The sequence below is a fragment of the Rhizorhabdus histidinilytica genome (genome assembly GCF_900167915.1).
Classification (GTDB): domain Bacteria; phylum Pseudomonadota; class Alphaproteobacteria; order Sphingomonadales; family Sphingomonadaceae; genus Rhizorhabdus; species Rhizorhabdus histidinilytica.
On record NZ_FUYM01000001.1, the window covers coordinates 167,803 to 224,894 of the forward strand.

Sequence of the window (57,092 nt, forward strand, 5' to 3'; positions counted from 1 at the left end):
GTGCGGATCGTCCCGGCGATGCGAAGCGCGGCCCCCTCGGCAAGCGGGATGTTGAAGGCGCCCTTGACGTCGAGCAGCCTCAGATTGCCGACCGTTGTTTCGAAATTGCCTTCCATCGCGTCGCTGGGCTGGACGGTCGTCACCAGCACCGCACCACCTGTGGTATTCCGCCCGAACAGCGTTCCCTGCGGCCCGCGCAGCACCTGCACCGACTGGATGTCGAAAAGCGCCGCGTTCAGGCCCTGGGGCCGCATGAAGGGAACTTCGTTGAAATAATTGACGACCACCGGATCCAGCACCAGCGAGGTGTCGATCACGCGTTGACCGCGCATGGTGAAGCTGGGTGTATTGGACCCGCGCGGCGACTGGGAGACCGTAAGCGACGGAGCGACACGCCCAAGATCCAGCAGCGTCTGCACCCCCTCGGCACGCAGCGCTTCGCCGCTTTTGGCGGTCACCGCCACCGGGACATCGATCAGCCTCTCCTCCTTGCGGCGGGCCGTCACCACGATATCTTCCGAATCGCCGAGCACCTGCCCGGCCGAAGCGGGCTGATTTTGCGCCCAGGCAGGCATGGCGGTGGATAGGGCAATCCCGCTCGCAGCCTGCAGCAGTATAGATGCGGAGATCTTCATCATCTTCCTCCCCTTTTTAGATGTTCAGGCTATATTTCAGCGAGTGCCGCCCTCGGCCGCCACCAACCCGGCGCTGCGAAAGTCAAGGCGAAGGACAGGGCCAGCAGCGCGGCGAACACCGCCCAGACCAGCGTGTAGTCACCCGTCGAATCGGAGATCAGTCCGGCGATGACCGGGCAGACCATGCTGATGGGGGCCATCGCCGCGCGGGTCCATCCCAGCGCGCGTCCATAGCTGCCGAGGCCGAAGATCTTCGCGACGATCCCGCCCCAGACCGGCAGCATCGCGCCAAGCCCGAAGCCGAACAGCATCGCGCCCGCGAACAGCATCGGGTAGAGCAAGTCGGCTGTAAGGACGAGCAGTCCGGACGCCATGAGCACGAGGCCGATGCGCAGGGCGATGACGGGCGACAACCTGTCGGCGGCAATGCCGAAGGCCAGCTTTCCTATCACCGACGTAGCGCCGATCGCGGACAGCAGGGCGGAACCCTCCAGGCTGCTGAAGCCACGTGATACGGCGAAGGCGACGATCGAAACCATCGTCCCGGTATTGGCCCCGATCATGGCCCCGATCGTCAAGGTGACGATCCAGAAAGCGGGCGAACGGAACAGTTCATTCAAGCTGATGGGCGGGCCGTCGGGCCGGCGAAGGGCGACGGGAAGCCGCTCATGTTCCGCTATGCTCCCGGGCAGTCGCGCCAGAAACCAGATCGGCGGTACCAGCACCAGCATCAGGACGGCGTAGATCAGGAAGGTCGCGCGCCATCCGACACGCGAAAACAGGATGTCCGTCAGCGGGGGGAAGATCACGGCGGCAACGGCAGTCCCGATCACCGAAAGGCCGATCGCAAACGCGCGACGTCTTTCGAACCAGTGCGACACCAGGATGTTCGTGACCACGGTGCCGATGCAGATATCCGCAAGGGCGATAAGAGTGCTGAACACGAGCAGGACCTGCAGGATCGAGGACGCGGTCGACACGAGTGCGAAGCCGGTGGCGGTGCCCAGCACGCCGAGAAGCGCGACGCCCCTGATCGGCCAACGTTCGGCCATCATCCCTACGGGGGCCGAGCCCAGATTGCCCAGCAGCAGCACCATCGTATAGCCGATGTTGATGGTTGCCCGGTCCGCATTGAAGCTTTGGGCGAAAGCCAGGGCGTAATTGCCATAGGCGTAATAGACGGGCCCGGCGCTCAGCATCAGCATGACGAAGCAAAGCGCGACCACGGCCCAGCCGCGATATATGCCGGCCGGCTGCGCAGCGCTGTGGACGGTCATCCCATATGCGGTTGGGCGTCTTGCCACGATCACTATCTTCCCCACGCAGGCTTTTGGTTTTATGGCCCTGGGTTGTGGGACGAGATTCCATACAAGTTGTATGGTGATCAATGGCGAGCTTGTCAGTCGCGGCGGCTTACGGCCATAAGCGCCAAAACATCACATGGGCGTAGGATGACTTTCGTGGCAGAAGCGACTTGCGGCGCGCGGGTTGTCGGCTCGGCGGCGCAGCGTCGGCGGGGAAGTGGACCGCGCGGACAATCACGAGGGGATGTGCGGACCCGCCTGGTCCTGGCGGCGGCGCGCCTGTTTGTCGAGCGTGGCTTCCTCCAGACAAGCGTCGAGGATCTGCTGGGAGCCGCACGGATCAGCCGCGCCAGCTTCTATACCTATTTCGAAAACAAGATCGCGCTGCTTGCCGCGCTGGTCGATGAACATATCGAGCGCAGGACGCGCCACTTCCATGATCTGGCGCAACTCGGCCGACCCGACGTGGAGCAAGTTGCCTCATGGTTCAAAAAGGTCGGCGAAACGAGTCGAGAACAAGCCGGTATCGTCCGGCTCATGCGGCTGGCTGTCGCACTGGACCCCGGCCTAATGCAACGCTTCGTCCGCGCGCGCGACAAATATGCGGAGATTTTGGGTGAGAATTTCCCTCGGCTGGATCTTTCAATCGGCGACGATGATGAACGGGAAGCACGTCGTGCGACGGCCCATCTGCTGATCATTCAAGTAGAACAGTTCGCCTCCAGCTCGGCCGACGGAAGCTGGTATCTGGATGTAGACATCACCTCGCGAACCTTTGCGCGACTATTAATGCGGTATGCCTGAAGATGTCACGACGGAGAGAGGAACAAGGCCTGCTCCCCATTCCATTTGTTTTCCGAAGTTGTCGGCGGATCGATGACCATTCTCATTCAAGAGCGCCCCGCTCCGTCCATGCCGCAATCTCGCCGTCGGCAATGGTGAGTGTTACGCGCCAGCGATCGGTGCGGCGCAAGATGTAGATGTGGTCCCACTCGGCGATGGTCTCGCCGCTGGCGCCCAGCATGCGATAGGGCCATGCGCGCCTCCGCGACATTGGGGTAGAGCAGGATGGTGGAGAGAAGTTCCCCCGAAGCGATATGTGCGGGATTTTGCAGCGTTACCTTAGCTTATGCTTAGGCAGCATCCCTTGTTGTTGAAGGCTCTGTCGCAACCTCTCAGTCCCGCTTCTTGTCGAGCGACGATGTTATGAAGTCACCGATATTCTGATAGGATCGCTCAAGAAGGTCCCTGAAGGTCGCCTTTTCGATTTCGGAGAAATCCTTTACGACGACCGCCTGAAACTGATCGCGCATCCCGGCCACCGCCTCGCTGATCGTCTTGCCTTCCTTCGTCAGGCAGACGAGGGCTTTGCGCCGGTCGGTGGCGTCCTTCTTGCGCACGACCAGTCCAGCGCGTTCGAGCGCGTCGATGGCCTTGCCGATCGCGGCATCCTTGAGATTGAGGCGGCTTCCGAGCTCACGCTGGGACATTCCGTCCTCGACACGCAGAACGGCCAGCGGATACCAGGCGCTCAGCGTCAGACCCACAGGCTCGAGGAGCAGTTCGATCGCATAAATTTCACGCATGCGGATCATGCGGATGAGATAATCTATCTCACCGGAAAACAGACTATCAAGTAAGGGCCTGTCCGATTTGTAATCATGTGGTTCGCGAAAGGATGCGTTCTTGTTATTTTTCTTACGAGTATCCATGCCCATCGCGCTTTCATCAGGCCAATCGAAATATTTCAAGTGCAGGTGGCACTTTAATCTAAATTGTTTCATCGCCACAGGCGGCAAGCCTGATGCGGGTCTATCAGTTTAGGGCAGGCGAGCAAAGCCGTATGTCGCCGCAGCCCCCTTGGCGAAACAGCCTATCCGGCGTCCGCCTCCATCGGATAATCGGCGGCATTGCGGACCCAGCGTGGCTTTGCGGAAAAATCGTGGCGCGGTGGCGCGAAGATGTCGACGAGCCGCGCACCCATGCTGGACCAACTGGTCGTGTGGATCATCTGCGGCGGGATCACGATCAGCGAGCAGCCCGAGCAGTCGATATGCTCGTCGGCGCGCCACAGCGATCGATCCCGGCCCCAGGGCGTGCGGAGATAATGGGAAAAATCCCCCTTGATCGTTAGGGATCCCTGCTCGAAATCCTGGTGGGCATGCGGGCTCAGCAACGCCGTATCGCGCGGCCCCTGCGACGGTTCGAAGATGTTGACCATCAGGTTGGTGGATCGGAAAATCCGGCCGAAGCCCACATCCTCGCTATGATCGCGCAGCCTGTACAGGCGCAGCCGGAAGCCGCCCGTCGGCCCTGGCCAATAGGCGAGGGGCGCGGTGTCCTGCACAGTCTCGGCATAGGCGCCCGCATTCGCGGCCAAGCCAGCCATGTCGCGCGCGGCGCTTGAAAAAATCCGAATGACGATGCCCGATCCCTGCAGCGTCACGCGTGCTGCACCGGGCGGAAGAATGGCCAGGGTCTCCTCGGTGACGGTCTCCCCGGCTGCGCCCGCCGCGATGGTGGCGGACATGGAGGATGGAACCAACAGCATCGATTCATCGGGGATATCGTGCTGGTCGAGGATGGCCTGCCGATCGACGAAGCTTGCCGCCACCACGAAATTGGCGCCTCGCGCAATCCAGGTCGGTGTCCCGTCAGCTTCCCGCTTCCGCGGCGTCCCCACACCAAATTGGACGAAGCTTGCCGGACGGCAGGACGCAGCGGGGGTGATGGTCTCGCGGCCATCGCGAAAGCCGCCGGACGAAAGGGTCATGCCGATGGTCCTTGTCTTGCCTGATGTGCCCGAAAATCCCGCAGTTGTCGCGCCGCCGCGGCCCGCAGCAGCCCTTGATCGGAGCTTACCGCCAGCGCACCGACGCCGAGGTCGAGCAGCCACTCTGCCGCCTCGATCGTGCCGGCCGTCGCCAACAGCGCCTTGCCATGACGGCCGGCGGCTTCGGCCACTGCCAGGGCTGCGGGTCGCAGTTCGGATGGCGACGCATCCGGCCGACCCGAGGCGACCGCGAGATCGCCCAGGCCGAGGAAAAGCGCATCGACTCCTTCGACCGCTGCGATCTCCTCCGCGTTGCGGACCGCATCGGGATGCTCGATCATGACCGAGACCGCGACGCCCGCGTCGGCGCGGGCGACATGCTCGGCCAGGCCGAGCCCGCCATAGCGGCCCGCGCGCGGGGAGGGGGAGCAGCCGCGCTTGCCCCCGGCATAACGAGCGGCGGCAACCGCCGTCTCGGCCGCGCCGGCCGAATGGACGTGCGGCACCAGGATGCCGGCCGCGCCCATATCGAGAGCCGGCAGAATCGAGGTGAGGCCGGCGACGCGGACGACGCCGGCGATCCCCAGGGCGCCGGCCGCCATCAGCAGCAGGTCGAGCGCGCCGCGATCGAAGGGGCCGTGCTCTTCGTCGATGATGACGAAATCGAAGCCAAGTTCCGCGAGAATCTCGGTGGCATGGACGTTCGGCGTCTTGATGAAGCTGCCAAGCAGCGGTCGGGCGCCGCGCAGCGCACGCCGGAAGCCGCCGAACTCGTCCTGTCTCATGGAAATCTCCGGCTCATCTCCGGGCACGCCGATCGGTCGACGGCCGGGCTCAGAAGAAGGTGGTCAGATTCTTGAACAGCATCTTGCTCTGATCGAGGAAGATCGACCGCTTGCGGAGCAGGAAGCCGTCGCCGTGCACGCGAAGGACGTCGGCGCGCTTGCCGATGAACAGCCGCACTTCATCCTCCCGGCGGTTCACATAGAGGAGGAAGCGACACTTCACCGCGATCTCGTCCTCGGTCGCGGAGACGATCCGGACGTTGCTCGTCATATGCGTCGTGCGTGACAGCGGTTCCTCCGCCCAATGATCGCCGCCCTGGATCTGCTTGATGCGCTGGGTCAGCGTCGGCTTGCCCTCGTCGAACCAGGCGGCGTCGCGATCTTGCCGACTATATTCGTCCTGCGGCCGGCTATGCTCGAAATTGCGGACGAGCGGCATCCAGTAGTGGATGTCGTCGTCGAGCAGGTCCAGCCAACGGTCGAACTGTCGTTCGTCGAGCAGTTCCGCCTCATAGGAGAGGAAGTCCTCGACCCGCTCCTTCAGCGTCGAGGCGATGGCGGTCGGTGTGGTGACAGTCGGGGCGCCCTGCGCGGTCATTCCGCGGCCTCCCTGCGGAAGGCCTGAGGCTGGCCGGTCATCATCTCGGTCCATCGATCGTAGAATATCCGCTGGGCATGTTCGGACACGCCCTCGTCGACCAGCGCCCCCGCGCCGATCCAGGGTTCGGGCCAGGCCCATTGCGCATGGCCGCCCAGGCGAAGCTGGTAATTCATCGGCAGGCGCCGGGCGAGGTGGCTCTCGGCACCGATCTGCGCCGACCCCCAATTCTCGAAATCGTCCTGCTCGACCATGCCGGCCGGACCAGTGTAGCGCAGCAGATAGTGGCGCATGACGTCCTTGACGACCTGGGGGGCGTTCTTGGGCACGAAGATCCATTTCCATATCTCGGTGCGGCCAGGCGCTCGTGGGACATAGGAGGTCACCGAGGTCCGGTTGGCGGCATTGTAGATGAAGTTGGGGAAGACCACGCCGCCGCGATTCAGCAGCCGTTCCCTTTCGCCGATGCGCTTCTGGCGCGCGAAATGGGCATCGCGGAAATAGGCGTCCACCTCCGGATTGGCACCCCATTGCGATTGATAGTCCCGGCCGGCAACGTCGTAGAGATTGCCGCGCACGGCGTGTCCGCCCGCCGGGAAGGTGATGTTCAGCATCCGGAACTTAGCCTTGTCGGCGTCCCAGGTGTGGCGGGTCCGCAGGCCGGTGAGGGCCAGGCCGACCCGCTGCACCGACTTGTGGCTCACGTCGTGATAGAGGTCTCCGGCGGCATTTTCGGCGCCGAACTTCCAATTGCTGGGAATCTCGTTCTTGAGGATGCCGTCGATGACCTCGAGACCGTCATCCTCGCCGTCGGGCCCCATCATGAACTCGCGCAGCCACCACGCCATGTCGCCGAGGAAATCCTCGAACGACGGGGCCGCTTCGTCGAAGGTCGCCCAGATCGATCCGTAATAGCGGGCGACACGCGCCTTGATCATTCCCCATTTCGAGCGGTCGAGCTTGCCGCCATAGCCTTCGGAATTCAGCGGAACGCCGGAAAGCTCGCCCGTGTTGGAGAAGGTCCAGCCATGATAGGGGCAGGTGAAGCGCTTCGCATTGCCTTTGTCATACCGGCACACCGGCATTCCGCGATGGGTGCAGATGTTGAGCAGCACGCTGACGTCCCCGCCGGCGTCGCGCGTCACAACGACCGGTTCGCGTCCCGCTTGCGAGAGGAAATAGTCGCCGTTGTTCGGGATCTGGCTCTCATGCCCGACGAACAGCCATGACTTGCCGAACACCAGGTCCATCTCCCGATCGAAGATGGCCTGATCGGAAAAGATCGTCCGATCGATCATGCCGGTGCGGGTGTCGATCAGACCCCCTCCCGCGGAATCATACCCCATCATGCATCCTTTCTGCGGCACCGGATCGCGACAGCGTCCATAGCCATATTGCACTTATCAAATAAGTTATGCTAGCAAAGTATTATCTGTCAAGCAGGGACGGTCGTGGGACGCCTGCGTTGCTCGATCAGATAGGGCGCCGCCCAGGAGCGAGGTTCGCGGCCGAGCAGCGTCAAATGCAGAGGAGAAGAGATGCCGATCGTCATGGGCGCCGCGGTGAGCCATTCGCCGCTTCTGTACAGGGAGCGGAGCGCATGGAATGCGGTCTCCGCCATCCTGCGGAAGGACGCCATCCAGCCGAAGAGCGCTGCGGCCGAAGGGGCGGACATGCTGGACGGCTATGCGGACCGCGTGACACGTGGCCTGTCGGCGATCCAACAGGCGATCGCGCGGGCCGATCTGGATGCGATCATCCTTCTCAGCGCCGATCGCGGTACCCAGTTCGACAGTTCGCATGTCCCCCAGATCCATCTCCAGGTCGGGGGAGAATTATGGGGTGATCCCGCCATCGCCGAACTCGGCGAGCCGAGCCGCCGATTGAGTTTTTCGGGAGAAAGCGAGGCGGCCTCGATGATCATCGAGGAACTGGTGCGGGACGGCTTCGACATTGCCGAGGCCAGGGATCAGTTCGATCCGGTTGGCGATCCGGCGCGAGGACTGACGCCCGCCGCGGTCGAGGCCGTCGACCGGCTGGCCGATGGGCTGCCGATCATCGCGATCAGCATCAACTGTCATGTCGCTCCGGTCATCGGTGGCGGGCGGGTCCATTGCTTTGGGCTGGCGCTTGAACGTGCCGCGCGGCTGACTGGAAAAAGGTTGGGCCTGCTGGTGGCCGGCGGCCTGTCGGGCGATCCGGAAGGGCGCATGGGCGGATGGATCGATGACGTCTTCGACAAATGGGTGCTTACGCGCCTGGAGCGGGGGCGTTCGATCGATCTGGCGCGGGTATGGGACGCCCGCTCGCGCACCCTGCTGGGTAGCACAGCCGAGGTTCGGCTGTGGGCGGCGGCTGGTGCTGCCCTCGAACAGGCCGGCTGCCGCGCCACCGTCCATGATTATCTCGCGATCCACGCCGCTGCGGCCGGCATCGCTTTCACGACCTGGGAGAACTGATCGTGCCGATCGTTGCCGCAATGGCGTCGTCCCATTCGCCGATCCTGTTCCAGGACACCTATCGCGGCTGGATGCGCTGGTTCGAACTGATCAGCTCCGGAATCCCGCAGCCGGAAGATGTGCTGCTTCAGGACGAGGCGTGCGTCACCGACTGGATCCGGCGCCGCCAACAGGCGTTCGGCCGCTTCGAGGCGGCGCTGGAGAAGCACAGGCCCGAAGCTCTGATCGTCGTGGGCGGCGACCAGTTCGAATGGTTCTCAGCCGCGAACAATCCCAATATCATGGTTCATGCCGGGCAAGAGGATATCCTCGGCTTCCACAATTATCGCGATTTCGATACCGAGCCTCTGGCCAAGTTCTGGGAGGACTTCGACCGCTTCGGCGTCCGGCTGAAGGTCCATGCCGAGTTCGCCGAGTATCTGCTGGGCGGACTGGTGGCCCGCGACTTCGACGTTTCGATCAGTCGCAGCCAGAATCCGCGCGGGCGGCCGCAGTTCAAGGCACCGCACGCGTTGACCCGGACCATGCCGCTTCTGATGCCCAGGCTCGACATCCCCGTCATCCCGGTCATCATCAAGACGACCGAGCGGACGTCGGCTGCCCTGTCCGGCGAGCGGTGCATCGCGCTGGGCCAGGAGATCGGACGGATTTGCGCCGAAATCGATGCGCCGATCGCGATCTACGGCAGCGGCGGCATGTCGCATGATCCCGAAGGGCCGCTGTCGGGCTGGGTCGACCAGACCCTCGACACATGGGTGCTCGATTGCCTCGATCGTGCCGATTTCGATCAGCTTGGCGGACTGTTCTCTTTCCGGTCGGCCGCCACCGATTCGGGAACGGGCGAGTTGCGCACCTGGCTGGTCGCCGCGGCCGCGATGCACGCGGCGCAGCCCGCCGCACCCTGCCAGCTGATCGATTATTTTCCGGCGCATATCGCCACCGTCGGTGCCGGCTGGGTGCTGTGGGAGGCCGAGCCGCGAAGCTCCGCCGATAAATTATGATTGCATATATTATTATAGCATAATAAATAGGCCTCGGCCATCGAGCGTGCCGCCACAGCATGCCGATAAGCCCTGGGGGAGGGGACAAGACATGATGCGGAACAGATTGCTTTTGAGCAGCGCCATCGCGATCGGCGTGCCTTACGGTGCCGGCTTGCTCGCGCCGGAAATTGGAATGGCACAGGCGTCGCAGGAGGCTCCCGCCACGGTCGATGCCGTCGAGGAGATCGTCGTCACTGCCCAGAAACGCGAACAGAGCGTGCAGGATGTTCCGATCTCGATCGCGGTCACGACCGGCGCGACGATGCGGCAGGCGCAGATCACCAATCTCAACGACCTGGGCAATCGGATCAGCGGCGTGAAGGTCAACAAGGCCGGCGCGTCGGACTCGCTGAACATCCGCGGCATCGGCTCGGGCTTCAACATGGGCTTCGAGCAGTCGGTCGCGACGTTCATTGACGGTGTCTATCTCAGCCGGTCGCAGGCGACGCGGGTCGGCTTTCTCGACCTCGAGCGGATAGAGGTCCTCAAGGGACCCCAGTCGACCTATTTCGGCAGCAACGCGATCGCCGGCGCGCTGAGCGCGGTGACGCGCAAGCCAAGCCAGACCTTCGAAGGCTATGCGTCGGCGCTCTATGCGCCGTCGGACGGAGAATATGACCTGCAGTTGGCGGTCGGTGGTCCGCTCGGTGAGAAGCTTTCGGGACGTGCCGCGATCCGTTTCTCCGGGATGGACGGATATATCCGCAACGTCCGGATCAACGCGGACGGACCGGATAACCGGGACGTGCAGGGGCGGCTTGCGCTGCGCTACGAGACGCCGGGCGCGCTCGATGTCAACTGGCGGGTCGACTATGCCCATTTCGACGATAAGCATGCCGAGTTCCAGGAGATACTGAACTGTCCGCCCGCACCCGGTTACGGCGCGCCAGGCGCGGGCTGCCTGTCGGTGATCGCGGCCGGCAATGCCGACAACAAGCTCGACTATCGCACCAGCACGGGCGATTCCTTCTTCAGGCTGGAATCGGTCAGCAGCGCGCTCAACATCGCTTGGACGGCGGGCAGTCACACGCTGACATCGACCACGGGCTTCTATTGGCACGACATCACCCGCTTCACCGACAGCCCGCTGCTGGCCATCGCCGGGCTGACGGGGATCGGCAAGTCGAGCGGCCTGCCCATCTACCAGCGGGAGAAATTCCGCTCGATCAGCCAGGAAGTGCGCCTGGAATCCGAGAAGGGCGGGTTCCTGGAATATGTGCTCGGCCTTTATTACGATGATTCCAATCTGAAGGGCGGCCTGTCCTTCGGCTTCTACTTCGCGCCTTTCTTCGCCCGGCTTCCCGGCCTGGTCGCGCCGTTCACGCCGATCGCCCAGCAGGTGCTGGGCGATCAAGACCAGTCCAACCGTTCGGCCTTCGCCGCGGCGACGCTCAATCTGTCGCCGGAGCTCCGGCTCAACCTTGGTGCGCGCTACTCCTCGATCCGCAAGGAAAACCATCGCACGACCATCGTCGGCTTCGGCGACGACCTCGGGCGGGTGAAGGCCGATATGCTGTTGTCGCCCGCGGCGACCGCAGCCTGGACCGGCACCGTCGGATTTCCGTCAGGCGACTATCCGGTGACGCATCGAACAGACGACAAGTTCATGCCGTCGATCAACGTGCAATATGACCTCACGTCGGATGCGATGGTCTTCGCGTCCTACACGACCGGCTTCAAGGCCGGAGGCTGGGCGATCGGCAACACGCGCGACTTCTTCGGGCCGGAAACCGTCAAATCCTTCGAAGGGGGTATCAAGGCGTCCTGGTTCGGGCGGAAGCTGACCACCAACATCTCGCTGTTCAACAGTCGCTACAACGGCCTGCAGGAATCGACGACGCTGATCAACGCGGCCGGCCTGCCGGTACCAGCGATCGCGAATGTCGGCCAGGCGAGGGTGCGGGGCGTCGATCTGGAAGTTGGCATCCGTCCCTTCGCCGGTGCCAGTATCAACGCCAATATCGGCTATCTCGATGCCAAATATCTGGAATATCCGAACGCGCCCTGCACCCAGCTGCAGCTTCTCGCCCGGCCGACCGGCTGCACGCAAAACCTGGCTGGCAAGCGCAAGGCGTTCGCGCCCGAATGGAGCGGCAGCGTCAACGCCAACTATGCCTTCGAGCTGACGGACGATCTGAAGGCCAAGCTGGGTGCCTGGGTCTATTTCACCTCGGGCTACTATCAGCAGGCGAGCATCGATCCGCTCTTCTACCAGCCGCATTACGCCAAGCTCGATCTCCGCGCCGCTATCGCCGGTTCGGAAGACCGGTGGGAGGCCGCGGTGATCGCCAAGAACGTGACCGACAAGGTGACCTCATCCTACCGTTCGGTGATGACGGCTTCCAACGCCGTCACCGCCATTTCCGACAGGTCGCGTTCGATCGCGATCCAGTTATCGACCAAGTTTTGACCGTGACGCCCCGGTGCCCGGGCCATGTCCGGATGCGGGGCGTCGAAGGCAGTGAAGGAACGACGTCCCATGTCGATATCGAGTGAAGGTGGCGCAGCTCTCCCCGCCGTCGATTTCGCGCGCACCGTGCGTGAAGGTCCGTTCGGGCGCAGGCAGGGCATCATCATCTTCATGCTGGGCCTGCTGGTCCTGCTCGACGGCATGGACACGCAGATGCTGGGCGTGATCGCGCATGACATCACGCGCGACCTGGGCCTGCCGATATCGAGCTTCGGTGTCGTCTTCGCATCGGGGCTGGCGGGCGCGATCATCGGGGCGATGGTGATGAGCCTGATGGGTGACCGATGGCTCGGTCGCAAGACGATCACCATCCTCTCGATGGCGCTCGCCAGCCTGTCGACGATCGTCACGCCGCTGGCGACCAATCTGAACGAGCTCCTGCTGATACGCATCATCGCGGGGATCGGCCTCGGCGCGGCGATGCCGGGGGTCTTCTCCCTGTTGATGGAATTCTCGCCGACGCGCTACACGCGGCCCATCACTTCCTGTCTCGTCGCCTTCATGCCGCTCGGCTCGTTCCTCGGCGGCATGATCGGCCAGGCGGTGGTCCCCGATTTCGGATGGCGGATGCTGCTCTATGTCGGCGGCGGCCTGACCCTGGCGGTGACGCTGGTCGCGATGGTGTTGCTGCCGGAGTCGGTCTATTTCCTGCTGAACATCAAGAAGGACACCGCCCGCGCATTGTCCGTCGCGCGACGCTTCCTTCCGCATATGGCGATCGGCTCGCTCGTGCCCGATGAGCGCCACGTCGCCGCCCGGCAGAACCAGCCGGTCGCCAAGCTGTTCGCCGGCGGCTTCTGGAAGTTCACCCTGCTGATCTGGCTGGCCTATATCCTCAACCAGGGTATCGTCTATTTCGTGCTGAGCTGGACTCCGGCCCTGCTCGAATCCTCGGGTGCGGCGCAGAGCTCTGGGATGCATGCGGCCTCCATGTTCGGACTGGGCGGGGCGCTCGGCACGGCGCTGCAGGGGTGGATGGCCGCGAGGTTCAACATCTACCGGCTGATGTTCATCGAGATGGCCGTCTATGTGATCGGCATCCTCATCCTGCCGTCGATCCTGGCGGACGAACTGTTCGCGCCGGTGGCGGTGTTCTTCATCTCGGCAGGCATCTGCGCCTATCATGCCGGCTTCATCATCATCCTGTCGGAAACCTATCCCGACGACTTCCGCACGACGGGCTTCGGCTGGGCGCTGGGTATAGGTCGGTTCGGGGCGACGCTGGCACCTGTCCTCGCGGGGACGATGGTCGGGCTGGGCTGGGGGGCGCAGCACATCTTCTCCGCCGCCGCCATCCCGGGTGTCGCGAGCGCGCTGACCCTGTTCGGTATCGCGATCCTGCTGGGCGCGAAGGGCCGACGGACGCGGACGGCCGCCGCGGTCATGCCCGCGGGCGATCCGCTGACCTCGACGCGCTGAGGCCGGGCGACATGGAAGCGCCGGTCGTCAGCACCGTTCATGGTCGGGTGCGCGGCTTGTCCGTGTCGGCGGACATCTGGGGGTATCATGGCATCCCTTATGCGGCGCCACCGGTGGGACCGCTGCGCTGGAGGCCGCCTCAGCCCGCCGCCGGCTGGACCGGCATCCGCGAGGGGGTGGCCTTCGGACCGGACCCGATCCAGCCGCCGGGGGCACGCACGTCGCGAGCGCCGGGCATGGCGGAGGATTGCCTCTATCTCAATGTCTGGGCGCCCAAGGAACATCGTGCAGGCGGCTGGCCCGTCCTGATCTGGTCGTGCGGCGGCGCCTTCACGACGGGGGGAGGGGCTTTCGCCGAGGAAGATCCGGCGCGGCTGGCGGCGAAGGGGGCGGTGGTCGTCTCGTTCAACGTCCGCCTCAACATCTTCGGTTTCCTGGCGCACCCCGCGCTGAGCGCGGAATCGCCGCAGGGCTCATCCGGCAATTACGGCCTGATGGACCAGGCAGCGGCCTTCCGCTGGATCCGCGAGAATATCGAAGCCTTCAATGGCGACAGCCGCCGGATGACCTTCTTCGGAGAATCGGCCGGGGCGACCATGGCGCTGCTGCTGCTGGCGTCTCCGCTCTTCGAGCGTCCCTATGATCGCGCGATCTTCCAGTCCCCGGGATCATTCGGCGATCTGCTGCCGCTGGCGGCGGCGGAGGAGCATGGCGCGGCACTTGGCGGCTCGGTGGAGGAGATGCGGGCTATCCCGGCCGACGAACTGCTCGACAGGCTGAAACGCCTGCCCGCCGTGCGGCCCAGCCTGTGGCTTGCGCGGCCGATCCGCCCGATCGCGGACGGCTGGCTGATCCGTTCGACGATGCCTTTCACCGAGGACTTCGATGCCGTGCCGGCCATCATCGGCGTCAACGAGGATGAGGGGGCCTTCTTCGGGCCGCGCATGGGCGTTCGAACCCTCGACGACTACCGCGCGTTCGTTTCGGGGATTTTCGGCGAGAACAGCGAGGAGGCCCTGGCATATTATCCCGCGACCGATGAGGGGCAGGTCGGGGCGATGTTCGCTGCCGTCTATGGCGACCGCGGCTTTCTCTATCCGATCGATCGGCTCGCCCGGGCTTTCGTCCGGCAAGGCGCCGACGTCCATCGCTATGTCTATGCCTATCGCCACGGCGAGACGCGGCGGCCGCCGACCCATTCCGACGAGATCGGGGTGCTGATGGACAGGCTGCCCCATGTCCGGCCGCAGGACGCCGACATGGCGGATATCCTGGCACGCAGCTGGATCGCCTTTGCCGAGACGGGCGATCCGAACTGCCACGGCCTGCCCGATTGGCCGCGCTATGATCCGGCGACCGATCGCTATCTGAGGCTGGATGTGCCGCCGTCCGTGGGTGCCGGCTGGCGTGCGGACGCGATCGATTTCGTCGCCCGCAAGAGCGTCGATCGATCGGTTTCGGGGAGATAGGCCTTGGCGATATCCAGACGAGAGCTGATGGTGGCCGGAGGTGGATTGACGGCGGCGGCGCTCTGTGGAGCCGGCGCGCAGGCGGGGCGGCGGGATCCGGTGGAAGCGCTTCGCGCGCGGTTGCGGGGCAGGCTGCTCGTGCCGGCCGATGCCGGCTATGCTGCAGCTCGTCGGGGTGAGGGGACGACGCCGGTGGGAGATCGCTCCCCGATGCTGATCGTCCAGCCAGAAGGGCCCGACGACGTTGCCCGCACGCTTGATTTCGTGCGTACGCAGGGCGTCGACGTCGCGGTCCGCTGCGGCGGGCATGACCTGCTCGGCGTCTCGACACCGGCTCGGGGCGTGCTGATCGATCTGTCGCGGATGAACGACGTTGTTCTCGACCCTGTCGCCGGCGTCGCGCGGGTCGGCGGCGGTGCACGGGCGGGGGCGCTGACCGCGGCGGGGGCGCCGCACGGCCTTGCGCCTGCGCTGGGGATGAATCCCAATGTCGGGGTGGGTGGCCTGACGCTTGGCGGAGGCATGGGATGGCTCGCCGGCACCCATGGCGCGACCGTCGACAATCTGCTGGCGGTCGATGTCGTCACCGCGGACGGACGGTCGCTCAAGGCCAGCGCCGACGAGAACGAGGACCTGTTCTGGGCGCTGCGCGGCGGCGGCGGCAATTTCGGCGTGGCCACCGCCTTCACCTATCGCATGCGCCCGGTTCCGCAGGTCCTGGCCGGCGACATCGGCTACAGGACAGATCCGGCCCGGTTTCTCCGCTTCCTGCGGGACTTCCTTGCAACCAGTCCCGATGAACTCGAATTGGGCGTGTTGTTCTCGCTGGGGAGCAATCCCTTCGCGATCACAAGGCTGTGCTGGTCGGGAGACGCGGCGGCGGGAGCGGCGGCGCTACGACCGTTGCGGACGTTCGCCTCGCCAATGCTCGATACCGTCAGGCCGCAGAGCTATGCCGGCTTTGCCAACGGCGCGGCGCATTTCGACAATATGTTCCTGCGCGGCGGCGAGTTCGCCGGACTGGGCGACGAGGTGATCGATGCCCTTGCGGCGATCATCGAGCGGGGTGGGCCGAAGGACTGTCTGGTCGGCGTCCTGCACTATATGCACGGGGCGCTGTGCCGGGTGCCGGCGGATGCTACGCCCTTCATCCGCACGCCGGGTCACATCCTCTACAACATCGTCGCTCCCTGGCAGGGGGCCGGACTGCAACGGGACAGGATGGACTGGGCGCTCGCAGCCTCGGAGGCGCTCCGGGGCGTCAACAGCAAGGGCATCTACATCAATTATCTGAGCTATGAGGGCGAAGCCCATGTGCGGGACAGTTTCGGTCCGCATCATGCCCGGCTTCGGGCGATCAAGCGCCGATATGATCCCGAAAATCTCTTTCACCATAACCGCAACATCCGGGCCTGACCGCGCGCGTCGGTGGCGGGCGAAGGCCCGCGACGAAAACTGGTGCTCGCTGTGCGCCCCCGACGGGAGAATATCATGGAGGCCGATGCAATCGAGGCGCCGACGGTGACGAATGGACCGGCGGCCACGCACTTCATCGACGGCGAATGGAGATCGTCCCGCTCGGGCGCGAGCTTCGCCAGCCTGGACCCTGCGAGCGGGACGGCGATCGGCGATGTCGGCGCCGGGGATGCGCACGATGTCGATGCGGCTGTTCGCGCCGCGCGGGCCGCGTTCGACGAGCGGCGCTGGCTCGCGATGCCGGCGCCGCAGCGGGCGAGGATCATGTTCGCGATCGCCGACGGCATCGAAGCGGCCCTAGACCAGCTGGCCGTCAACGAGGTGCGCGAAAACGGCATGCCGCTCCGTCTGGCCCGCGCCACGATCAGCAACGGTGCCCAGGCCTTTCGCTATTTCGGCGGCTGGATCGGCAAGATCCACGGCCAGACCGGCGAGATGGCGGCCGGCGACGCATTCCACGCTTACACGCTGAAGGAACCGATGGGCGTCGCCGCGCTGATCGTGCCCTGGAACGGGCCTTTCATGATGGCCTGCCACAAGGTCGCACCCGCGCTCGCCGCCGGATGCACGGTGGTACTCAAGCCCGCCGAGGACACGTCGCTGAACACACTTCATCTGGCCCGCATCGCAACCGAGGCGGGGGTGCCGGCCGGGGTGCTGAACCTCGTTACCGGCCTGGGCTCGGTGGCAGGAGCGGCGCTGGTCGAGCATCCCGACGTCGACAAGGTCAGCTTCACGGGCTCGACGCCCGTCGGCCGCCAGATCGTGCAGGCCTCGGCCGGCAACTTCAAAAGGCTCTCGCTGGAACTGGGCGGCAAGTCGCCGGTCATCGTGCTCGACGATGCCGATCTCGACATGGCGGTGCCGGCGATCGTGGCGGGGATCATGACCAATTCCGGCCAGGCCTGCGTTGCCGGATCGCGGCTTTATGCGCAGCGGGGCATTTACGACAGGCTTATCCAGGCGGTGTCCGATGCCGCATCGAGGATGGTGGTCGGCAACGGTCTCGACGAGGCCACGCAGATGGGGCCCGTGATCTCGCAGAAGCAGCTCGATCGGGTCCTGTCCTATATCGATACCGGCGTGGCGGAGGGGGCGGAACTGGCCACCGGCGGCAAACGGTGCGGCGATACCGGTTTCTTCGTCGAGCCCACCATCCTGTCGCGGGCCCCGGCCGATGCGCGGGTCGTGCGCGAGGAGATTTTCGGGCCGGTGCTGTCGGCGATGCCGTTCGACGATCTCGACTGGGCGATCCGCCAGGCGAACGACACGCGCTATGGCCTGGCTGGCGCGGTCTACACGACATCGCTCGACAAGGCGCACCGGGTCGCGCGGTCGGTGCGCGCGGGCAATGTCTGGATCAACTGCCACAGCGTTCAGGATTTCTGGCTGCCGTTCGGAGGATATAAGGAGTCCGGCTGGGGCCGCGAGCGCGGTGCGCAGGGGCTGGATGCCTTCATGGAAACCAAGTCGGTCGTCGCACGGCTATACTGAGCGACCCGCGGCTCCCGGCCATCGGGATAGGCCGACGGCCCATCCCATGCGCCCCGTCAGCTCCGCAGGAAGGCGGTGCCCCAGCTGTTGAGCGTGCGTTCCTCATGTATCCACAGCTTGGTCTCGCGCGGACCTTTGACCAGCTCGAGCTCGGTCGAGAATTCGATCCAGTTGCCGTCCGGATCGTTGACGAAGAAGAACAGGTTGTTGCCCGGTCCATGTCGTCCGGGGCCCCAGCGCAGGGTGATGCGTCGATCGGCGAAGCGGTCCGCCCAGTCGCGGATCGCTGTCCAGTCCGCCACGTCGTAGCAGAGGTGGTCGAGCCGTTTCCGGGGTGCCCTGAACACTGCGATGCTGTGATGTTCCGGGCTGCAGCGCAGGAAGGCGGAGGTCAGGTCGTCCGCTTCGTCACTCACATAGTCGGAAGGCGCGAAGCCCAGCACGTCGCAATAGAAGCGGACCATCCGTCCGGCTTCGTCGCTGGCGAAGACGATGTGCTGCAAGCGGGGAAAATCCGGCGCGTCCGTCGCCGGCGCGTCGGCCGCGACGCCGAAGACGAGCCGGTTGCCGTCGGGATCGGCCAGCTCGATCGCCGGGCCCGACAGCAATGTGTCGAAGATATCCCCGACCCCGACCTTTTCGGAAACCAGCCGGCCGCGAAGATCGGCCAGGTGCAGGGGGTCGGGCAGGGCGAAGATGCTATGATCGACGCTGTTCGCGCTTCCCGGCCGGATCGACAGCCTGCGGCCGGCAAGAGAGCCGGTCCAGACGTCACCGTGCCACTCGCCGCGATAGCCCATGGCGTCCATGTAGAAGCCCGCCAGCCGACGTGGGTCCGGCGAGGTCAGCGCGACACCTGCAAGATGGGCGCGCAACCGGGGCGCTCCGCCCTTCGGCAACCGGTCGAGATGTCCCTCCGCTTCGATCATCGTCTTTGTCCGCTCCTCTGGTAGCAGCCCCGCCGGGCAGCTTTTCCGGCTATCGTCGGCCTGCTTGACACAATTAAGCTTTGCTAGCATAAGTTATTATATAAGTGCAATGGCACGTTGTTTCGTTCAAGGAAGTTGAGGGGGCTGATCGTGCGTTACATCTCGTTTTCGATCGAAGGGGCTGCTCGCTGGGGATGGACCGACGGCGATCGGGTCTGGCCGCTCGACCATGTCCATCCATCGCTGAAGGCGGCGATCGAGGCGGGGCCGCTGGGCGGGGTACCCGCTACGGACGGATCGTCCTTCGCGCTCGCGGATGTCGTGTTCCTCCCGGTCCTGCCCGATCCGGGGAAGATCCTCTGCGTCGGGCTGAACTATGAGAACCACCGCCGCGAGACCGGGCGGGCCGAGGTCGCCCATCCGACGATCTTCACGCGCTTCGCGGATTCGCAGACCGGTCATGGCGCGCCGATCCTTCGTCCGAAGGAATCCGAGAAGCTCGATTATGAAGGCGAGCTGGCGATCGTGATCGGCAAGGGGGGACGGCGGATCGCCGAGGCCGACGCTCTGGACCATATCGCCGGCTATAGCTGCTACAATGACGGATCGGTCCGCGACTGGCAGGCGCATACGATTCAGTTTACCCCCGGCAAGAATTTCCCGGAGACGGGCGCTTTCGGCCCCTGGCTGGTGACCCCGGATGCGTTCGGCGTGCCGGGCCCGCAGCGTATCCAGACTCGCCTGAACGGGCAGGTGATGCAGGACGCCGTGCTCGACGACATGATCTTCCCGATCGCGCGGCTGGTGGCCTATTGCTCGACCTTCACGCCATTGGCGCCGGGCGACGTGATCGTCACCGGGACGCCGGGCGGCGTCGGCGCAAAGCGCGATCCACAGGTCTTCATGAAGCCCGGCGACCGGGTCGAGGTGGAGATCGACGGCATCGGAATATTGGAAAACGGGATCGCCCAGGAAAGGCGTGCAGGCTGACGCTGTCCGCGCGGCATCGCGCTCCGGCAGCCGCAGAGCCGCCGCCGGGGCAAGCGGTGCGTGCCCGATGGAGAGAGAAGATGTTCCTCAAGAATTGCTGGTATGTCGCCGCCTGGCCGAACGAGCTGCCGACCGATGGCGTCATCCCGCGTCGTATCCTGGACCGGCCGGTCCTGCTCTATCGCACCGCCGAAGGTGATCCGGCGGCGTTGCTCGATCGCTGCCCGCATCGGCTGGTGCCACTGTCCGCCGGAGTGCGGAAGGGCGATCATATCCGTTGCGGCTACCACGGCATGACCTTTGCGCCGGATGGACGCTGCACGCATATTCCCGGCCAGTCCCAGATACCGTCCAATGCGCATGCGACGGCCTTTCCGGTCGTCGAGCGTCATGGCCTGATCTGGATATGGATGGGCGAGGCGACGGCCGCCGACGCCGATCTGATACCCGAACTGCCCTGGCCGACCCTGCCGAACTGGACGGCGTCGCGCGGCTATACCCACGTGGCGGGCGACTATCGGCTGCTCTCCGACAATCTGCTCGACCTCAGCCATGAGAATTACATCCATCAGGGTACCATCGGCAACGAGGAAGAGGAGAGCATCGCCGACTATCCGGTGCGCGTGACGGTGGAGGGCAAGGTGATCCGCGCGCATCGCGACATGCCCGACATCGCACCGCCACCCTTCTTCCGGGTCCTGACCGGCAGCGACCAGCGCATCGACCGGTGGCAGACTGCGATCTGGACGGCGCCTTCGATCAACATGACCGACGTCGGCGCCCGGCCGCTGGGGCAGGGGGAGGCCGATACGCTGGTCTCCCGCGTCCTGCATCTGCTGACCCCTGAAACGGCGCGATCGACCCACTATTTCTGGGCGCATAATCGCAATTTCCGGCAGGCCGACGAGGAACTGACGCAGGCGATCATCGCCGCCCACCATCGGACCTTCGACGAAGACAAGGACATGGTGGAGTTGCAACAGAAGGAACTCGACGAATCCGGCCTATCGGTCCCCAGTTTCGCGCTTCGGGTCGACGATGCGCCGCTGCGTGCGCGGCGCATGCTGGCGGGACTGATCCGGCAAGAGAACGAAGGCGCATTGAGTACGCTGGTTCGGGGGCAGCGGCTGATCCCGGATCCCGAGGCGTTGACCGCCGTGCCGGCCTGAAACCGCCAGCGGCGCATCATATCGCGCGATTTATGTTTATGTGATAAGTTATGTGATCAAAACATCATGAGAAGGGGAGGTTGTTTTGAACGACAATGTGCATTCTTGCGCGACCGGCGGCCTGTCGTCACGGTCCGGATCGTCGAATGGCGGGCGCCTGGCGTCGGCCTGCGCCCTCATGCTGATCGGCGCGAGCTATCCATCGATGGCAACGGCGCGGGCGAACGACGGCGCGATCGCCGCGGCCTCCGCCGATCAGGCGCCACTGGCCGCCGACGCCACGGGCACCATGGTCGAGGACATCGTCGTGACCGCCACCCGGCGCGCCGTGAACCTGCAGAAGGTTCCGGTAACGATCACGGCGCTGCCCGCCAGCACGCTGAAGTCCTTCAACATCACCGGCGTGCTGCAATTGTCGGACGCGGTGCCTGGGTTGCAGGTCGCGCCCAGTGGCGGCAACAACATCTATCTGCGCGGCGTCGGCACGACCAGCGCCGGCTATAACGAGGCGCAGGTCGCCGTCTATATCGACGGGCTTTATCTGCCCAATCCGGCGATGAGCATCTTCTCGTTCAACAATATCGAGCAGATCGAGGTGCTGAAGGGGCCGCAAGGCACGCTCTACGGACGCAACGCCACTGCTGGCCTGATCGCGGTGCGGACGCGCGATCCGGGCGAGCAGCTCAAGGTCGACGCCTCGCTGGGTTATGACAATTACGATACCCGTACCGAGACTCTCTATGTCTCGGCGCCGATCACGGGCAGCCTGTCAGGCAATGTCGCGGTGTACGACACCAAGCAATATCAGGGCTGGGGCAAGAACGTCTTCACCAGCAATGACATCCAGAAGAACCGGGAGACCGGCGTGCAGGCCAAGCTGCTGTGGGATGCGGGACCCAATACCAGGATCACCACCAACTTCATCTTCGACACCAACAACCGTACCTACGGCTATGGCTATCACATCCTGCCGGGTACGATCGGCGCCGACGGCACGACCTATGTCGGCAGGAACAATGTCGCGTCGCGCATCGATGCCAGCGCTCCGTTCAAGGCCTATATCGGCGCGCTCAAGATCCAGCAGGATCTCGGCTTCGCCACGCTGATGAGCCTGACCGGCTATCAGCACAGCAGCCAGAAGCCGACCAACCCTGCGAACAACGCCATATTGGGACAGCCTTTGCCCGGGCAGGGCTCGACCATCTTCGACTTCGACCAGACCAGCAGGACCTGGAGCCAGGAGCTTCAGCTCACGTCGAAGGCAGGCGCGTCGCGGCTGGAATGGGTCGCTGGCCTCTATTACTATAACGACAAGACCAAGATCGCCGCGGGCTCCTACAACACCTGCGTCGGAAACGCCTGCGCGACGGGTGCGGCACCGAACATCATCACCGGCCGGCCCAAGACCGACTCCTATTCGGGCTATGTCGACGGCACCTATAAGCTGTTCGACGCGACGCGGCTGACCATGGGCCTGCGTTACACCAACGAGACGAAGAGCATCACTGGCGAACAGGTGCCGTTGCCGGGCTTCCCGAACTCGGTCACCACCTTCCCGCCCGGCACGGTACTGTTTCCGGGGCAGCCCTTTCCTGGTTTCCCGAATGGCATCCCGACCAAGCTGAACTTCGAGAAGGTCACCTATCGCGTCGTTCTGGCCCAGGATTTCGGACCGAACGTGCATGGCTATGTATCCAACAATTACGGCTTCAAGTCGGGCGGCTTCAATGCGAATAATTTCAACAATCCGCCGGTGAAGCCGGAACTGCTGAATTCCTATGAGGTCGGGGTGAAGAGCGAGCTGTTCGATCGGCGCGTCCGGTTCAACCTCGCCTATTTCCACTATGACTATAAAGACGTGCAGGTCCGTTCGGCCGCCCCGCCGGCGCCTCCCGGCCGTTCGCTGCTCCAGAATGTCGGCAAGGAACGGATCAAGGGCGTCAATGGTGATTTCTCGATCATCCCGGTCCAGGGCCTGACCATCAACGGCGGGTTCGAGGTGCTCGACGCGAAATATACAAGGAACCCGGGACAGAGCTGCTCTTCACCCGGCCCGAACCAGGTCGTCGGCGGCGTGCTGGTCGGCACGGTGGTGACGGTGCCCTGCGATCTCGCCGGCTTCGACGTGGCCTTTGCCTCACCCTTCTCGGCGACCTTGGGCTTCAGCTACAAGCTGGAAACCGAGATGGGGGTTTTCACGCTCAACGCCAGCGATCGCTACACGAAGCGCTATCCGCTGCTGGCCGACCAGAGCATCTATGCGCCGGGCAGCCACATCGTGAATGCCAGCCTGGCATGGACCGCGCCGGACGGCCGGTTCGACGCCCAGGTCTACGTCCGCAACCTGACGAACAAATATACCTATGTGACCGGCTATGCCACGGCCGCGGGCTTTGCGGTGGTCCCCGGCGCGCCGCGCGTGATCGGCGCCACCGTGGGTTTCCATCTGTAGAGCTCCTCGCCGGCCCCCCGGTTCCGGCTCTAGGGTCGGTCGGGGGCGCCCGCAGGGAGCCGGATGCCGTTACTGGACAGGAATACAAATGCGATGCGCCTGATCTATTCGACCGCTGCCTGCTCGATCAGCCCGCACATCGTGCTCGAGGAGATCGGGCTGCCCTTCGAGACGCAGCGGGTATCGACCAAGGAGGGCGGCACGCGGACGGCGGACTATCTGAGGCTCAATCCGAAAGGCAAGGTCCCCGTGCTGATCCTCGACGATGGCCGGGTGATCACCGAGAATCCGGTGATCCTGCAGTTTCTCGCAAGGGCCCACCCCGATAGCGGATTGCTGCCTGAGCCTCTGTCCGAGGCGTTCGAGGCGCTGCAGGTCTGCGAGTATTTCTGCAATACGGTGCACAGCTTCGGGCTGACCCGTCTCTTCAATCCGCGCGCTTTCTGCGTGCATGAGGAGCATCATGCCGAAATCCGGGCGGAGGGCGCGCATGTCGTCGCCAAGGCGTTCGCGCTGGTCGCCCCTCGTCTCGAAGGTGCGTCCTTTCTGTTCGATCGCTTCTCGATCGCCGACGCGGTCCTGTTCTTCTTCGAATATCATGCCCGCCGGCTACAGCTCGCAATGCCGCCCGCGGTGGATCTGCATCTCGACCGGCTGCTGGAGCGGCCATCGATCCGCGCGGTATTGGCGCGTGAGGGGCTCGCCTAGGCCACCGTTTGTGAGGATGAATCGGATGACGGACGGAAGGCGTCGGATGCGCAACATCGCTCTCGCCGCGTTGATGACGGCGGCGCCGGCAGTATCTCCGGCGCAGGCTCCCTCGGCGATCGAGCCGCTCGTTGCCGGCGCGTTCACTCCCTATGTGTCGGTCAGCCCGGTCGTGCTGTCGGCGCCTGGCCGGGGGCTGGATCTGGAGGTTCGGGTATCCGCTCCGGTGACGGGCCGCCATCTGCCGATCATCATCTTCTCGCACGGCAATGGTTGGTCGCTCGACGGCTATGGTCCGCTCGTCCATTTCTGGGCGAGCCACGGCTTCATCGTCGTCCAGCCGACCCATCTGGATTCGCGGGCGCTGCGCCTCGATCCCGACGATCCGCGCAGGCCGTTGATCTGGCGATATCGGGTCAACGACATGAAGCGCATCCTCGACAATCTCGACAGGCTGGAAGCGTCGGTCCCCGGCCTGAAGGGAAGGGCTGACAGGACGCGTATCGCGGCGGTCGGGCACAGCTATGGCGGGCATACGACAGCCCTGCTGCTGGGCGCCCGCGTCATCGGCCGGGATCGCAGGATCGGTGAGGATTTGTCCGATCCGCGGATCAAGGTCGGCGTGCTCATCACGCCGAGCGGCAAGGGCGGGGGCGATCTCAGTCCGTTCGCCGCAGAACATTATCCCTTCCTGGACGTCAGCTTCGGCGAGATGACCGGCCGCGCCCTGGTCGTCGTGGGCGACAAGGATCAGTCGCGGCTCAGCGTCCGTGGCCCCGACTGGTCCACCGATGCCTATCATCTGAGTCCTGGCGCCGATTGCCTGGCGACCCTGTTCGGGGGAGAGCATCTGCTCGGCGGCATTTCGGGTTTCGAGGTCAAGGAGACGACCGACGAGAATCCGGACAGGGTCGCTGCGGTCCAGCGGATCAGCTGGGCCTATCTTCGTACCGCACTATATCCTGGCGATCCGGCCTGGGCGGCGATGAGTGCGGCCCTGAAGGCCGCGGCGAAACCCCAGGGGCGGATCGATTGCAAATGACCAATTCGGGGGCAGCCAGCACCATGTCGACCATCGCCATCGCACAGGGGACCGTCGTTTCGACCGACGGCACCGTCCTTGCCTACCAGCGGCTCGGCAGCGGAGCGCCGCTGGTCGTGTGTCATGGCTCCTTCTCGGTGGCGGGTGACTGGCGCCGTTTCGGCGAGGCGATGGCCACGAAGCGCACGGTCTATCTCTACGACCGGCGTGGTCGCGGGCTCAGCCAATTGGCGGCATCCGAATTCGCGCTTGATGCCGAAGTGGACGATCTGGCTGCGATCATGGCGCTTGCCGGGCCGGGAGCGGCGCTGCTCGGCCACAGTTTCGGGGGCGGCTGCGCCCTGAGCTTTGCGCAGCGAGAGAGCTTTACCGGCCCGCTGATCCTCTACGAGCCGCGCCATTCCACGCGGGTACCTGTGAGCCGAGGGCATATCCCGGAGCTTCAAAGGCTGATCGATGCCGGCGATCAGGATGCGGCCATGGCGTTCGCGCTGACCCATGTCGTCGGCCTGCCGTCCGAGGCCGTCGCTGGAATGCGCCAGTCTCCGATGTGGAAGGCACTATCGAGGACGATCGGCGCCTTTCCCAAAGAGTTGCGCCTGCTGGACAGCCTTGCATGGCGTCCCGGCGACCTGGATACGATTGCCGGGCCGGTGTCGCTGCTGATCGGCGAACAGAGCCCCGTGCTACCGGATGCCGTATCGCCCGACGTGGCGTTGCAGGAATTGCTGCCTGGCTTGCGCAAGCGGGTCATCCCGGGGGAGGGGCACCTTGCTTATGCATCCTCACCCGCACTGCTTGCCGATATCGTCTGCTGCTGCCTCACGGGGGGAGAAGATTGATGGTGTAGACGGGTGAGCGGAGGTGGCGTCCATTTCCGATGATCCGGCGCGGGCTCTGCCGATAATGATCGGGCCGAACCCCGGTGCCCGCCTCGTCGGGGAGCGTCATCGATCCGAAGTAGGGTGCCCGGCCGCTTGGCTGACCGATCGAATCCCTCCGTCTCCGTGGTCGACGAAACGCTCGGTGTACGGTCAGGGGGGGGGGGGCGGGGCGATCCAGCGGAAGAATTCGACGAAATATCCGCCGGGGTCGCACACGCGGAACTCGGTGGTACGGCCGCGGCAGCCGGGTTGGAAGCCGTCGTCGGGCCCGAGCGAGCCCGCGGCCCTCAGGCGGTCGTGCCATTGTTCGAGTTGATCGGTCTCGATCGACAGCGTCGCCCCCTTGTTGCGGCCGGGCACCGGGCGCTGGCTGCCGCTCACCGCATCGACAAGCCCAAGGCTCTGGCCGGGTGTTATGCGCAGCAGCACCAGCCAGTCCTGGTTGAAATAAGGCTCGAAGCCCAGCACCTCGCGGTACCAGCGCACCGCGGCGTCGAGATCGTCATAATAGAAGAAGGTGATCGTCCCGGCGATGTCGGGCCTGCCCTCCGCCGGCCCCGTCATCGCGATGCAGCCACCGTCATTGGTAGAAATCGATGTTCTGCTCGACCCGGTTGAGCGTGGCGCGCAGCGCGTCGAGCTCCGCGCGCGACAGGCCGGCCAGCGCCTCCTGCTGGTGGCGATAGGCGGTCAGCAGGATCGCTTCGAGCTTCTCGATCCCGGCCTGGGTCAGCGTCACCTCGGTCGCGCGTGAATCCTCCGTCGAGGCCTGGCGGGTCGCCAGGCCGTCGGCTTCGAGTTGCATGATGACGCGGCTGACGGTGGGCTGTTCCATCAGCGCCTGTTCGGCGATCTTGCCGATGGTGAGCGTGCCGTAGGACCGCAGCACGCTCATTACGCGCCAGCGCGACGGCTTGATTCCCTGGCTGCGCAGGCGCGCCTGCAATCTTTGATCGAGCCGGTTGGTCAGCCGGTAGAGCTGATAGGGAAGATAGTCGTTGAGCCAGCTGTTTCCGGCCTGCGCCTCTTCGAGGTTCGATCGCGCCGTTTCGCGGGGCTTTTGCAGCTTGGTCACGCGGAACAGCTTATAGCAACTATTGCGCTGGTCAATCGGGCAAACAGCATATACAGATAATAAAACATATATAAATGGATATTTATGGGAGGGGTGCTTGGCTGACGGATCGCGCGTGAACGAACAATGGTCATCCCGGCTCTCGTTCATCTATTCGATCGGCGCGGCGGCGATCGGCCTGGGGACGCTGTGGCGCTTCCCCTATGTCGCGGGGGCGAATGGCGGCGGCGCCTTCGTCATCCTCTACGCGCTGTTCGTCGTCGCGATCTGCGTTCCGCTGATGATCGCCGAAATGGCGATCGGCCGGCGCGGCCATGGCAGCGTGATCGCCAGCGTCGACGCCGCCATCGCGGCGAGTGGCGGTTCGCGAGGCTGGCGCGCCGTCGGCCTGCTCGGCCTGCTGATCCCCTTTTTCGGGCTCAGCTATTACAGCATCGTCGCAGGCTGGGCGATCGACTACAGCATCCTTTCGGTCGCGCAGGGCTTTTCCGGCTTCGATGCGGAGCGGTCGCGCGCCGCCTTCGGGGCGCTGGCGGCGTCGCCCGTCCGGGGCGGACTGCTCCAGCTCGGTTTCATCATGGCGACCGCCGCGGTGGTCGCGCTTGGCGTGCAGCGCGGAATCGAGACGGTCTCGCGGATCAAGATGATCGCGCTGTTCGCGATCCTGATCGGCCTGGTCATCTACAACGCCGTCACGATCGGGCTGATGCCCAGCGCCGTGTTCCTGCTGAAGCCCGATTTCGCGGCGCTCGGCGCCACCGGCGCGCTCACCGCGCTGGGTCAGGCATTGTTCTCGACCGCGATCGGCGCGGGCGTGCTGATGACCTACAGCGCCTATCTGCCCGCCAACGCATCGTTGCCGCGATCCTCTTTCGCGCTGTCGGGCGGCGTGATCGTCGTCGCGCTGCTGACCGGCTTCGCGATCTTCCCCGCCGTGCTCGCCTACGGCCTCAAGCCGGCCGAAGGTCCCAACCTGATCTTCGTCACCCTGCCCGTGGTGTTCGGGCAGATGGCGGGCGGGAGGATCATCGCGATCTTCTTCTTCGGGCTGATCGCCCTGGGCGCCTTCACCACGGCGGTCGGCATGCTCGAGCCGGTGGTCGCCCGGCTTCGCGAGACGATGAAGCTGGGTCGCGCGCCACTCGCCATCGGCGCCGGGCTGGCGATCTGGCTGATCGGCCTGCCCTCGCTATTGTCGTTCAACATATTGTCGGATTTCCACCCTCTCGCCGCGTTCGGCGCGGAGAGTCAGACGGCGTTCGATCTGCTCGATTTCACCATCGCCAACCTGATGCTGCCCGCCAGCGCGCTGATGCTCGCGCTGTTCGTCGGGTGGCGGTGCCGGACGATCGTCGGCCCTGGGGAAACCGGCCTTGGCCCGCGCGGCTTTCGGCTCTGGGGCCTCGTCGTCCGCTATGTCGCCCCGCTCGCCATTTTCGGGCTCGCCATTCACCTGCTCAGCTAGATCATGCTATACATATAGTCATATTCATATATAGATGAATGTATAAGGACGAGATGGAGCAAGATCCGCATGACCGCTGAAGCCGATTTCGGCCAATTTCGCGCGCAGTTCCCGACCACCGAGACGATGGTCTACCTCAACAGCGGATCCTACGGCCTGCTCGGCAACAGCGTGCGCGCGGCGATGGAGGCCTATCTGGCGGACCGGATCGCCAAGGGCGCGGACTGGGGCGCCTGGGTGGCGCTGGAGGACGAAGTCCGCCGGCGCATGGCCCGGCTGCTGGGCGGCGACGTCGACGAAGTCGCCGTGACGGCGTCGGCGTCGGCGGGCATCAACGCGGTGGCGAGCAGCATCGACTTCTCCGCGCGGCGCAAGGCGGTGGTCAGCAATTACGAGTTTCCGACCAGCGCCCAGATCTGGCACGCGCAGGAAAAGCGCGGCGCGCAGGTCGTCCATGTGGCGGAGGCCGCGGATCGCACGATCCCGCTCGCGCATTTCGATGCGGCGATCGACCATGACACCGCGATCGTCGCGCTGTCGCACGTCTGCTACCGCCATGGTGGCAAGCTGCCCGCCGACCAGATCCGCGAGATCGCCCGGATCGCGCATGAGCGCGGTGCGCTGGTGATCCTCGATTGCTACCAGTCGATCGGCACCGAACAGATCGACGTCCGCGCGCTGGGCGTCGACTTCTGCGTCGGCGGCATGCTCAAATATCTGCTCGGCTCGGCGGGCAGCGGCTTCCTGTGGGTGCGCGACGCGCTGACCTCCGTGCTGGTGCCCGGCACGTCGGGATGGTTCGCGCAGGCCGACGCCAACATGATGGACATCTTCGCGCATGATCCCAGCCCCAGCGCGCGCCGTTTCCAGGGCGGGACGCCACCGGTGCCGAGCCTCTACGCCGCCAAGGCGGGGCTCGACCTGATCCTCGACCTCGGCGTCGAGGCCATCGAGCGCCGCGTCCGCGCGCTCACTCGCCTGGCGCTCGACCGGCTGACGGAGGCGGACATCGCCGTCGCCACCCCGGACGACGATGCGCTGCGCGGGCCGATGATCGCGATCCCGGTGCGCGACGAGGATGCGTTCGTCGCGCAGTTGTTCGCGCAGAACATCGTGACGTCGAGCCGCGACGGCAACATCCGCGCGGGCTTCCATGCCTATAACAACGAAGCCGATGTCGAGCGCTTCGTCGATGCGCTGGTCCGGAGCGGCCAGTGCTTCGCGCGACGGGAAGCGGTGGGGTAGGGGGCCAGGCTGGGGCCTGGATCGAGCCGGGTTCTCCGACCTCCCCGTCGTCATTCCCGCGAAAGCGGGAATCCACGGTCACGGGGCATCAAGCCTCCAGCGGGCCGCCGTCCATGGATTCCCGCTTTCGCGGGAATGACGGAAAACAGGAAGTCGCTAGCCCCTCAGGCCTCAATAGTTGATCCCGGGGTTGTCGCCGGGATGGATGAGCCCGACCACGTCCATGCCGTCGGGATGCGTGCACTGCAACGAATGGCGATGCTTGCGCGGGAAGAAGATCACGTCGCCGGCGCGGACGCGGGCACGGACGCCCTCGTTCCAGATCACGCCCTCGCCCGACAGGATGATCAGCGCCTCCTCATAGAGGTGGCGGTGCATCTCGGCCCGGGATTGCGGGATATGGCCGATGAACTGGGTCGCGGTGGTCGAACCGATCCGCTTGTCGACGAGCATCTGGAAATAGCGCGGCCCCATGGCGTGGCGCTGGTTTTCGTCGACGCCGACCGTGCGATCGGGCCAGCGGGCGTCGAAATCGTCGGGCATCGTCGCCAGCTCGTCGAGCGCGTCGGTGGCGGGGCAAGCGTGGATATGGACGCCGAGCGGCGCATCGCCCTGCTGGGTGAAGCGGAATGCCTCACCGCCGCGGACATAGACGCCCATGTCCCTGGCGAGGGGGAAGCTGCGCCCGGAAATCTCGACGTTGCCTTGTCCGGCCATCGTCCAAAGCACGACGTCGCCGGCCGGAGACGCCAGCACGGGCGATCGGCCGCGCCGCAGTTCACCGTAGAATTGCGCCTGGTGCTGCGCGCCCATTGCGGTCGACACGATCGTGCGGCACCACCAGTCGCCAGCCGTCGCGGGGCGGGTCGCTTCGGCAGCGATCACATAGCAATGGCCGTCGAGCGAGCGGATGCCCTCGGCGTCGCTTTCCGCCCAGGGCAGGTCCTCGGCCCGTTCGGCCTCTTCGGCATAGCCGCCGGGAATGTTGCTGTGCGCGCCGTCGCAGAAGGGCCCCGTCGCGGTCTGCTTGCAGCCGCAGAACAACACTTCCTCGCCATCGACGGTGCAGTCGTAGCGGATCGGCTCAATGCCGGTCCCTTCGTGCGAACGGCCATCGCAAAAGGGTTGTCGCTTCGATCGCCCGCAGGCGCACCAGAGGTAGGAGCGCCCGGCCTTCAATTCCTTGTAGAACGGCTTGCGGCTTGCCACGATGGCATCGCCCATCGATATTCTCCCTGAAACGCACGACTATGCCGTCGCCTCGCCGGTGCGGCCGGCGACGGCATGACACGGCTATCGACCGGTCATTCGAGCCAGAGCGGCCGATCAATCTCGTACCAGATCTCAACTTCCATGTTGCGGTGATCCATCACCCCCAGGTGATAGGGATCGTTCTTCTTATATTCGGCATAGGGTCCGGGATAATCGCGGCGGCGCTTCTTGTAGGCCTCGAAGCTCGCCAGGTCCTCATATTCCCAGACGATGAAATGGCGGCCGCTGTTGGGGCCGGCGATTTCCTTGACGTAATAGCGCAGACTCTTCCATTCCTTGAACAGGTGGCGATGGGCGCCCACCCATTTGAGGAAATTCTGCATCGCGGCGTCGTGTTCGGCTTCCTTGCCCTGGATCGGAAACCAGCTTTCGGCTTCGAAGATCGCCATGTCAGCGCGCTCCCCTGCCGCCGCCGAACTCACCGCCATAGAGGCGCGCGACGCGCTCCAGCTCGGCATCGCTGGGCCGGCGCGGATCGGCGTCCATCGTCGCGGCACCAGCCGCGGCAGGCGCGCCCACCGCGACGCCCGCCATCGCGAGCGAGGCGAGCCCCAGCGCCTGGCGACGGCTGGTGACCAGTTTCTCGTCCATCTCCTGTCCTTTCATGGTGATCCAGTGGGCCGGAAGTCTAGAATGGACTGGATTTATGTCAATTCATTTCATATGAAAACGCATATTTATTGGGAGATCGAAATGCGGATTATCGGCCTGGCGCTCACGCTTCTGGGGACCGCCTGTGCGCTTCCCCCGGCCACTGCCGAACGGCCGGCGGCCCCGGTCGCGGCGCCGATCAAGGGGCAGATGACCTTCCTCTATTACAAGGACCTGCCGGCCGCCGCCGCCTTCTACGAGAAGCTGCTCGGCACGCCGCCGCAGGACACGCCGGCCTGGGTGCGGCTGTTCGACCTGACCGATACCGCCACGCTGGGGCTGGTCAATGCGCAGGACGGGACGCTGCGTCCGTCCGACAACAAGCCGGTGATGGTGACGGTGGTGGTCGACGGCGTCGCCGCGGTCGACGCCTGGTACGACCGCGTCCGCGCGCAGGGGATCGCGATCAGCGAGGAGCGCAAGACGACGCGGCTCGACGACAAGCGGTCGATCCATGCCTTTATCTTCAAGGATCCCGAGGGCTATGCGATCGAGATATTGAGCTGGACGGCCAGCCGGCCGCGTTGAGCCGGCGCTCCCTTCGGGGGGCGCCTTTTTATCTGATCCGCTCAGCCTTTCCTCAGAGTCTGACTCAAAAGTCCCCGCTCACCCTGAGGAAGCATTGAGCCTAGGCGAAATGCTGTCTCGAAGGGGCCTTCAAGGCTGGAAATATCCTTCGAGACAAAGCTTCGCCAAGCTCAGCCTTTCCTCAGGAGGAGCGGGACAGTCGCGTCAAATGAAACGCTCGATGCTCTGAAAAGAAGAACCCCCGCCGGCGCCCTGCCGACGGGGGTTGTTCTTTTGGGCAGGTGGCAGGCGGCGACCGAATGGTCGCCGGCCGCCAGGATCAGAACTTCACGCTGCCCCGCACGCCCCAGCGCCGCAGTCCCGGCACCACGGCGGCGCCGTTGGCGAAGCCGAAGTCGAAGGAGGCAGTGTAATATTTCTTGTCGAACAGGTTCTCGACATAACCGACGATGCGGAAGCGGTCATTCTCCACGCCGATCCGCAGATTGGCCTTGCCATAGCCCTTCACCTCATAGGGGAAGCGCGGCTGCCCGGTCAGCACCGCGGCGATGTTGTTGACCGTGGTATAGGCGTCGTCGGTGTAGAAATATTCGCCGCGCACGAACGCGTCGAAATCGCCGGTCAGCGGCACGGTATATTGGGCGAAGGTCGACAGCGTCCATTCCGGCGCCTTGGGCAGCGGCTTGCCCGACAGGTCGACCGTGCCGAAATTGGTGCGCGCATCGGCGAATTTGTCGAACCGCGCCCTGAGATAGCCGATGTTCAGCCCGAGCTCGAGCTGGTCGGTCGGCGCCGCGAGCAGTTCGAGCTCGGCGCCCTTGCTGGTCGCGCTCGCCGCATTCGATATGCCGGCATAGTTGATGATGTTGCCGTTGGCGTCGCGGCCGATGACGCCCGAGCTCACCTGCACGTTGTTCCAGTCGATGTAGAACAGGGCGAGGTTGGCGCGCAGGCGGTTGTCGAACAGGGTGCTCTTCACGCCCACTTCGTAGTTCCACAGGGTCTCCGCGCCGAAGTCGCTGCGCGCGCGTTGCGGATCGAGCTCGAAGCCGCCCGACTTCCAGCCCTTCGAGGCGCTTGCGTAGAGATTGACGTGGTCCGCCGCCTTATATTTGATCACGAAGCGCGGCGACACGTCGCTGAAGCTGCGGCTGCCCTGCACGTTCTGGAGCGGGCCGCCGAACTCGATCTGATCCTCGAACCGCTTGATCTTGTCGTGCGAATAGCGGGCGCCCGCGGTCAGCGAGAGTGCGTCGGTGACGTCGAAGGTCGCTTCGGCGAAGAGCGCCTTGGATGTGATCTTCTGATTGTAGTGCGACAGCTCGATCGGGAAATCCTCGGGCAGGCCGATGTCGTTCTGGACACCCGCCGCGATAAACTCGCCCTCGCGATGCTTGTCCTGCGCATAGACGGCGCCGACGATCCAGTTCAGCCGCTTGTCGCCGACCGACTGAACGCGGAACTCCTGCGAGAAGCTCTTGCGCCGTTCATAGTTGAAGCCTTCGCGCAGGAAGTCGACGCTGGAGAAGTCGAGCTCGCCGCTGCGGTCGAACTTGGCGGAGCCGTAGCCGGTGATGCTGGTGACGCCGACATTCTCGCCGGTCCAGGCGACCCGGCCGACCGCGATATGATATTCATTGTCGACCACCAGCGGCGCATCGTGCGCATAGTTGCGGCGGTTGTTTGGATAGAAGCCGAGATTGGCGTCGACCGGGCAGGAGAAGGTGACGCCCGGGCAGATCGACTTGATGAAGTCGCTCAGCACGCCGGTATGGATCAGGCCGAAATCGTCGTCCTCTTCCCTGGTGTAGTTGTACGACAGGTCGATCGTCAGTGCGTCGGTCGGCGTCGCGCGCAGCGAAAGGCGCGCCGCCTTGTAGTCGCGGCCGTTGCCGCCGCCGATCGGCGCCTTGTTGTTGAACTCGCCGTTGGAGGTTTCCCATTTGCCGGCGGCGCGGATCGCGACCATGTCGCTCAGCGGCACGTTGACCATGCCGCCCAGCTCATAGGTGCCGAAGCGGCCCGCCATCACATTGGCCTCGCCGGCGAAGCCCGTCGTGTCGGGTTTCGCGGTGTTGAGGCTCATCACGCCGCCCGACGCGTTGCGTCCGAAATAGGTGCCCTGCGGCCCGCGCAGCACCTCGATCCGCTCCATGTCGATCAGGTGCGGGTTGAGCGCGATGTTCGAGATGTTGAAGTCGTCGAGATAGATACCGAACGACGATGCGTTGCCGCCGACGTTGGAGATGCCGCGCAGCGCCAGGCCAAGCGCGCTGCTCGACACGTTGTTGCCGCTGCGCACCGGGCTGTCGGTGATGAAGACGTTGGGCGTGTTCTGGAAATAGGCGCCGACGTCCTGGATGTTCGCACGCTGCAGTTCCTGCGTGTTGAACGCGGTCACCGCGACCGGCACGTTCTGGATGCTTTCGCTGCGCCGCTGGGCAGTGACGACGATGTCCTCCAGCCCCTGATTCTCGCCATCGGCCGCGCTCTGCGCCGATGCCTGGCCACCGATCGCCAGCAGGGCGGCAATCGCGCTGCCGCTGGCCATGCGCAGCATATGGTTGGTCATCCTTTTCATTGGTTCAGCCTCCCTCTCATCACCTTATTCAGCATCCATGGGGCGATATCTCGTGACCCTCGGTATCGGTATAATCAGTTTATGCTTAAAAGTGTATATGAAATTGAATAGATTTGCGCGAGCCTGAAAATGGCTGGCCGGAGCTACCGGCGCGGCGCGAAGATGGCGTCGAGCCGCGCGGGCGCCGACGGATCGCGCTCCAGCCGCGGATAGCGCAGCCCCATGGTGCAGGCGACCCTGACGTCGCGCACCGCATCGGCGCGCCTGACCGTCAGCGTCAGCGGGTCCGTGCGTCCCTTGCAGGCCCTGACGGCCTGATCGAGGTGGCCGGGCTCATAGGTCCGGCCGTCGACCGCGAGGATCTGGGTGCCGATTGTCAGCGCGGCGGCGAAAGCCGGGCCGTCCCATATCACGTCAGTGATGGTGCCGCCCTTGTCCGCCGTCAGGCCGATCGACCAGCTCAGGTCGGTGACGCCGCGCTGCGTCTCTCCGCTGCGGAAGAAACCGGTCGGCGTGTCGGTATAGACCAGGCGATAGCCGCCGCGCGCCAGCCCGTCGAGCGGCGCGTCGGGTGCGACCTCGTCGACGCGGTCGTGGAAATAGCGGGCCCAATCCCACGGGGCGATCGCGTTCAATCCCGCCACGACATCGTCGAAGACATAGGGAACCGGCCGATAGGACCCGTCGTCGATCGAGAAGAAGGCCCGAACGAAATCGTCGAGGCTGCGCTTGCCGCCCGACAGCGCGCGGATTCGCGTGTCGACGTCGAGCCAGATAAGCTGTCCTTCGAGATAATAGTCGGCGCCCCGCTGCCAGTTGGGCCAGGGCTGCGCGCCTTCGGCGTAGATCGAATGATTGGTGGTATCGAGCAGCGGGCGCCATTGCCGGCCGGTCCGGTTCTGCATCGTCGCGGCGCTCAGCGCGAAATTGTCGAGCCCTTCCTGCAGGCTGTGCAGTCCCGAACGCACGGACAGCACGGCACCGAGATAGCGCGTCAGCCCTTCATAGACCCACAGCAGGCTGTTCTGCATCGGCGTGTCGAGCGTAGGGGTCAGCAGGTCCGCGCCGCGACGGAACTTGCCGTTCCAGCTATGGACGAATTCGTGCGGCAGCAGTTCCCGGCTCGGCGCGGTGCCGGCCCAGTCGGTGAAATAGTCGGGGACCGTGAAATTCTCGCTCGACCGGCTGTGCTCGGCGCCGAGGCTGCCGATCCTCTCGGTCAGGCCGAGCAGGAAGTCATAATGGTCGTAGTGGCGCGATCCGAACAGCTTGAGGCTCTGGTCGACCAGCCGGCGATGCGCTTCGATCTGCGCAGGGGTGGCGGCGAGCAACTCGGGCCGGTCGGCGAAGACCGCCAGCCCGACCGGAGCCTTCGATTCTTCGAGCTTGTAGCGCGCGGAATAGCGGCCGGCGAGGATCGGCGAATCGACCAGCGTCTCATAATCGACCGGCTTGAAGCGGATCACGCCGTCGGCGACGCTGTCGGTTGTGAGCGCGGTGGCGAACTGCCAGGCGTCGGGCAGGCGGACCGATGCCTGCACCGTCATCCGGCGCGAGGGGTAGCCCGCCGGATAGGGCGCCAGCGATGTCCATTGCAGGTCGATCATCGCCGGGCTGACCTCGATCCGGCCCATCTTCGGATCGGTCGGGGAGAGATATTGGAAGCCGAGCTCGATCGTGTCCGTTCCTTCCGGCACGTCGATATGGATCGCGTGCATCATGACCGGGTCGCGCTTCCAGCCGATCCGGGTGCCTTCGGCATGCACGGTCAGTCCGGCGATCCGCGCGATCGGTCCCGATGGGGCATGGTGGCCCGGCACCCAGCGCGGGAAATAGATCGTCATCGGCCCGGGGCCCGTCACGGGCAAGGTCATCGTCCCGCGCAGGATCGCGCGGGAGACGTCGCGCGCGTCGATCGCCAGCCGGATGACGCCGGGATAATCGGCATCGCGCAATGGCATGCCGGCCTGTAGCGACCCCATGCCCTGGCCCTGCGCCGCATGCGGCGCGAGGACGAGAAGTGCGGCACACGCCGCCGCAACCTTGCCGATCATCGAACTTCCTCCCCCCGTCGATACCGGCCGACTCCGGTATTAATCTATATTATATCATATGATTTTGTATGTTTATCAAGTCGATTGATCGGCGGTATCTTCGGCGGAAAGGAAAGCGCGCGAGGTCTGGGGAGGGGGCGTCGGCCTTCACGAGCGAGCGAGGGGCGTACCGCCAAGGTCGGCCCTGCCCGCCGGCAACCGGATCGGGGGCCGGTATGGCGGGCCCGTTCAGAGCTCGCCGAAGCGGTCGCGTACCCAGTCGGCGATGTAGCTTTTGACAGGCTCCATACTGTCAGCGCTGCAATGCTCGACGCCGCCTTCGCGCTCAGTGAACAGCTTGAGTTCGACACGAGGGCTGTTGATCGCCTGGTCGCGGCTCTGATGGGCATATTCGCGCGGGATCTGCCGATCGTTCGCGCCGTGGGTGATCAGGAAGGGCACGGTCATGTTCTGCATATGCCCGTTGAGCGTCACCTTGGGCATCAGCGCCATGAAGCTGTCCATGTCCGGCTGGCCCCAGACCCACATGACATGCTCCCAATAATGGGGCACCGGATTCTCGCCCTCGTTCTTCAGCCGGCGCGACTGGAGCCCGCCCCAGTCATGGTTGCCGCCCCAGGCGACGCACAGCTTGAAGCGCTTCTCGTAGATCGCGGCGCGCGGCGCATAATAGCCGCCGAGCGACCAGCCCATCATCCCGATCCGGTCCCTGTCGACGTCGGTGCGCGTCTCGAGAGCGTCGATGGCGGCCCCCGCCCAGCGCTCGGTGTCGTGGATCGCGGGCAGGCCGTTGAGGCGCAGCGCCTCCCCGACGCCGGGCTGGTCGACCGCGAGCACCGAGATGCCGCGCCTGGCGAAGGTGTCGCCGATCGACAGGGCGATCATCTCCTTGACGCTGTCGAGGCCGTTGCAGAACACCATCGTCGGACGCGGCCCTTCGCCCTCTCCGGGGATGAACAGGCCCGGGAAGCTCGATCCTTCGAACGGGATGTCGATCCGTTCCCAGCCGAGCCCGGAGGCGTCGATCGCGCGCTGCATGGTGTCGAGCATGGTGCGGTACATCCGCTTGCGCGGCGCATAGTCGCGCGCCTGCATGCGTTCGGCGGTCATGTAATAGGCGGTCGCGCGCCGATATTTCTCCCCGGCGCTCAGTGCGTTCCCGGCCGCCTCGCATTCCTCGCCCAGCTCCACCAGCCGGTCCGCCATCCGGCCCCAGCTATCGAAGAAGGCCGCGGTTCCCTTGTCGGCGCCCTCGCGCGCGATCTCGCGCACCTCGTCATTGGCCTTGTCGATCTCCCCCATCGCCGCGCCCATGCACAGGCAGATGTTGACGCTGAGGTTCCAGACGTAGTTTCCGGGAAATGGTTCGTACATCATACCTCCTTCAGGCGGGTTCGGATGGTTGCGCGGCCTCGTTGGCGACGAGCCGTGCATAGATGCGGCGGGCGCGGGTCGAGCCGTTGTCGATGGCGAGCAGAGCGGGCCTGAGGTCGAACAGGTCGGCGTCGCCCAGCGCCCGCTGCTGCGCCTCGATCATCGGCTTGTCCTCCTGTTCGAAGGCCACGCGCAGACCCGCCGCCATCGCGGCGTTGTAGGCGGGGTCGTCGGTGCGGTAGTTGCGCGAGTTGCAGTAGAAATAATGCGTCGTCGCCGCGGTCTCCGGCGTCATGACGTGCGCGTTCCAGGTGTCGATCCCTTCTTCCCGCGGCCGGCCCATCGGCGTCGCCCCGGTGCGCAGGATCATCACCCCGTCCGGGTGCCACAGCACCTCGGTCCACATGTCGGTGTCGATCATCGGATCGGGCATTTCCGGGCGGAAGATCGGGATCGCCGGCTCGCCGCTCGCTAGCCACTGGACGAACACCGCATCGCCGCGCTCCTCGACATGCGCGCGGGTCCGGGTGATCGATCCGCCGCCCAGCGTCGCGGGGTGCAGATAATCGGCATGCGACAGGTCGAGGATATTGTCCTCGAGCAGTTTGTGGCTGGCGGCCGTGTACATATAGCCTTTGCTGAACGCATGCTCGCCCGCCGTGTCGACGAAGGCCATGTCCGGAATCGCGGCGGCGTCGGCGCGGTCGGGATCGCCGGTCCACACCCACAGGATGCGGTGCCGCTCGACGCAGGGGTAGGTGCGGATCGCCAGCGCGCCGGTGATCGCGCCGTGCGGGTTGTCGATGCACCGTCCCGATGCGCCGTCGAACGTCAGCCCATGATAGCCGCAACGGACAGTCGCACCCCGGGTCCGGCCCATGTGCAGCGGAGCGAGGCGATGCGGACAGCGGTCGGCGACGGCGAACAGCGACTCCCCGTCGCGCCAGAACAGGATCGCCTCGCCGACGATCGTGCGGGCGAGCGGGGCGCCCTCGGCCAATTCGTCGGCCCAACCCGCAAAATACCAGCAGTTCCGCAGGAAGCTCATCGCGTGCCCTCTGTCCAATGGACCATCGGCAGGCCCGCGACCGGGCTGTTGAAGGCCGGTATCCGGGTTGCGCGCAGGCCGCCAAGATAGACGGTCCCGAGGTCGGGGCCGCCGAAGGTGATGCTGGCGAGCCAGGGGCAGATGCGCCCGCCGCACGCCATCAGCGTGTCGAACGCGACCGGCTTGCCGGAAGCGAACTCCGCTTCGAAACGGGCTGTCGCCTGCGGATCGCCATCGTTGAGCAGTTCGAGGAGATCGCCCTCCGGGGTGATCGCCACCAGCCGGTCGGCGAAGATCATCGTCGCCCAGAGATTGCCGAAGGCGTCGAAGGCGATACCGTCGATCACGCCGTCGCCCAGGTTCGACGGGCCGTAGACCTCCCGGTCGGTCAGCGATCCGTCGGGCTGCACCCGCAGGCGCGAGACCCGCTTGCCGGTGGTCTCCGCGACGTAGAGCCATTCCTCCCTGGCATCGAGGCGGATCTCGTTGGTGAAGTGGAAGCCGTCGGCGACGATGCGGATGCCGCGTTCGTCGAGCAAGCAGATGCAGCCGTCCGCGAGCGTCGGCGTTATGGCGTCGCTCCATGGATTGACCTGGGTCGACACGGTGATCCACAGCCTGTCGCGGCTGTCGCGCAGCACGAAATTGACCTTGCCCAGCGGCTTTCCGTCGAGGCTGTCCGCCAGCACGCGGGTCCTGCCGTCGCGCGTCATCAGCTCCAGCCGGTCGGTGCCGAAGTTGGAGATCAGGATGTCGCCGTTGCGGGCGAAGGCGAGGCCGTTGGGCAGCGTGCCGCCGAGCAGGCTCCCGGCCGCATCGGCGGTGATGTCGAAATGCGGGTCCGCCTGCTGGACGACGAGCCGCTGCGAGCCGTCGGCGTCGATCCGCATCACCCCGCCGCGCGCATCGGCGCTCCACAAGGTGCCGTCGGGTTCGGCGAGGATGCATTCGGGGCGCTGCAGGTCGCGGCCGACATAGCGGATCGCGGCCGGGTCGACGCGCCAGTCGCGCAAGGGGTTGTCGGGTCGCGCCATCCTCAGTCCTCGATGATCGCCACGGCGCGTGTCCACCCGGCGGAGGCGGCACGGATCTTCATCGGAAAGCAGGCGATGGTGAAGCCTGTCGCCGGGAGCGCTTCCAGATTGTGGAGCTTCTCCAGGTGGCAATAGCCGATGTCGCGGCCGGCCTTGTGTCCTTCCCAGATCAGACCGGCATCGCCGGTCGCGAGGTATTTCTCGCGGGTGTGAACGAACGGCGCGTCCCAGCTCCAGCCATCGGTACCGGTCAGCCGCACGCCGCGTTCGAGCAGGTAGATGGTCGCCTCATAGCCCATGCCGCAGCCGGAGGTGACATAGTCGTCCCGGCCGTAGCGCTGCCCGGCCGCCGTGTTGACGACGACGATCTCCAGCGGCGACAACCGATGGCCGATCCGCTCCAGCTCGGCCTCGACGTCGGCCGCGGTCACGACGTAGCCGTCCTCGAAATGGCGGAAGTCGAGCTTGACGCCGGGCTGGAAGCACCAGTCGAGCGGCACCTCGTCGATGGTGATCGCGCGCTCGCCTTTGTTCATGGTCGAGGCGAAATGATAGGGCGCGTCGAGATGGGTGCCATTGTGGGTGATCAGCTCGATCTTCTCAATCGCCCAGGCCTCCCCGTCGGGCAGGTCCTCGGGCGCTAGACCGGGGAAGAAGCCAGCCAGCGCCGGGACCGACATCTTGTGGTCGATATAGTCGATCTTCGGCCGGAACGGCGGCGGATCGGAGATCACGTCGTTTTCGAGATAGATGGAGAGGTCGATGATCCGTCGCGCCATGGTCAGAACTCCACCCGGTCACCGCCCTTGAGGCCGAGGATCTCGCGCGCTTCCGCGGGGGTGGCGGGTTCGTGCCCCATCTCCGCCAGGATGCGCCTGATCTTCTCGACCTGCTGGGCGTTGGAGGCGGCGAGCACGCCGCGCTCGATGAACAGGCTGTCCTCCAGCCCGACGCGGACATGCCCGCCGAGCAAGGCGGCCTGGGTCAGGAACGGCATCTGGTGCCGGCCGGCGGCGAGCACCGACCATTGGTAGCTGTCCTTGCCGAACAGCCGGTCGCAGGTCTGCTTCATGAACATGAGGTTGTCGAGGTCGGCGCCGATCCCGCCGAGGATGCCGAACACCATCTGCACGAAGAAGCCGGGCTTGATCAGGCCGCGATCGAGGAAGTGGGCGAGGTTGTAGAGATGACCGACATCGTAGCATTCATGCTCGAAACGGGTGCCCGCGTCCGACAGCGTCTCCAGGATATAGGCGATGTCGCGGAAGGTGTTGCGGAAGATATAGTCGTCGGAGTTCCGTACATAGGCTTCTTCCCAGTCGTGCTTCCACGACGATATCCGCCGCGCGGCCGGGAAGAAGGCGAAGTTGATCGATCCCATGTTGAGCGAGCAGAGCTCGGGCTTGAACCTTGCCGCCGCCGCCAGCCGCTCGGCCACCGTCATCGTGATAGCGCCGCCGGTGGTGATGTTGACGACGGCGTCGGTCGCCTGGCGGATGACAGGCAGGAAGCGGCCATAGACGTCGGGGTCGCCGGTCGGCCGGCCGTCTTCCGGCATGCGGGCGTGGAGGTGGAGGATCGCGGCGCCCGCCTCGGCTGCGGCGATCGACTGGTCCGCGATCTGCTCGGGCGTGATCGGCAGCGCGTCCGACATGGTCGGGACATGCGCGCTGCCCGTCACCGCGCAGGATATGATGATCTTCGCCATTAGCCGACCGCCTGTTCTTCCTTGATGAGTTTGCGAAGGATGCGCCGCGCGCGCACCGCGCCGGCGTCGCCCTCCAGGATGACGGGGTGCATCTCCCAGAAATCCTCGCCGCCGATCGCCTCGTGCTGGGCCATGATCATCGGCTTGTCCTGATGCTCGAAGGCGAGTTGGAAGCCCTGGTCGAGCGCGGCGTGGAGCTGATCGTCGTCGCGGCGGAAGTCGCGCGCGTTCGACCAGAAATAATGGGTGCTGTTGTCGGTCTCGGGCGTCATCAGATGCACGCCTGGCGCTTCCCGGCCGATCCGCTCCGGCTGGCCCGTGCCGGTCACGCCGACGACGAGTTGCATGTTGCCGGGCGGGTACCAGGTGACGTCGAGCCAGCGGTCGACTGGCTTGCCTTCGGTTTCGTAGAGCAGCTCGAGCGCCGTCGGCAGTATCTCGTTCCGCGTCAGCCGGTTGGAATGGACGACATTCCCCACCTGCTTCACCTCGATCTCGGCATGGCGGACCGCCTCGCTGCCCAGCAGGCCCTTGTGCAGGAACTCGATATGGCCGAGGTCCATGATGTTGTCGGTCATATATTCGTAATTGGCCGGGGTGTGCATGTAGCCGCGGTTGATCGCGAAGCGATCGGGATCGAGCCCGACCAGATCGGGGATGGCCGACGGATCGGCCGTGTCCGGATCGCCCATCCAGATCCACGCCAGCAGGTGCCGCACCACCACCTTATAGGTCTGGACCCGGGCGTTGGCCGGAATCTGCCCGCTGCCGTGCGGGTTGAACAGGCATTGTCCGTCGAGGCCGAAGCGGAGGCCGTGATAGGCGCATTCGATCGCGTCGCCCATGCGGGTACCGATGCTGAGCGGCGCAAAGCGATGCGGGCAGCGGTTGCGGAGCGCGCGCACTTCGCCCTCGGCATCGCGCGTCAGCAGGATGTCCTCGTTCAGGATGCGACGATGGAAGGTCCCTTGCTCGGGGATTTCGTCGTCCCACGCCGCGACATACCAGCAGTTGCGGAGGAAGGGCATGTCCGTCTCCTCAATAGTCCGCCATCAGGGCGTGCGTCGCACGATGCAGCAAGCCGCCCTGGTCCGCATCGGGATTGTCGATGCCGCGCCATTCCTCCAGCTCCCACGCCGCGAGCTGGTCGCAGGTGTCGACGACATATTTCACGCGATCGAAGCGGCGGCGCATGAACGCCGACATCGCGGCGTCGAGCGATCCGTCCCCGCCCAGCAGCTCGCCGAGCAGGACGGCATCCTCGATCGCCATCGCGGCCCCCTGGGCCAGGTGCGGCGTGGTCGAATGGGCGGCGTCGCCGGCGATCAGGATGCGGCCCTTGTGCCAGGGATCGTCGACCAACAGGGTGAGCATCGGGCGATACACCACGCCCGCCGGATCGGTGATCAGCTGCGACAGCCGCTCGATCGGCCCGCCATAGCCCTTCAGGCGTGACCGCATCTCCTCGGCGGCGGTCGGCCCGTCATACCAGCGGCTGTCGGCCTCGGCCGTGACGACGAACATGTACATCAGCGCCGGCGACATCGGCACCAGCCCGATCTTGGTATCGGGTCCGAAGAACACCTTGCCGGTGTCCATGTCGGCCGGCCGCTCGAAATTGTAGCGCCAGACGCCCTGACCGTTGAATCGCGGCTTGTAGGTGTCGCCGAACAGCATCCGGCGGGTTTCCGAGAACAGCCCGTCATAGCCGAGGACGAGGTCGTAGCGGCGCACCTCGCCGTCGCTGAAGGTCGCGTCGACGCCGTCGCCGTCGTCGTGCAGCGCGGTCGCGATCGTGCCCAGCCGGATGTCGGTGCCGACCTCCTTCGCGCCCTGGATCAGGATCTCGTGCAGCTTCGGCCGGGTGATCCCGTTATTGGGTGGCAGGTGCGGCGCGGCGCTGTTGTCGCCGGGCGGATCGATCAGGACATTGCCCTGCGCGTCATGGATGCGCCAGCCGTCAAACGGGCCGCCATGGTCCAGGCATTGCTGCGCCAGGCCGATCCGGTCGAGCGCGCGCAGCGCGTTGTTCGGCTGGATGATGCCGACGCCATAGACGGTCCATCGCGGCTCGCGCTCGATCAGGTCGACGGCGATGCCCTGCTGCCGCAGCGCCCGCGCCGCGACCAGCCCGCCGATCCCGCCGCCGATGACCAGCGCCCTCGCAATGACCGTCATTCGCCGTCTCCGCTCACGCGCGGCGCCTCGTCGGTCATGTAGCGGAACTTCCAGGCCGGCGGCTGCTGCAGGAAGGGCGGCAGGTTGTGGACGAAATGCGCGAAGGCGAACAGCGGCTCCTGCCAGTCGCGCGGCACCCAGTTGTCGTCGACATAGTCGGCGTCGGCGCCATATTCGGCCTCGCCGCCGGCCGGGCATGGGAGATAGTAGAACAGCGCGGAATCGATGCGGTGCCGCCCCAGCCCGAAGTGTGAATGTTCCCAGCCCCTGCGCTCCATATGGTTCGCGCCGGCCATGATCTCGTCGATGTCCTCGACGCCGAAATTGGCATGGTGGAAGCGCAGCTTGCCGTCCATTCCCGGAAAGGGCGCGCTGGCGTTGAGCAGCAGCAGGTTGTGGTGGTTGTTCGATCCGCCGCAGCGGAGGTACATGCCGAAGCCGCGCTGGCTGTCCGACAGGCGGAAGCCCAGCCGGTCGCGCATGAACGCGAAGCCCGCCTCATGGTCGGGCACTGCGAAGACGACGTGGGAGATTACCTTGGGTCGCGCCCGCTCGCGCCATTTGCGATGCTGGTTGAGCCGGTTGACGCGCCCCGGCGCGTTGACCGGATCGGGCGCATAGACCACCGGCTTGCGCGCGAACGGCCGCAGCCCCATCGGCAGGCCGAAGCTCGTCCGGAAGCGGACCGTGCCGTCGGCGTCGCGCCGCACGTCGCAATCGACGAGCCCTGCTGCGAGCGTCTCCAGCGCCTGGGGCGTGTCGACGCCCCAGATCACCTCGCGGACGCCGATCCCTTCCATCGCCGTGGCGGGCAGCGCCGGGTCGCTCCGATGGCGGATGATGATGCTCGACCCCTCGTCGAGCTGGAAGCGGCCGAGGGTTTCGGACCGCTCGACCAGCGGCAGCCCGAAATCCTCGAAGAAGCGGATCGCCAGCGCGACGTCGTCCACCCCGTAGACAAGCGACTCGATACCCGTGATTGCCATATGAGCCTCAGAATTTTGCCTTGAAATCGATGCCGTAGGTGCGTGGGTCGCGCAGATAGGTGAGCCGCGGATATCCCCAGAAATCCGCCGAGATCAGCTGGTTGGAGACGATCGTCTTGTTGCTCAGGTTGCGGCCCCAGAGCGTCATGCTCCACCAGCGCCCGCTGTCGTAGGTCAGCGACGCGTTATAGGTCTCGTAGGACGGCTGGTACGATCCGCGATGCTCGTAGGGATCGAAATACATGTTGCCCGAGAAGAAGGCGTCGCCGCTGATGCTGATCTTGGCGACGTCGCCGACCGGGATGTCGTATTGCGCGCCGACGCGTGCGGTATATTTGGCCGATCCGGGCAGGCGGTTGCCGGCCAGCGAGATCGGGCCGGCCGCCGGATCGAGCGGATCGGGCGTGACGAAGCTGTCGAACTTGGCGTCGAGCAGACCGAGCGATGCGTCGATGCGCAGGCGGTTGGTCGGCCGCGCGGTCAGCTCGACCTCGATGCCCTTGATCGTCGACTTACCCGCATTCTCCTCGACGGTCTGCGCCTGCACCACGCGGGTCACGACCATGTTGGTGTAGTCGTACCAGAAGGCAGCGATGTTGGCGGTCAGCCGCCGGTCGAACATCTGCGCCTTGAGGCCGGCCTCATAGCTGAGCAGCTTTTCCGGCTCGACGCCCGGGCCAGGCACGCCGATGGTGAAGCCGCCGCTCTTGAACCCCTTCGAGACACCCCCATAGAGGGTGAGGTTGTCCGACGGCTCGAACTGGAGCGTTGCCTTGGGCGTGAAGGCGTTGAAGCTTTTCTTCCCGCCGGTCGGAATCGGCACGAACGGCGCGGTGAACACGCCCTCCGACGTCCGCTTCTCGTAGCTGTAGCGCGCGCCGAGCACGAGCTTGAGCTTGGGCACGAATTCCCAGGAGCCGTGGGCGAACACGGCATAGGCCTTGGTGTCGCCGGTACCGCGCTGATCGAACTGTGCCGCCGGATCGAAGAACAGCGGGATATGGATGAAGCCGTCGACCTTTTCGGTGAAATAATAGCCGCCAAGGATGAAGTCCCACCGCGTGCCGTTGGCCAGGAGCTGCACCTCTTCGCTGAACTGGTGCTGCTTTTCGAGCTGGGAGATCGCGCCGATCGACGGGTTGGTGCCGATCAGCTCGTCGAGCGCGGTGAAGCGCGACTTGCGATAGGCGGTGATCGACTTGAGCGATAGGTTTTCGGCCAGGTCGAGGGTCGCGGTGCCCTGCACGCCCCAGGCGCGGATCTTCCGGTTGGGATCGACGCCCGAGACGACGTTGCGGATCTTGCTCGGGAAATTGCCCAGCGATTCCGCCAGCGTCAGCGCGCCGGGGATGCCGCTGCCCGCCTGGTGCACCACGCCCCAGGCGTCGTTGGCGTGGAAATAGTCGGCGATGATCTCGATCGTCAGCGGCTCGCTCGGGGTCAGCTCGACGGTAAGGCGGCCGGCCTGCTCCTTGCGATTGTCGACGTCCTTGCCGGTCGCCTCGTTCTTGCCGTAGCCGCCCCGGTCGACGAAGAAGCCGGCTGCACGCACCGCGATCTTGCCGGGCACGATCGCCCCGCCGACGCCGGCCTCGCCCTGCACCAGCCCGTAATTGCCGACGCTCAGCGTGGCGTTCGCCGAGAAGTCGTCGGTCGGTTTGCGGGTGATGACGTTGATCGAGCCGCCGGTCGCGTTGCGGCCGTAGAGATCGCCTTGCGGACCACGCACCACCTCGATCCGGTCGACGTCGAAATAGCTCGACACCTGCGCGCGGGGGCGGGCGATGTAGACGCCGTTGGCGTGGTAGGCGACGTTGCTGTCGATGCCGAGGCCGAGGAAGTTGTTCCCGACGCCGCGCAGGTAGATATAGGTCACGCCGCTGTTGGTCTGCAGGTTGAAGTTGGGCACCGTCGCGCCGAGCTGCAACGGATTGCCGACGCCGAGCCGGTCGAGCGTCGCGCCGCCGACGGCAGAGACGGCGAGCGGCACGTCCTGTACGCTTTCGGAGCGCTTCTGCGCGGTGACGATGATCTCGTCGATGGCCGGTGCGTCGGTGCCGGCGGCGGTGGACTGGGCCTGAACCGCTCCGGCCCAGCCGAACGCGGCGAGGCTGGCGATGGTGTGGATGCGCGTCGATCGCTTCATGGTCTGATCCCCTCCTACGAACCTTTTCGTTCTGTGGCGGGGAGGATGAGGCCGCGCGCCTCACTCCGGAAACACTATCGGCGGATGTCTCTCACAAATGGGATTTGTGGTTTGACGGCGGCTCCTCGCCGAGCTGGTCGATCACCAGGCTGAAGGCTTTCCGGACGAAGATGCGCGCAGGGTCCTGCTCGGTGCGCTCGTGCCAGAACAGGATTTCCTGGAGCTGCGGCAGCTTCATCGGGCACTCGGCGACGGCCAGCCCGAGCCGTGGCGCCAGCGTGTTGGCCAGCCGCCGCTGCGACGTGGCGACCAGCGGGGTGCCGGGCAGCATGAAGATCTGTGCGGCGAAATTGGGCACCAGTGCGGCTATGTCGAACTCGGTGCCGCTGCTCGCCCAGGCGTCCTCGACGATGGTCTTGAGGTCCTCGCCGAAGTCGACCGTGTTGTGCCGCGCCCGGCGATAGGTGCGCAGCGACATGCCATTGGCGATGTCGACATGCGCTGGATCGGCGACGCAGACGAAGTCGTCGCGGAACAGCGGCATGGTGCGGATATGCTTGCTCGGCCGGTGCGTTCCGTAAAGCCGCATGTCGTGCGCGGTCAGGCAGAAGTCCACCTCACCCATTTCCAGCCGGTCGAAGCTCGCCGGAGAAAGGGTCTCGACCGCGCATTGCATGTTCGGCGCGGTGATGGTCAGATATTGCAGCAGATGCGGCAGGATGACGTGCAGGCAATAATCGCTCATCGCGATCCTGCACTTGTAGCGGGCGGTCGCCGGATCGAAATGCGGCCGCACCTCGAGCGCCGACTGGACGGTCAGCAACGCCTCGCGGATCGGCATGACCAGCGACCGCGCCAGCGGCGTCAGTTCCAGATGGCGGCCGACCCTGGTCAGCAGCTCGTCGTCGAAATGGTGGCGCAGGCGCTGGAGTGCGCTGCTTGCGGCCTGTTGCGTCACGCACAGCCGCTCGGCGGCGCGGGTGACGTTGCGCTCGGTCAGCAATATGTCGAGCGCCCGCAGAAGGTTGAGATCGAAATGGCTCAGCTGCATGGCCGATGGCGCTCCCCGGGACGAAGCAGGAGGGCCGGGTGTACACGATTTCCGGCGGCGCAATAGCCGTGTCTTCCGTATCCGGAACCGTCCTGTCCGGAAAACGTAGACGGATCGTTGGTCGAACCCGAGGGCGCAGGAACGGATGGCGGATTCCGGAAATCTTGCGCCGATGGAGGCGCGGCTCGTCGGGGAGTTGCCCGAGGGGCCGGGCTGGCAGTTCGAGCCGAAATGGGACGGCTTCCGCGCCCTTGCCGAACGGAAGGGCGCCATGGTCCAGCTGTCGTCGAAGTCGGGCAAGTCGCTGGCGCGCTTCTTTCCGGAGGTGGTCGAGGCGCTCGCCGCCACCGCCTCGGACGACTATGTCGTCGATGGCGAACTGGTCCTGTCACTCAACGGGCAATTGTCCTTTGATGCCTTGCAGCAGCGGCTCCATCCTGCCGCCAGCCGCATCGCGCGGCTCGCTCGCGAGACGCCAGCGCAACTGATGCTGTTCGATTGCCTGCGGCTCGACGGGCGCGATCTTGTCTCCGAACCGCTCGATCGCCGGCGCGCGATGCTGGAAGCCTTCCACGCCAGGGAGGGCAATCGGGTGTTGCTGCTGTCGCCGGCGAGCGAGGATCGGGATCGGGCGCTCGACTGGTTCGCGCGAAGCGGCGGCGCGCTCGACGGCATCGTCGCCAAGCGACGCGACGCGCCATACCGGCCGGGCGAGCGCGCGATGTTCAAGCTCAAGCCGCAGCGCAGCGCCGACTGCGTGGTCGGCGGCTTCAGGCCCGTGGAGGGAGGGCAGGGGGTCGCGTCGCTCCTGCTCGGTCTCTACGACGAGGAGGGCCTGCTCGACCATGTCGGCTTCACCTCGGCGTTCGCGGCGGCGGACCGACCGGCGCTGCTGGACCGATTGCGGCCCTATATCGGCGGAGCTGGATTCAGCGGAAAGGCGCCGGGCGGGCCAAGCCGTTGGCGCAAGGCGGGAGAGTCCGAATGGGTCCGGCTCGCTCCGGAGCTGGTGGTCGAGGTCGGCTACGATCAGGTGACCGGACGGCGGTTCCGCCACGGCACGCGCTTCCTGCGCTGGCGACCGGACAAGGCGCCGCGGCAATGCACGATGGAGCAGCTCGCGCCGCCGCTCGGCCAGGCCGAGCTCGAACAGCTTCTGTCCGGAGTCTGACTGGTCCGGCGAGTGACCTCCTCACCCCATCTCGCCGGTTCGGAACCAGCGCCGCAGCACCGGCATCCGAGCCAGCTCGCAGCCGCAATGGCGGCAGCGGCCATGCTCGACCCCCTGTTCGTCGGTCCGCACCTCGGGCGCGACGATGTGGCGACCGGCGCGACAGTTGCGCGAGATTTCGGCGATCATGCGCGGATGGCGCTTGCGGCCGCGGACAGGGGGCAGGGCGGGCGGCTGATCGGTCGGCATCGATATCTCCTGGAACGGCATCATCCTGCCCCGGCGCGGTTGCGGCGGCGGTGGCGGGCGGATGAACTTTTGGTCATGCGGCGAGGCGGGGACGATCGACGTAGGGCGTCGGTGGCGGCACACGATGGGCCGTCGCGCGCGGGCGACCGATCAGCAGGTTGAGGTCGCGCAGCGCCCGGACGAGGCCCAGGCCATGTGGCGCGGCGATGTAGCGCGGCTCCCACACCGGCGCGAATTTCTCTTTGTAGGCGCGCAGGCCCCGGAAGCCGTAGAAGCGCTCCCCGCGCTTGAAGATGGCGGCGGCGGCCTTGGCCCAGAGCGGTGAGAGCCGGTGCGCCTCGATCCCCGACAGGGGGGCGAGGCCCAGCGAGAAGCGGACATGGCCGTTCTCCCGGCCCCATAGCATCAGGCTGGCGAACAGATAGTCCATCACCCCCGGCGGCGACCCCGCGCCATGGCGCATCAGGTCCACCGACAGCTCGCGGCCGTTGGCGGTCCGCCAGATGTTGGCGAAGGCGACGATCCGCCCGCCGACCCGGACCAGCGCCGCATCGAAACGCGCGATATAGTCGGGATCGAAGCGGCCCAGGCTGAAGCCTTTCTCGCGCTGGCCCTTGGCTTCCAGCCACTCGTCGGAGATGGCAGCGAGCTCCGCTATGATCGCGGCGACCTGCGCGGCCGGGACGACCTCGAAGGTCGCGCCTTCGCGCTGGGCGCGGCGAACGGTCTGGCGGATCGACCGCATCCGCGGCCCTTCGAGCGAGAAGGACTCCAGGTCGACCACCGCCTCCTCGCCATATTTGACGATCTGGAGGCCCAGTGCGATCGCCAGCTCGAGCATGTCGCTGCTGATCTGGTAGAGCATCAGCCGGCCCTGGGCCGTGTCCGCCATCGAGCGGATCGTCCACAGCAGGCCGGTCCAGGCCGCACGCGGGCCGACCGGATCGCCCATCATGATCCAGCTCGATCCACGGATCTGATACATCAGCAAGGCGTCGCCGCCGGGCGAGAAGAGAAAGCGCTTGTCGCCGGTATAGGCGAGCATCGCGTCCGTCCGCTCGGCGCCTTCGATCACGTCGGAGACCTCGGCCGGCAGCGAGGGCCGGTCGCGGCGGGGCGCGGCGGGCGCGAACAGGCGCCACAGAGCGACCCCGGCGAGCAGCACCGCGGTGCCGAGGCTGGCACGCAGGTAGCGCGACGCGTCGCCGTGCAACGCGAAATCCCACCACAGGGCGTTCTGATAAGCGACATGCTTGTAGGAGAAGAGGCCGACCCACAGGCTGAGCCCGCCGACCGCCGCGACGCAGACCAGCCAGGCCGGCGAAAAGGCGCGCGAGACGAAGGCGGTGGTTCGGTAGAAGGCCGGGCTGGTCCATTGCAGCAACGCGGCGATCGCCAGGCAGACGATCGCCTCCTCATAGTCGATGCCCTTGGCGAGCGAAAAGATCGCCCCGGCGATCAGCAGCGCGCGGGCCGCGACGAAGGCGCCGTCAAGGCGGCGGTAGAGGCCTGGCGCGAGCAGCAGCAGCCCGGTGCCGGCCAGGCTGGCGGCGAGGTGCGACGCTTCGATGAAGGGCAGGGGCACGATTGCGTGCAAGCTGTGCAGGCGTGCGGGCACGGCCGGGGTCGATCCCGACAGCAGCAGCACCGCCCCGCCGAGGAAGCTCGCCACGCCCATCAGCAACGGCGCGAGCCCGTTGGCAACCAGCCGCACCCCCGCGATCGCGCGGCCGAGGCGGCGCTGTCGGCCCTCGTGCAGCACCAGCGCGACGATGCCGAGCGCGAGCGGCAGCAGATAATAGATCAGTCGATAGGCGATCAGCGCTGCGGCGAGCGCGGGCCGGTCGGCGGGGACGGTCGCCAGCACCACTGCCTCGAACACGCCGATCCCGCCGGGGACGTGGCTGACCAGTGCGGCGATGATGCCGAGGGCATAGGCGAGCAGGAAGGCGGGCAGCAGCGCCGGATCGGCGCCGGGGATCAGGACGAACAGCGCCGTCGAGGCGGCGGCGAGATCGATCCCGGCGACGGCGATCTGGCCCAGCGCGGTACCTGCGTCCGGCAATGGCAGCGTCCAGCCGGACAGCCGAAGCTCGCGTGGGCCGAAGGCGCAGGCGAGGACGAAGCCCGCCGTCGCGGCGAGGATCGCGCCGCCGGCGACTTGCACCGCGGTTCCGCCCAGCACGAGCCCCGCCAGCGACAGGCCGCCCCGGTGGAAGGCGAGGGCGAGGCCGGTGATGGCGAGCACCCCCATCCAGAAGGTCGCCGAGGCGATCGCGACGATCCGCGCCACGTCGCCACCCGACAGGCCGGCGGCGGTATAGACCCGATAGCGCGCCGATCCGCCGGTGATCAGCGCGAGGCCGAGATTATGGCTGATCGTGTAGCTGGTGAACGAGGCGAGCGCGGCCGTCCGCCACGGCAGCGGCCGGCGGATAATGCGTAGCGCGAGCAGATCGTAGAAGGTGAGCGCGAGATAGCTGACGATGGTGCAGCCGATCGCGATCACGACCTGGCGGGGGCCGATCGCATCGAACGCCGCCAGGATGTCCTGCAACCGCAGCGCCGCGGTGAGCCGGTGGAGCGCGGCGAAGCCGACCGCGATCAGCAGCACGACGAGCACGACGGACAGCGGTCCGCGCCGTTCTCGCAGGAGGGCGATCAACGGACGGGGAAGCGGGTTATGCATTGGGGACCTTTTCGATGCGCTGCCAGGTCTGCGACTTGCAGAAGAGGCCGCCGATCAGACAGCCCCGGATCCGGAGCTCGCCGGGGGCGGGAAGGGTGATTGTCGACGAGAAGCGCCGCCCCATGTCGGGGACGTACACCGAGCCGGACCAGCGGTCGGCGCCGTCGGTGCTGTAGTCCTCGAGCAGTTCTGTCCCGACCAGATGGTCGACGCCGCCGTCCCGGGCGTCCTGGATCGCCTGCGGGCTCGCCCACACCACCCAGCCGCATAGCCGGCCCCGGCAATCGCCGGTCCGAACCGCGACGGTGCCGTGCGGGTTCATCCACAAGCCCTCGATCGGAGGCCTGGAGGCGAAGGCAGGAGCGGGTGCGGAAGCGGCGGCGGGCGCCGCGACGGCCAGGGATGCGGCCGCCGTCATCAGGATCGCAGGCTTCATCGCATTCCCCCATGCAGCTTTGACGACACCGATAGGAGAACCCGCATGCCCGTAGCGTGGGCGCCGCCTGAATTATCGGTAATGTGGCGCGGCCGTGGCGGGGTCAGCGTCGGGCATAGGGGACGAACTTGCCGAGCCCCACCCAGCCGCTCTCGAAATGCCCGGGCAGGTCGACGAGGCGAACCGTGTCGACGCTGCAGAGCTGCGGCGTGTGCGTGTCGGTGACCAGGGTCAGGCCCCGGCGAAGCTGGTCGGCGCCGCTGGCGGGGCGGTTCAGGTAGAGGGTTCCGTCGTCGGTTTCGTAGAGGATCGCGGTGCGGTCGATGATCCGCGACGAGCGGATGCGGTTGAGGTCGAGACAGTCGACCGGCTTGCCAGCGATCCGCCCGGCCAGCGCCTTGCCGATCTCGGCCTCAGGGCTGCCAGCGCGCGACGATGCCTGGGCGGCGCCTGCAAGGCCCATGGCGAGGATCGATGCGGCGGCGATCGGGATGAACAATGGATGACGCATGATAAGTCTCCTCTTCGGCAATGGAGACCGTTGTGTGCTGCGGCGCCTCTCCGGACGATGGTTCCGATATTAAGCATCGGTAATCCCCAACATGACGAAATGGTCATGCGGCGCCCATGCTGGGGTATGATGGCCCCGGCTAATCCGGCGATGAAGGAGGCGATATGGCGAGCGAACCCGTCCAGACCCTGGCGGCGCGGCTGCTGGGCAAGCAGCATCTCGATTCGGGCGAGGCGCATGTCCTCGCCAAGATATTGGCGCGCCAGCCGATATCGCGCGACGCGGGCGACGTGGCGGACCGACATGCGACCTTCGGCGACCGGCTCGCCGACCGGGTTGCCGCAGTCGGCGGCAGCTGGACGTTCATCATCGGCTTCTCGCTGGTGCTGCTCGCGTGGATGTTGCTGAACAGCAACGTGCTGACGCATTGGGGGCTCGTCTTCGATCCCTATCCCTTCATCTTCCTCAACCTGATGTTGTCGACGCTCGCCGCGATCCAGGCGCCGGTGATCATGATGAGCCAGAATCGCCAGGCGGCGAAGGACCGGCTGGCGGCGAGCCTCGACTATGAGGTCAACCTGCGCGCCGAGCTTGAAATATTGCGGCTGCATGAGAAACTCGACCAGGCGATCACCGAGCGGCTCGATCGCATCATTGCCACGGTCTGCGTCGAACCGAATGAGGCCTGATGTGACGAGGACCTTCTCCTGGATCGGCTGGCTGGCACTGTTCTGCGCGGCGCTGGCGATGCTGATCGTCACCCGCCAGTTCGTCCGTCCCTATCGGGAGCCGGTCGCCGCCGGGGAATCGCTGCCGACCGGCGCAACGCTCGCGGTGGTCGAGAGCGCGGGACGGCCCCGGCTGCTGGTGACGAGTCTGCAGACCGGCGGGCCGGGCGCGCTCGCGGGGCTCAGGGTGGGCGACGAGATCGAGGATGTCGACGGACTGCCCGCGCCCAGCCTCGCCGCGTTCGATCGCGATGTCGCCAGCGGCTCCTACGAGGTCGTCGACCTGCGGGTCTTGCGCCGTGGCGTGCCGTTAGACATCCACATGCGGCGCGACGGGGGAGGACATGGCCGATGAGCCGGAAGATATTGCTGGTCGAGGATGACGCCTCCACCGCCGACTTCGTCGCGACAGGATTGTCCGAGCACGGCTTCGTCGTCGATCGCGCAGACAATGGCCGCGATGGCCTGTTCCACGCGACCGACGGCAGCTACGACTGCGTGATTCTCGACCGGATGCTGCCGGCCATGGACGGGATGGCGGTGCTCGGCGCGATCCGCGCGGCCGGGATCGAGACGCCGGTGATCATCCTGTCGGCGCTGGGCGCGGCCGAGGACCGGGTGAAGGGCCTCGAAGGCGGCTCCGACGACTATCTGACCAAGCCCTTCGCCTTTGCCGAGCTGCTGGCGCGGGTCCGCCTGCTGATCCGCCACAGCCAGGGCCGGAGCGCTGTGGCGCCCGAGACCCGGCTGGCCTGCGATGACCTGGAGATGGACCTGCTGTCGCGCAAGGTGCGACGCGGCGGCCAGCCGATCGAGCTGCAGCCGCGCGAATTCCGCCTGCTCGAATTCCTGCTGCGCCATGCCGAGCAGGTGGTGACGCGGACGATGCTGCTCGAAGGCGTGTGGGACTATCATTTCGATCCGGGCACCAACGTCATCGACGTCCATGTCAGCCGACTGCGCAAGAAGATCGACGAGGGCCAGGCCCGTCCGCTGCTCCACACGGTGCGCGGATCGGGCTATCGGCTGGGCCTCGACGGCTGACTATGGGCCTTCCGCGCTCGACCTTCCTCCGCTTCGCGGCACTCGTATTCCTGTTGCAACTCGTCGGTGCTGCACTGCTGCTCGCTACCGTCCATCAATTGACCCAGGACCAGATCGGCGACGAGGCCGAGGCGCATGCCGAGCGGCTGCGCGACCAGTTTCTCCACAGCTACCGCCAGGGCGGCTTCGCAGCGCTCGGCGCGGCGGTGGCGGCGCGCGCCCAGCCCGGCCGCGCGCCCGGCGCCGCACTGCTGCTGGTCGATCGCGGTGGCCGTGCGGTGGCGGGCAACATCGCCGAATGGCCGCCGTCGCTGCCGCCGTCCTCGAGTGCCGCGACGCTCGACCTGTTCCGCATCGGCCATGAGCAGTCGGAGCAGATCTACCTCGTCGCGACCCCGCTCGCGGGCGGCGGGCGGCTGCTGACCGGCCATGTCGTCGAAAGCGAGCTGCGCTTCACCGTCATCCTGGAGGAGGCGATGGTCAGCGCCTTCGCGGTGGCGGTCGCGCTCGCCGCCTTCGCGGCGTGGAGCTCGACCCGGCTGATCCACGGCCGGCTGGCCGCGACGGTCGGCACCGCCCGCGCGGTCGCCGCCGGCCATCTCGACCGGCGGGTTCCGGTCGACGGCAGCGACGACGCCTTCGACGCGCTGGGCATCGCGATCAATGCGATGCTCGACCGGATCGCCGCGCTGATGGCCGAGCTCAAGATCGCTACCGACGGCCTAGCCCACGACCTGCGCTCGCCGCTCACCCGGCTGCGATCGACGCTCGAACGTGCGCTCGACGCCAGCGAGGGCGAGGAGGCGAGGGGCGCCGTCGCCCGCGCGATCGACGAGGGCGACCGGCTGCTGACGATGCTCGACACCGCGCTGCGGATCAGCCGCGCCGAGGCCGGGCTGGGGCGCGAGAGCTTCGTCGACGTCGACCTGTCGGCGATGGTCGAGGATATGGTCGAGGTCTATGGGCCGCTCGCCGAGGACAATGGTTTCGAGATCGTCGCGGATGCTCCTCCGGGAATCACGGGCCATGTTCATCGTGAGCTGCTCGGCCAGGCACTCGCCAACCTGATCGACAATGCGATGAAATACGGTGCCGGGCGGATCATCGTCGCGGCGCGGCGAACGCCGGCCGGCGATGCGGTGATCAGCGTCGGCGACGACGGCCCCGGCATCCCCGAAAGCCAGCGCCCCGAGGCGCTGCGCCGCTTCGGACGGCTGGATGCGGCGCGCAGCAAGGCAGGGGCAGGGCTCGGCCTCGCGCTCGCCGCGGCGGTCGCGCGGCTGCACGACGGCGCGCTCGAGCTGCACGACAACGGGCCGGGGCTGCGGGTGGAGCTGCATCTCGCGCATTGACGCGCGGGCGACATTACCGATGTTTAACCTCGTCCCCACGCCCGCGTCGGGTGCGTCGGCCTAATCGGTCGCATGACGTCCTCCTGCGGGGTGAAGATGCGCAGATTGTTCTCCACACTGGCCGTGGCCGCCGGCTCCGCCGCGATGATCCTGTCGGCCTTCTCGTCCACCGCCACGCCGGTCGCCGCGCAGGCTCCCGTCGCGCCGCCGCCCCGCGAGGGCCCAGTCACTGCCGGCGACTTCACCTTCGCAGGCTGGCAGCCGGTCGCCACCTATCGGCCCGCCGGCCCGGTGCGGGGCGTGGTGGTATTCCTGTCGGGCGACGGCGGCTGGAATCTGGGCGTGATCGATATGGCGAAGGCGCTCGCTGAACAGGGGGTCGCGGTCGCCGGGATCTCGACCCCGGCGCTGCAGAAG

General features: G+C 65.9%; 52 protein-coding genes (2 of these 52 only partly in view). 23 read left to right on the forward strand and 29 right to left on the reverse strand.

What is annotated here, in order from left to right; translation table 11 throughout:
- Window positions 1-638 carry the 5' portion of a TonB-dependent receptor gene (locus B5X82_RS00795; RefSeq protein WP_079646141.1) on the reverse strand. Its footprint begins 1,606 nt before the window's first position, so the window shows 638 of its 2,244 coding nt (coding positions 1-638); it begins with the start codon at window positions 636-638; the stop codon falls past the left edge of the window.
- A 26-nt stretch (window positions 639-664) separates the two neighbouring features.
- Entirely contained in the window at window positions 665-1,912 is a 1,248-nt protein-coding gene (locus B5X82_RS00800; RefSeq protein WP_079646142.1) for an MFS transporter, read from the reverse strand.
- A 273-nt stretch (window positions 1,913-2,185) separates the two neighbouring features.
- Between B5X82_RS00800 and B5X82_RS00805 the strand changes: the two genes are divergently transcribed.
- Window positions 2,186-2,743, forward strand: coding sequence for a TetR/AcrR family transcriptional regulator (locus B5X82_RS00805; protein WP_176152427.1), 558 nt, complete (start codon window positions 2,186-2,188; stop codon window positions 2,741-2,743).
- A gap of 82 nt (window positions 2,744-2,825) precedes the next feature.
- On the opposite strand, the gene B5X82_RS00810 is transcribed toward B5X82_RS00805, so the two are convergent.
- The 5 genes from B5X82_RS00810 to B5X82_RS00835 all read right to left on the reverse strand — a co-directional run bounded on the left by B5X82_RS00810 (window position 2,826) and on the right by B5X82_RS00835 (window position 7,441).
- Window positions 2,826-2,963, reverse strand: a complete 138-nt coding sequence (locus tag B5X82_RS00810) for a hypothetical protein (RefSeq protein ID WP_223811370.1) — start codon at window positions 2,961-2,963, stop codon at window positions 2,826-2,828.
- 151 nt (window positions 2,964-3,114) lie between these two features.
- Window positions 3,115-3,690 carry a MarR family winged helix-turn-helix transcriptional regulator gene (locus tag B5X82_RS00815; RefSeq protein ID WP_176152428.1) on the reverse strand — a complete coding sequence of 192 codons (576 nt, stop codon included), beginning with the start codon at window positions 3,688-3,690 and terminating at the stop codon, window positions 3,115-3,117.
- 1,018 nt (window positions 3,691-4,708) lie between these two features.
- A complete protein-coding gene (locus B5X82_RS00825) occupies window positions 4,709-5,497 on the reverse strand; it encodes an HpcH/HpaI aldolase family protein (RefSeq protein ID WP_079646146.1) in 789 nt (262 codons plus the stop codon).
- Window positions 5,498-5,546: 49 nt separating this feature from the next.
- Window positions 5,547-6,095, reverse strand: coding sequence for a 3-phenylpropionate/cinnamic acid dioxygenase subunit beta (locus B5X82_RS00830; RefSeq protein ID WP_079646147.1), 549 nt, complete (start codon window positions 6,093-6,095; stop codon window positions 5,547-5,549).
- On the reverse strand, window positions 6,092-7,441 hold the full coding sequence (locus B5X82_RS00835; protein ID WP_176152429.1) for an aromatic ring-hydroxylating oxygenase subunit alpha: 1,350 nt from the start codon (window positions 7,439-7,441) through the stop codon (window positions 6,092-6,094). Before B5X82_RS00835 ends, B5X82_RS00830 begins: the two co-directional genes overlap by 4 nt.
- A 204-nt stretch (window positions 7,442-7,645) precedes the next feature.
- On the opposite strand from B5X82_RS00835, the gene B5X82_RS00840 reads away from it, so the two are divergent.
- From B5X82_RS00840 to B5X82_RS00870, 7 genes are all read left to right on the forward strand, one after another.
- Window positions 7,646-8,554 carry a DODA-type extradiol aromatic ring-opening family dioxygenase gene (locus B5X82_RS00840; protein WP_176152430.1) on the forward strand — a complete coding sequence of 303 codons (909 nt, stop codon included), beginning with the start codon at window positions 7,646-7,648 and terminating at the stop codon, window positions 8,552-8,554.
- 2 nt (window positions 8,555-8,556) lie between these two features.
- The gene (locus B5X82_RS00845) at window positions 8,557-9,555 is read left to right on the forward strand and encodes a DODA-type extradiol aromatic ring-opening family dioxygenase (RefSeq protein WP_139385004.1); all 999 of its coding nucleotides are present in this window, start codon (window positions 8,557-8,559) and stop codon (window positions 9,553-9,555) included.
- A 112-nt stretch (window positions 9,556-9,667) separates the two neighbouring features.
- Window positions 9,668-12,007, forward strand: coding sequence for a TonB-dependent receptor (locus tag B5X82_RS00850; protein ID WP_176152431.1), 2,340 nt, complete (start codon window positions 9,668-9,670; stop codon window positions 12,005-12,007).
- A gap of 69 nt (window positions 12,008-12,076) precedes the next feature.
- The gene (locus B5X82_RS00855) at window positions 12,077-13,486 is read left to right on the forward strand and encodes an MFS transporter (protein WP_176152432.1); all 1,410 of its coding nucleotides are present in this window, start codon (window positions 12,077-12,079) and stop codon (window positions 13,484-13,486) included.
- A gap of 11 nt (window positions 13,487-13,497) precedes the next feature.
- The gene (locus B5X82_RS00860) at window positions 13,498-14,955 is read left to right on the forward strand and encodes a carboxylesterase/lipase family protein (RefSeq protein ID WP_079646153.1); all 1,458 of its coding nucleotides are present in this window, start codon (window positions 13,498-13,500) and stop codon (window positions 14,953-14,955) included.
- Window positions 14,956-14,982: 27 nt separating this feature from the next.
- Window positions 14,983-16,371, forward strand: coding sequence for an FAD-binding oxidoreductase (locus B5X82_RS00865; RefSeq protein WP_079646154.1), 1,389 nt, complete (start codon window positions 14,983-14,985; stop codon window positions 16,369-16,371).
- Between the two features lie 12 nt (window positions 16,372-16,383).
- Entirely contained in the window at window positions 16,384-17,925 is a 1,542-nt protein-coding gene (locus B5X82_RS00870; protein WP_223811369.1) for an aldehyde dehydrogenase family protein, read from the forward strand.
- A 56-nt stretch (window positions 17,926-17,981) separates the two neighbouring features.
- Here the strand turns inward: B5X82_RS00870 and B5X82_RS00875 are convergent, their stop codons facing one another.
- Window positions 17,982-18,854, reverse strand: a complete 873-nt coding sequence (locus B5X82_RS00875) for a VOC family protein (protein WP_079646156.1) — start codon at window positions 18,852-18,854, stop codon at window positions 17,982-17,984.
- Between the two features lie 150 nt (window positions 18,855-19,004).
- Between B5X82_RS00875 and B5X82_RS00880 the strand changes: the two genes are divergently transcribed.
- The 6 genes from B5X82_RS00880 to B5X82_RS00905 all read left to right on the forward strand — a co-directional run bounded on the left by B5X82_RS00880 (window position 19,005) and on the right by B5X82_RS00905 (window position 26,057).
- Window positions 19,005-19,844, forward strand: coding sequence for a fumarylacetoacetate hydrolase family protein (locus B5X82_RS00880; RefSeq protein ID WP_079646682.1), 840 nt, complete (start codon window positions 19,005-19,007; stop codon window positions 19,842-19,844).
- Between the two features lie 80 nt (window positions 19,845-19,924).
- Entirely contained in the window at window positions 19,925-21,013 is a 1,089-nt protein-coding gene (locus tag B5X82_RS00885; protein ID WP_079646157.1) for an aromatic ring-hydroxylating dioxygenase subunit alpha, read from the forward strand.
- A gap of 85 nt (window positions 21,014-21,098) precedes the next feature.
- Window positions 21,099-23,465: a TonB-dependent receptor gene (locus B5X82_RS00890; protein WP_079646158.1), complete on the forward strand. Its 2,367-nt coding sequence runs from the start codon at window positions 21,099-21,101 to the stop codon at window positions 23,463-23,465.
- A 93-nt stretch (window positions 23,466-23,558) separates the two neighbouring features.
- Window positions 23,559-24,173: a glutathione S-transferase family protein gene (locus tag B5X82_RS00895; RefSeq protein ID WP_176152433.1), complete on the forward strand. Its 615-nt coding sequence runs from the start codon at window positions 23,559-23,561 to the stop codon at window positions 24,171-24,173.
- A gap of 46 nt (window positions 24,174-24,219) precedes the next feature.
- A complete protein-coding gene (locus B5X82_RS00900; protein ID WP_209046040.1) occupies window positions 24,220-25,215 on the forward strand; it encodes an alpha/beta hydrolase family protein in 996 nt (331 codons plus the stop codon).
- A 23-nt stretch (window positions 25,216-25,238) separates the two neighbouring features.
- On the forward strand, window positions 25,239-26,057 hold the full coding sequence (locus tag B5X82_RS00905; protein ID WP_176152434.1) for an alpha/beta fold hydrolase: 819 nt from the start codon (window positions 25,239-25,241) through the stop codon (window positions 26,055-26,057).
- A 192-nt stretch (window positions 26,058-26,249) separates the two neighbouring features.
- Here the strand turns inward: B5X82_RS00905 and B5X82_RS00910 are convergent, their stop codons facing one another.
- Window positions 26,250-26,663, reverse strand: a complete 414-nt coding sequence (locus B5X82_RS00910; RefSeq protein ID WP_079646161.1) for a VOC family protein — start codon at window positions 26,661-26,663, stop codon at window positions 26,250-26,252.
- Between the two features lie 16 nt (window positions 26,664-26,679).
- Window positions 26,680-27,174, reverse strand: a complete 495-nt coding sequence (locus B5X82_RS00915) for a MarR family winged helix-turn-helix transcriptional regulator (protein WP_079646162.1) — start codon at window positions 27,172-27,174, stop codon at window positions 26,680-26,682.
- Between the two features lie 97 nt (window positions 27,175-27,271).
- Here B5X82_RS00915 and B5X82_RS00920 point away from each other — a divergent pair, with 97 nt between their 5' ends.
- Together B5X82_RS00920 and B5X82_RS00925 are read left to right on the forward strand one after the other, a co-directional pair.
- Complete coding sequence (locus tag B5X82_RS00920) at window positions 27,272-28,639, forward strand: sodium-dependent transporter (protein WP_079646163.1); 1,368 nt, start codon at window positions 27,272-27,274, stop codon at window positions 28,637-28,639.
- A gap of 69 nt (window positions 28,640-28,708) precedes the next feature.
- A complete protein-coding gene (locus B5X82_RS00925; RefSeq protein WP_079646164.1) occupies window positions 28,709-29,884 on the forward strand; it encodes an aminotransferase class V-fold PLP-dependent enzyme in 1,176 nt (391 codons plus the stop codon).
- A gap of 171 nt (window positions 29,885-30,055) precedes the next feature.
- Here B5X82_RS00925 and B5X82_RS00930 read toward each other — a convergent pair whose 3' ends face one another.
- From B5X82_RS00930 to B5X82_RS00940, 3 genes are all read right to left on the reverse strand, one after another.
- Window positions 30,056-31,108, reverse strand: a complete 1,053-nt coding sequence (locus B5X82_RS00930) for a cupin domain-containing protein (protein ID WP_079646165.1) — start codon at window positions 31,106-31,108, stop codon at window positions 30,056-30,058.
- Window positions 31,109-31,188: 80 nt separating this feature from the next.
- Window positions 31,189-31,545 carry a hypothetical protein gene (locus tag B5X82_RS00935; RefSeq protein ID WP_079646166.1) on the reverse strand — a complete coding sequence of 119 codons (357 nt, stop codon included), beginning with the start codon at window positions 31,543-31,545 and terminating at the stop codon, window positions 31,189-31,191.
- 1 nt (window position 31,546) lies between these two features.
- A complete protein-coding gene (locus tag B5X82_RS00940; protein WP_079646167.1) occupies window positions 31,547-31,747 on the reverse strand; it encodes a hypothetical protein in 201 nt (66 codons plus the stop codon).
- A gap of 102 nt (window positions 31,748-31,849) precedes the next feature.
- Between B5X82_RS00940 and B5X82_RS00945 the strand changes: the two genes are divergently transcribed.
- Complete coding sequence (locus tag B5X82_RS00945) at window positions 31,850-32,335, forward strand: VOC family protein (protein WP_235862565.1); 486 nt, start codon at window positions 31,850-31,852, stop codon at window positions 32,333-32,335.
- A 319-nt stretch (window positions 32,336-32,654) separates the two neighbouring features.
- On the opposite strand, the gene B5X82_RS00950 is transcribed toward B5X82_RS00945, so the two are convergent.
- The 12 genes from B5X82_RS00950 to B5X82_RS01005 form a co-directional block, all read right to left on the reverse strand.
- Window positions 32,655-34,916 (reverse strand): TonB-dependent receptor, encoded by a 2,262-nt coding sequence (locus B5X82_RS00950; protein WP_079646169.1) that lies wholly within the window; start codon window positions 34,914-34,916, stop codon window positions 32,655-32,657.
- Window positions 34,917-35,059: 143 nt separating this feature from the next.
- Window positions 35,060-36,970, reverse strand: a complete 1,911-nt coding sequence (locus B5X82_RS00955) for a M61 family metallopeptidase (RefSeq protein WP_079646170.1) — start codon at window positions 36,968-36,970, stop codon at window positions 35,060-35,062.
- A 228-nt stretch (window positions 36,971-37,198) separates the two neighbouring features.
- Entirely contained in the window at window positions 37,199-38,344 is a 1,146-nt protein-coding gene (locus B5X82_RS00960) for an alpha/beta hydrolase family protein (protein WP_079646171.1), read from the reverse strand.
- A 10-nt stretch (window positions 38,345-38,354) separates the two neighbouring features.
- On the reverse strand, window positions 38,355-39,392 hold the full coding sequence (locus B5X82_RS00965) for an aromatic ring-hydroxylating dioxygenase subunit alpha (protein WP_079646172.1): 1,038 nt from the start codon (window positions 39,390-39,392) through the stop codon (window positions 38,355-38,357).
- A complete protein-coding gene (locus B5X82_RS00970; protein ID WP_079646173.1) occupies window positions 39,389-40,426 on the reverse strand; it encodes an SMP-30/gluconolactonase/LRE family protein in 1,038 nt (345 codons plus the stop codon). The genes B5X82_RS00965 and B5X82_RS00970 overlap by 4 nt, the downstream gene beginning before the upstream one ends.
- Before the next feature lie 2 nt (window positions 40,427-40,428).
- Window positions 40,429-41,205 carry a cyclase family protein gene (locus B5X82_RS00975; protein WP_079646174.1) on the reverse strand — a complete coding sequence of 259 codons (777 nt, stop codon included), beginning with the start codon at window positions 41,203-41,205 and terminating at the stop codon, window positions 40,429-40,431.
- 2 nt (window positions 41,206-41,207) lie between these two features.
- On the reverse strand, window positions 41,208-42,134 hold the full coding sequence (locus B5X82_RS00980; protein ID WP_079646175.1) for a BKACE family enzyme: 927 nt from the start codon (window positions 42,132-42,134) through the stop codon (window positions 41,208-41,210).
- A complete protein-coding gene (locus B5X82_RS00985; protein WP_079646176.1) occupies window positions 42,134-43,162 on the reverse strand; it encodes an aromatic ring-hydroxylating dioxygenase subunit alpha in 1,029 nt (342 codons plus the stop codon). The genes B5X82_RS00980 and B5X82_RS00985 overlap by 1 nt, the downstream gene beginning before the upstream one ends.
- Window positions 43,163-43,172: 10 nt before the next feature.
- Window positions 43,173-44,312, reverse strand: coding sequence for an FAD-dependent monooxygenase (locus B5X82_RS00990; RefSeq protein ID WP_139385005.1), 1,140 nt, complete (start codon window positions 44,310-44,312; stop codon window positions 43,173-43,175).
- Window positions 44,309-45,298, reverse strand: coding sequence for a VOC family protein (locus B5X82_RS00995; RefSeq protein ID WP_079646178.1), 990 nt, complete (start codon window positions 45,296-45,298; stop codon window positions 44,309-44,311). Before B5X82_RS00995 ends, B5X82_RS00990 begins: the two co-directional genes overlap by 4 nt.
- A gap of 7 nt (window positions 45,299-45,305) precedes the next feature.
- Window positions 45,306-47,444 (reverse strand): TonB-dependent receptor, encoded by a 2,139-nt coding sequence (locus tag B5X82_RS01000; protein WP_079646179.1) that lies wholly within the window; start codon window positions 47,442-47,444, stop codon window positions 45,306-45,308.
- Between the two features lie 91 nt (window positions 47,445-47,535).
- Window positions 47,536-48,495, reverse strand: a complete 960-nt coding sequence (locus B5X82_RS01005) for a LysR family transcriptional regulator (protein ID WP_176152435.1) — start codon at window positions 48,493-48,495, stop codon at window positions 47,536-47,538.
- A 145-nt stretch (window positions 48,496-48,640) separates the two neighbouring features.
- On the opposite strand from B5X82_RS01005, the gene B5X82_RS01010 reads away from it, so the two are divergent.
- Window positions 48,641-49,666: an ATP-dependent DNA ligase gene (locus tag B5X82_RS01010; protein ID WP_079646181.1), complete on the forward strand. Its 1,026-nt coding sequence runs from the start codon at window positions 48,641-48,643 to the stop codon at window positions 49,664-49,666.
- Window positions 49,667-49,687: 21 nt separating this feature from the next.
- On the opposite strand, the gene B5X82_RS01015 is transcribed toward B5X82_RS01010, so the two are convergent.
- The 4 genes from B5X82_RS01015 to B5X82_RS01030 all read right to left on the reverse strand — a co-directional run bounded on the left by B5X82_RS01015 (window position 49,688) and on the right by B5X82_RS01030 (window position 53,551).
- Entirely contained in the window at window positions 49,688-49,915 is a 228-nt protein-coding gene (locus tag B5X82_RS01015; RefSeq protein WP_125724693.1) for a hypothetical protein, read from the reverse strand.
- 73 nt (window positions 49,916-49,988) lie between these two features.
- The gene (gene mprF, locus B5X82_RS01020) at window positions 49,989-52,604 is read right to left on the reverse strand and encodes a bifunctional lysylphosphatidylglycerol flippase/synthetase MprF (RefSeq protein WP_079646183.1); all 2,616 of its coding nucleotides are present in this window, start codon (window positions 52,602-52,604) and stop codon (window positions 49,989-49,991) included.
- Window positions 52,597-53,040 (reverse strand): DUF2147 domain-containing protein, encoded by a 444-nt coding sequence (locus B5X82_RS01025; RefSeq protein WP_079646184.1) that lies wholly within the window; start codon window positions 53,038-53,040, stop codon window positions 52,597-52,599. Before B5X82_RS01025 ends, mprF begins: the two co-directional genes overlap by 8 nt.
- A 103-nt stretch (window positions 53,041-53,143) precedes the next feature.
- A complete protein-coding gene (locus B5X82_RS01030; RefSeq protein ID WP_079646185.1) occupies window positions 53,144-53,551 on the reverse strand; it encodes a hypothetical protein in 408 nt (135 codons plus the stop codon).
- Window positions 53,552-53,715: 164 nt separating this feature from the next.
- On the opposite strand from B5X82_RS01030, the gene B5X82_RS01035 reads away from it, so the two are divergent.
- The 5 genes from B5X82_RS01035 to B5X82_RS01055 form a co-directional block, all read left to right on the forward strand.
- Complete coding sequence (locus tag B5X82_RS01035) at window positions 53,716-54,240, forward strand: DUF1003 domain-containing protein (protein WP_079646186.1); 525 nt, start codon at window positions 53,716-53,718, stop codon at window positions 54,238-54,240.
- A 1-nt stretch (window position 54,241) separates the two neighbouring features.
- Window positions 54,242-54,634 carry a PDZ domain-containing protein gene (locus tag B5X82_RS01040; protein WP_079646187.1) on the forward strand — a complete coding sequence of 131 codons (393 nt, stop codon included), beginning with the start codon at window positions 54,242-54,244 and terminating at the stop codon, window positions 54,632-54,634.
- Window positions 54,631-55,323 carry a winged helix-turn-helix domain-containing protein gene (locus B5X82_RS01045; protein ID WP_079646188.1) on the forward strand — a complete coding sequence of 231 codons (693 nt, stop codon included), beginning with the start codon at window positions 54,631-54,633 and terminating at the stop codon, window positions 55,321-55,323. The genes B5X82_RS01040 and B5X82_RS01045 overlap by 4 nt, the downstream gene beginning before the upstream one ends.
- Before the next feature lie 2 nt (window positions 55,324-55,325).
- Window positions 55,326-56,675, forward strand: a complete 1,350-nt coding sequence (locus tag B5X82_RS01050; RefSeq protein WP_079646189.1) for a sensor histidine kinase — start codon at window positions 55,326-55,328, stop codon at window positions 56,673-56,675.
- Window positions 56,676-56,771: 96 nt separating this feature from the next.
- Window positions 56,772-57,092 carry the beginning of an AcvB/VirJ family lysyl-phosphatidylglycerol hydrolase gene (locus tag B5X82_RS01055; RefSeq protein ID WP_079646190.1) on the forward strand. Its footprint extends 1,149 nt past the window's final position, so only the first 321 of its 1,470 coding nucleotides appear in the window; the start codon lies at window positions 56,772-56,774; its stop codon lies beyond the right edge, outside the window.

Bases quoted from the DNA above. Each gene is read 5' to 3' on its own strand.
- B5X82_RS00800 (WP_079646142.1), bottom strand. From the start codon at position 1,912: ATGACCGTCCACAGCGCTGCGCAGCCGGCCGGCATATATCGCGGCTGG.
- B5X82_RS00810 (WP_223811370.1), bottom strand. From the start codon at position 2,963: ATGCTGGGCGCCAGCGGCGAGACCATCGCCGAGTGGGACCACATCTAC.
- B5X82_RS00825 (WP_079646146.1), bottom strand. From the start codon at position 5,497: ATGAGACAGGACGAGTTCGGCGGCTTCCGGCGTGCGCTGCGCGGCGCC.
- B5X82_RS00830 (WP_079646147.1), bottom strand. From the start codon at position 6,095: ATGACCGCGCAGGGCGCCCCGACTGTCACCACACCGACCGCCATCGCC.
- B5X82_RS00835 (WP_176152429.1), bottom strand. From the start codon at position 7,441: ATGGGGTATGATTCCGCGGGAGGGGGTCTGATCGACACCCGCACCGGC.
- B5X82_RS00840 (WP_176152430.1), top strand. From the start codon at position 7,646: ATGGGCGCCGCGGTGAGCCATTCGCCGCTTCTGTACAGGGAGCGGAGC.
- B5X82_RS00855 (WP_176152432.1), top strand. From the start codon at position 12,077: ATGTCGATATCGAGTGAAGGTGGCGCAGCTCTCCCCGCCGTCGATTTC.
- B5X82_RS00860 (WP_079646153.1), top strand. From the start codon at position 13,498: ATGGAAGCGCCGGTCGTCAGCACCGTTCATGGTCGGGTGCGCGGCTTG.
- B5X82_RS00865 (WP_079646154.1), top strand. From the start codon at position 14,983: ATGGTGGCCGGAGGTGGATTGACGGCGGCGGCGCTCTGTGGAGCCGGC.
- B5X82_RS00875 (WP_079646156.1), bottom strand. From the start codon at position 18,854: ATGATCGAAGCGGAGGGACATCTCGACCGGTTGCCGAAGGGCGGAGCG.
- B5X82_RS00885 (WP_079646157.1), top strand. From the start codon at position 19,925: ATGTTCCTCAAGAATTGCTGGTATGTCGCCGCCTGGCCGAACGAGCTG.
- B5X82_RS00895 (WP_176152433.1), top strand. From the start codon at position 23,559: ATGCGCCTGATCTATTCGACCGCTGCCTGCTCGATCAGCCCGCACATC.
- B5X82_RS00900 (WP_209046040.1), top strand. From the start codon at position 24,220: ATGCGCAACATCGCTCTCGCCGCGTTGATGACGGCGGCGCCGGCAGTA.
- B5X82_RS00905 (WP_176152434.1), top strand. From the start codon at position 25,239: ATGTCGACCATCGCCATCGCACAGGGGACCGTCGTTTCGACCGACGGC.
- B5X82_RS00910 (WP_079646161.1), bottom strand. From the start codon at position 26,663: ATGACGGGGCCGGCGGAGGGCAGGCCCGACATCGCCGGGACGATCACC.
- B5X82_RS00925 (WP_079646164.1), top strand. From the start codon at position 28,709: ATGACCGCTGAAGCCGATTTCGGCCAATTTCGCGCGCAGTTCCCGACC.
- B5X82_RS00930 (WP_079646165.1), bottom strand. From the start codon at position 31,108: ATGGGCGATGCCATCGTGGCAAGCCGCAAGCCGTTCTACAAGGAATTG.
- B5X82_RS00935 (WP_079646166.1), bottom strand. From the start codon at position 31,545: ATGGCGATCTTCGAAGCCGAAAGCTGGTTTCCGATCCAGGGCAAGGAA.
- B5X82_RS00940 (WP_079646167.1), bottom strand. From the start codon at position 31,747: ATGGACGAGAAACTGGTCACCAGCCGTCGCCAGGCGCTGGGGCTCGCC.
- B5X82_RS00945 (WP_235862565.1), top strand. From the start codon at position 31,850: ATGCGGATTATCGGCCTGGCGCTCACGCTTCTGGGGACCGCCTGTGCG.
- B5X82_RS00950 (WP_079646169.1), bottom strand. From the start codon at position 34,916: ATGAAAAGGATGACCAACCATATGCTGCGCATGGCCAGCGGCAGCGCG.
- B5X82_RS00955 (WP_079646170.1), bottom strand. From the start codon at position 36,970: ATGATCGGCAAGGTTGCGGCGGCGTGTGCCGCACTTCTCGTCCTCGCG.
- B5X82_RS00960 (WP_079646171.1), bottom strand. From the start codon at position 38,344: ATGTACGAACCATTTCCCGGAAACTACGTCTGGAACCTCAGCGTCAAC.
- B5X82_RS00965 (WP_079646172.1), bottom strand. From the start codon at position 39,392: ATGAGCTTCCTGCGGAACTGCTGGTATTTTGCGGGTTGGGCCGACGAA.
- B5X82_RS00970 (WP_079646173.1), bottom strand. From the start codon at position 40,426: ATGGCGCGACCCGACAACCCCTTGCGCGACTGGCGCGTCGACCCGGCC.
- B5X82_RS00975 (WP_079646174.1), bottom strand. From the start codon at position 41,205: ATGGCGCGACGGATCATCGACCTCTCCATCTATCTCGAAAACGACGTG.
- B5X82_RS00980 (WP_079646175.1), bottom strand. From the start codon at position 42,134: ATGGCGAAGATCATCATATCCTGCGCGGTGACGGGCAGCGCGCATGTC.
- B5X82_RS00985 (WP_079646176.1), bottom strand. From the start codon at position 43,162: ATGCCCTTCCTCCGCAACTGCTGGTATGTCGCGGCGTGGGACGACGAA.
- B5X82_RS00990 (WP_139385005.1), bottom strand. From the start codon at position 44,312: ATGACGGTCATTGCGAGGGCGCTGGTCATCGGCGGCGGGATCGGCGGG.
- B5X82_RS00995 (WP_079646178.1), bottom strand. From the start codon at position 45,298: ATGGCAATCACGGGTATCGAGTCGCTTGTCTACGGGGTGGACGACGTC.
- B5X82_RS01000 (WP_079646179.1), bottom strand. From the start codon at position 47,444: ATGAAGCGATCGACGCGCATCCACACCATCGCCAGCCTCGCCGCGTTC.
- B5X82_RS01005 (WP_176152435.1), bottom strand. From the start codon at position 48,495: ATGCAGCTGAGCCATTTCGATCTCAACCTTCTGCGGGCGCTCGACATA.
- B5X82_RS01010 (WP_079646181.1), top strand. From the start codon at position 48,641: ATGGCGGATTCCGGAAATCTTGCGCCGATGGAGGCGCGGCTCGTCGGG.
- B5X82_RS01015 (WP_125724693.1), bottom strand. From the start codon at position 49,915: ATGCCGACCGATCAGCCGCCCGCCCTGCCCCCTGTCCGCGGCCGCAAG.
- mprF (WP_079646183.1), bottom strand. From the start codon at position 52,604: ATGCATAACCCGCTTCCCCGTCCGTTGATCGCCCTCCTGCGAGAACGG.
- B5X82_RS01025 (WP_079646184.1), bottom strand. From the start codon at position 53,040: ATGAAGCCTGCGATCCTGATGACGGCGGCCGCATCCCTGGCCGTCGCG.
- B5X82_RS01030 (WP_079646185.1), bottom strand. From the start codon at position 53,551: ATGCGTCATCCATTGTTCATCCCGATCGCCGCCGCATCGATCCTCGCC.
- B5X82_RS01035 (WP_079646186.1), top strand. From the start codon at position 53,716: ATGGCGAGCGAACCCGTCCAGACCCTGGCGGCGCGGCTGCTGGGCAAG.
- B5X82_RS01045 (WP_079646188.1), top strand. From the start codon at position 54,631: ATGAGCCGGAAGATATTGCTGGTCGAGGATGACGCCTCCACCGCCGAC.
- B5X82_RS01050 (WP_079646189.1), top strand. From the start codon at position 55,326: ATGGGCCTTCCGCGCTCGACCTTCCTCCGCTTCGCGGCACTCGTATTC.